Source organism: Pseudomonas sp. zbq_18 (assembly GCF_043102245.1).
GTDB lineage: Bacteria > Pseudomonadota > Gammaproteobacteria > Pseudomonadales > Pseudomonadaceae > Aquipseudomonas.
Genome location: NZ_JBICIT010000014.1, coordinates 57,672 through 114,279 on the forward strand (window position 1 = coordinate 57,672; position 56,608 = coordinate 114,279).

Consider the following 56,608-nt stretch of genomic DNA (forward strand, 5'->3'; position numbering starts at 1 on the left):
GTGAGTCACCACCACCATGGTGCGGCCTTCCTGGGCCAGGTCCTGCATCACCTTGAGCACTTCGCCGACCAGCTCGGGGTCGAGGGCCGAGGTGGGCTCGTCGAACAGCATCACTTCCGGCTCCATGGCCAGGGCACGAGCGATGGCCACGCGCTGCTGCTCACCACCGGACATATGCGCCGGATAAGCGTCTTTCCTGTGTGCCACACCGACCTTGGCCAGGTAGTGCTCGGCCTTTTCGATGGCTTCCTTCTTCGGCACGCCGAGCACATGCACCGGCGCCTCGATGACGTTTTCCAGGGCACTCATGTGCGACCACAGGTTGAAATGCTGGAACACCATGGACAGGCGCGAACGCATGCGCTGCAGCTGCTTGGCATCGGCCGCCTTGAGCGCGCCATCCTTGCTGGCAACCAGCTTGAGTTCTTCGCCATTGAGCAGGATCTTGCCGCCGTAGGGCTGCTCCAGCATGTTGATGCAACGCAGGAAGGTACTCTTGCCCGAGCCGCTCGAGCCGATGATGCTGATCACGTCGCCCGCCTTGGCCGCCAGGGAAACCCCCTTGAGCACTTCGTGGTCGCCGTAGCGTTTGTGCAGATCCTGAACTTCGAGTTTGTACATGGTTGGCTTCTCGTGTGGATCAGTCGCTCAGCAGGCGACCCTGACGAATGGATTGGGCACCGGCCACCTTGGCCAGCCAGAGTCCGGGTTGGGCGAAGCGCAGGCGCTCGCGCACGTACAGCACCCCGGAAGTGGAGGCCCGCACGATACTGTGACGGTCCTCCAGCGGATCTATGACTTCGAACAGCGGGTCACCGACGGCCACCTGGGCACCGACCGGCTGCAGGAAGCTGACGACGCCGGCATGCGGCGCGTAGGCATATTCGGCGCCGGCGAACGGCGTGGCGACGCAGCTTGGCGCCGGCGCTGCCGGCCAGTCACCGTCGATCAGCCCCTGCTCGGCCAGACTGGCGAGAATGGCTTCGGCACTGGCCTCGGCCCGCTCGCGCTCGGTATCGGCCATGCCGCCCAGCTCGACGGTGGCGGCCTGACAGGCCAGTGGCACATCCGCATCGGGAAAGCGCCGCGCCAGGCGCAGCCAGGCCATGGAGCAGGCTTCGTCGAACGAACTGCCGCCGGTGTCTTCAGCCACCAGGAACGCTTTCGCCCCCAAACGCGCGCCCAGCGCCGCGAAGGTCTGAGCCTGCTGCGGCACGCTGTACAGGTGCACCACCGCATCGAAGTCGCAATGCAAGTCGAGCACCAGATCGGCGTCGCAGGCATGGCGCAGCAGCAGGCGCTGCAGGCCAGCCAGTTCGGAGCCGGCCGGCGGCAGGCCGTCCAGCGCCGCCAGCATGGCCTGGCGAATGAGCCGGACATTGGCCGCGCCATCGGCGCCCAGCTGCCCATTCAGGGCGGGAGCAACCAGCTCGGCCAGGTCGGCGAAGTCACGATTGAAATTCTTGCCGCTGCCCAGCTCGAAACGGCCCTGGCTGGCGGCCTGGATCATCTGCCCGAGGCCGATGGGATTGGCCACCGGCACCAGTTCGATCATGCCGGTCAGCCGGCCCTGCCCTTCCAGCTCCGCTAGGCGGCGCTTGAGCTCGACCGCCACGCGCATGCCCGGCAATTCGTCGCCGTGCAGGCTGGCCTGGATATAGGCCTTGCGCTCCCCCGCACCGAAGTGGAACACGCTCAGCGTGCGCTCGGTACCGGGGCAGCCCCAGGGCAGGCAATGATCGATTCGTTGCATGTCGACAGCCTCAGTGCTTGCGCGGGGCCAGGTAGGCCAGCCAGCGGCGCTCGCCCAGCTTGAACAGGCGCACCAGTACGAAGGTCAGCACCAGGTAGAACAGACCGGCAGTGATATAGGCCTCGAACGGCATGTAGTACTGCGAGTTGACGGTCTTGGCCGCACCGGTGATGTCGATCAGGGTCACCACCGAGGCCAGACTGGTGGTGTGCAGCATCATGATCACCTCGTTGCTGTACTGCGGCAGCGCACGGCGCAGCGCGGACGGCAGGAGGATGCGGCGGTACAGCTTGGCGCGGGACATGCCCATGGCCTTGGCCGCCTCGATCTCGCCATGGGGGGTGGCCTTCAGGCTACCGGCAAGGATCTCGGCACTGTAGGCGCTGGTGTTGATGGCGAACGCCAGGCAGGCACAGAAGGTGGCATCGGACAGGTAGGGCCAGAGGAAGCTCTCGCGCACCGCCTGGAACTGCGCCAGGCCGTAGTACAGCAGGTACAGCTGTACCAGCATCGGCGTGCCACGGATGACGTAGGTGTACAGCCAGGCCGGGAAATTGATCACCGGCTGCTTGGACACGCGCATCATCGCCAGCGGCACCGCCAGCACCAACCCGAAGGCCAGCGAGATCACCAGCAGCTTGAGGGTGACCAGCACGCCACCGAAGTACAGCGGCAGGCTGTCGAGCACCACGTTGTAATCGAAAAGCATGGCAACTCCCCTCAGATCTCGGCCGCTTTGACGCCGACCGAATAGCGACGCTCAAGGTGACGCAGCACCAGCAGCGACACACTGGTCAGCGCCAGGTAGATGGCCGCAGCCAGCAGAATGTAGGTAAAGGGTTCGCGGGTCGCATCGCCGGCACTCTTGGCGCGGGCCATCATGTCCTGCAGACCGACCAGAGAAATCAGCGCCGTGGCCTTCACCAGCACCAGCCAGTTGTTGGTCACCCCCGGAATTGCCAGGCGCACCATCTGCGGCACCAGGATGCGGAAGAACACCCGCAGCGGACTCATGCCGTAGGCCATACCAGCCTCGCCCTGCCCCTTGGGGATAGCCATAAAGGCCCCGCGAAAGGTCTCCGACAGGTAGGCGCCGTAGATGAAGCCCAGGGTACCGACACCCGCCACGAACGGGTTGATGTCGATGTAATCGTCATAACCGACCAGCGGCGCAATGCGGTTCACCAGATCCTGGCCGCCGTAGAAGATCAGCAGGATCAGCACCAGATCGGGTATGCCGCGGATCACGGTGGCATAGGTTTCACCCATCAGCGCCAGCCATTTCAGGGGCGACAGACGGAAGGCCGCGCCAAGCAGGCCGAGCGCAATGGCGACCGCCATCGACAGCAGAGCCAGCTGCACGGTGAGCCAGGCGCCGTCGAGAATGGTCGAGCCGTAGCCGTTGAACATGGAATCTATCCTCTGACGTACACAGGAGGAGGCCCTCAGCAAGGGCTGGAGGCGCAGGCCCTAAGGCCTTGCGGCATCCGCCCTTCCCTCTCCGGAAAGGGCGGACGGGACGGCATTACTCGCCGTAGACGTTGAACTGGAAGTACTTGTCCTGCACTTCCTGGTACTTGCCGTTGGCACGGATGGCGGCGATGGCGGCATTGATCTTTTCGGCGGTTGCGGTGTCGCCCTTGCGCACGGCAATACCGGCGCCATTGCCAAAGTACTTCTCGTCAGAGTAGTCCGGGCCTACCAGGGCAAAGCCCTTGCCGGCATCGGTCTTGAGGAAGCCATCATCGATATTGACCACGTCGGCCAGGGTCGCGTCCAGGCGACCGGAGGCCAGGTCGAGGAAGATCTCGTTCTGCGAGCTGTAGCGCACCACTTCCACACCGGCCGGAGCGAAGACTTCGGTGGCGTAGCGGTCATAGATGGACGCGCGCTGCACGCCGACTTTCTTGCCTTTCAGATCGACCAGCGGGTCTTTCAGCTCGGTACCGGCCTTCATCGCCAGCTTGGCGGGGGTGTGGTAGTACTTGTTGGTGAAGTCCACCGATTTCATGCGCTCTTCAGTGATGGACATGGACGACAGCACGGCGTCGAACTTGCGCACCTTCAGCGCCGGGATCAGGCCGTCGAACTCTTGCTCGACCCACACACACTTGACCTTCATCTCTTCGCACAGGGCGTTGCCGATGTCGTAGTCGAAGCCGGTGATGTTGCCTTCCGGGGTCTTGTAGGCGAACGGCGGGTAGGCCGCTTCGATACCGATGCGCAGGGGCTTCTCTTCTGCCTGAACCAGCGCACTGAAAGCGGTCAGCGCCAGCGCGCCGAGAAGTACGATCTTCTTCATCTGGTGACTCCTTGGAATGGGTACAGCGATGGGCAGCGTGCGTTCGCCATGGCCACGATAAATTGTAGAAAGTGTCGCCGTCTTTGCCGCTGCGAAGCATAGGCAAGAGGCTCGGGCCAAGTGGGCGGCATTCTATCGGGCAGGGGTGGGTCGATATTTCCTGAAAGCGACAACAAATTACAGAAGCACAGGAAGGGCGCGCGATGCGCATTGACAGGCCATCCAGAATATGACCATGCAGACAAGAAAGTAAACCTTTAAATAAAGCAATGATCAGGCCATGTATTTGAAAAATACCTGCAGCCCGCCACTTTCAAGGCGGTCGAGCACAGCAGAGGCAGGCCAGTTGCAGCAAAAAAGGGCAAACTGTTTCTGTTCACCCCGAATTGCCGCGACTGTTACCGTTTCGTTACAGCTCCATGCGCTGACCTTGCAGCGGCACACAAACCGCCCAGCCCAATTCGCGCTGGATTCGCTCGCGCAGCGCCTCCGAAGCATCCGCCTCGCCATGCACGACGAACACTCGCCGTGGCGCCCGGGTCAGGCCGGACAGCCAGCGCATCAGCTCATCGCTGTCGGCATGCGCCGACATCATCGGCAATTCGGCGATTTCTGCATTGATCGGCAGCCACTGGCCGAAGATCTTGGTCTCACGCGCCCCCTCCAGCAGTTTGCGGCCGCGGGTACCCGATGCCTGGTAACCGGAGAACAGCAGCGTATTGCGATGATCCGGGCCGAAAGCAGCAATGTGATGCAACACCCGCCCCCCCGTGGCCATGCCGCTGGCCGAAATGATTACCTTCGGATAGCGGTTGGCCGACAGCGCCTTGGACTCCTCGACATCGCGTACATAGGTGACCGAACCGCAGGCAGCCTCGCAGTCCGCATCGCCCAATCGATGCTCGCGCGGGTAACGGTGCAATAACTCGCTGGCGCTGGTGGCCATCGGGCTGTCGAGGTAGACCGGCAGATTATGCAGCCGACCGCTGCGGCGCAGCTGCCAGAGGCTGTGGATCAATGCCTGTGCACGCCCCACCGCGAACGCAGGGATTACCACTGTGCCGCCACGCTGCACGGTGCGTTTGATTACCGCTTCCAGCGCATCGAGCGGATCGGTGGTGTCGTGCCGACGGTTGCCATAGGTCGACTCGATGATCACGTAATCGGCCTCCGCCACGCTCTCCGGATCGTGCATGACTGGATCGTCATAGCGCCCCAGATCCCCCGAGAACAGGAAGCGCCGCCCGCCAATATCGATCTGTGCAGTTGCCGCCCCCAGGATATGCCCCGCGCCGCGCATGAGCAGGCTGCCGTTGCCAGGCAGCGCCACACTCTCGTGCAGCCTTGCCGGCTTGAACAACGCCATGGTGCGGTCGATGTCCGCCACGCGATACAGCGGCAGTGCCGGCTTGTGCTTGGAAAAGCCCTTGCGGTTAGCCAGCTCGGCGTCCTTCTCCTGCAGGAAGGCACTGTCGCGCAGAATCAGTTCGGCGACATCGCGGGAAGCCTGGGTCGAGTGGATGCGCCCGGTAAAGCCATCGAGCACCAACCGCGGCAGGTAGCCGCAATGGTCCAGATGCGCATGGGTCAGCACTACCGCATCGATATCGCCCGGATTGATTGGCAGGCGCTGCCAGTTCAGCTCGCGCAGGTTCTTCAGGCCCTGGAACAGGCCGCAGTCGATCAACAGCCGCGTGTCGCCACACGTCAGCAGGTGCTTGGAGCCGGTGACGGTGCCGGCACCGCCCAGACTGGTCAGGGAAAGCGTGGTCAAGGCCTCATTCCTTGTCTGGAGACATCAATGCTACAGCCTAGCCCGCTGGCTGCAACCTTCCCGACCACTCTGCCAAGCGCCACACGCAACGTACTGAGCCAGATCAACGGATATGGCCATGCGCGGCTGAACCTGCTGGGCCTCAGTGCCCCCGGAGCCACAGCCGAGGCTAGGCACACAAGCCGCTCTACTTTGCAGCCTCCTGCGCCTTGCCGACTCGCACGCTAGCAGTCATCCCGGCGCTCAGCGGCAGGTCGGCCGGCATTTCGTCCAGTTCGATACGCACGGGAATGCGCTGAGCCAGACGTACCCAGTTGAAGGTCGGTTCGACATTGGCCAACAGCTGTGCGTCCGCCACGGCATTGCGGTCGGTAATACCACGGCTGATGCTCTGCACCTTTCCGCGCAGCGGTTGGTCGCTGCTCATGAGCGTGACCTCGGCCGGCATACCAACGCGAATCCCTGGCAGCTTGGTCTCCTCGAAATAGGCCTGCACGTAGAACGAGCCATCAGCCACCAGGGCCATCACGGCCTGCCCGGCCTGCACATAATTGCCCTGAGCCAGGTGCAGGTTGGTGACCTGGCCATCGCGCGGTGCATGCACTTCGCTGCGCTTGAGGTTGAGCTCGGCCAGCGCCACCTCGGCCTCGGCCTGCTGCAGCTCGGCACGGGCAATCGCCGCATTGATCTGCGCATTCTCACGCAACTCGGCACTGATGGCCTGCGGCCCCAGGTGCGCGCGACGGCTGGCCTCGTGCTCACGCAAACCGAGCTGCTGGCGCTGGGTTTCGGCCAGTGCCCGGGCCTTGTCCAGCGCCGCCTGATAGCGCTCGCGATCGATGGTCATCAGCACGTCTCCGGCCTTGACCTGCTGGTTGTCCGCCACCTTCAGCTCGACCACCCAGCCGGACACATCCGGAGCAATGGTCACCACATCGGCCCGCACCCGCGCATCGCGGGTCCAGGGCGAAAGCATGTAGAAATTCCATAACCACCAGCCGGCCAGCACCGCCAGCACGACCACCGCCAGGGTCAGACTTACCCGCACCAGACTACGCATCGCTCATTCCTCACCAACTCGCCAGCGTTGCCATCAGCGCCGCCAGCACACAGACATACAGGGCACAGTCGAACAAGGCCTCGTGCCAGATCCAACGTGCCAGGCCAACCTGCTGCAAGCCCAGGCGCAGTAGCCCGGTCAACAGTAGCGCCAGCAGCGCATACACCAGCATCGGGCTGAGCAACACGCCGCCCAGCACCCATTCACGTAGCGCCATGTGGCACCTCCTGTTGCCGGCACCACTGGCGCCAGCTGTGGGTCAGTTGCGTCAGCGCCGCCGCCGCCAGACGCAATTCAATACTCGGCGCAGCGTGGCGCAGCGCCTCGCCCAACGCCTGCGCAGGCGCATCCAGCTCATGCACACGCTCTGGTGCCGGCGATGCGGCGAACACCAGGCGGAGGCGCTCGAAGAAGGCCAGCTCGGCCTGGCGTGGCGTACTCGGCGCCGCCGCCAGGCAGGCACGCAGATGCAGCAGTTCGTCACCCAGGTCGAGACTGCTCAGCCCATCCTCCCAGCGCTGTCGCGCGTTACCGGCTTGATTGCTGTAGCGCGCCAGCACCAGCAGGCGGTCGGCCATGCGCCCACCGAACCAGTTTTCCGCCCCGCCCAGAGTGCGGCTGCACAGGCGTGCCAGATCATCGAGGCTGGCCTGCAGCAAGCGCCGGCTACGCCACAGCGGATTGCCAATGACCACCACGCGCAGCGCCATTACTGCGCAGCCAACACCAATCAGCATGGCCAGCGCCTCATTGAGGAAGAAGGCAACGTCATAACTCATCTGATTCTTTGGCCCGCAGAGCACGACAAAGTGCAGGCAGAACGACGTCGCGGTGCCCGCCAGTGCCGGCCGACTCATGCCCAGCAGACCGAAAAACAACGGTACGCCCATCGCCAGGCTGAGCATGGCGAAGCTGCTCAACTGTGGCAGCAGCAGCTGGCCGACCACGAACGCCGTCGGCACTGCGTAGAGAATGCCGCGCAGGAACGCGACGCCGATCAGGTCGGCGTTCTCGCGGCTGGCAAACAGGCTGCACACCACCGCCGCCAGCAGCAGCGCGCCACTGGCGGCAGGCCAACCCGTCGCCATCCAGAAGGCCGACAGGATCAGCAGCGTCAGGCTGCTGCGCATGCCGTAGGCCAGCGCCAGCCATACATCGCGATGCCAGGACAGCGCCGGCGGCGCATCTGCCAGCTCGCGCCCCTGCTCCACAGCCAGCAGCGCCGTGCGCGCCGCGCTGAGCTGGCGCACTACCAGCGCCATGCGCCCCAGGCAGTATTGCTGCGCCAGGGAATAGACCTCCGCCTGGGAGGCCTCGCGCAGCTGCTCGGCCAATGCCTCAGCATCGCCCTCCTCCGGCTGCGCCAACTGCTGGCGCAGTCGCTCCAGCCAGGGCGCCAGGGCAGATGCCTCGCCCTCCTCCAGTTGCTGCCACTGCCGCGCCACGCCCCGCGCCAGACGCAGCAGGCTCAGCAAGTCGCGGCTCATGGCCCGCAGGCCACGGGCACGCAGACGCCCCAGCGGCCCCTCGAACCAGGCATGTTCGCGCTGGGCATCGACGGCCACGATACGCCCAAGCGTATCGAGGAGGCTGCGTTGCTCACCGCTGCGCCCGCCCAGCGCCTCAGCCGCCGCTGCGCAACCGCTCAACCAGGTGGCGCGCGCTTGTTTTGCCAACTGACGCTCGACACGCTGCGGCCAGAGCACAGCACTGATCACCATGGAACAGAGAATGCCGAGGCAGATTTCAGTACAGCGGGCGATGGCTTCGTCGAAGGCCAGCAGCGGCGTATCGGTGATCGGCAGGCAAATGATCGCCACCGTGTAGCCGGCCAGCACAAAGGCATAAGCCCAGGCGCTGCGCAGCAGGGTCGACGCCGCCGTGCACAAGCCCAGCCACAACGCCATCACCGTCAAGAACAGCCAGGGCGCCTGGGCAAACAGCGCCACGAACAGTACCGCCACGCTGGTGCCGACGCAGGTGCCGAGCAAGCGCGCCAGGCCCTTCTGCACCACCATGCCGGACAACGGTTGAGCCACGATTAACGCTGTCATCAATGCCCAGGAAGGCTGCGCCAGGTCGAAGCGGAACGCGAGCCACAGCGCCAGGCCGCCGCTCAGCAGCGTCTTGATGGCGAATTGCAGGGCCAGTGAGTTCGGCGCAACGAAGGCCGACAGGGTGTCGCGCATGGCGCAGCCTCAGAAAGCTCATGGAACGTTAGTCCACCAGTGAAACTGGCAGAAGCACACAAACCCAATTATTAGTCTGCTAACGTTATTCGTCCAGTTTGGCGTTCATGCAACGCATGGAGTGCAAGGATGTTTAAGCGGATGTGTCGGCGTAACACCACCGCTATGTGCAGCCACTATGCTCGGGCCAGATCACTCTGCCGAGGCCAGCCATGCGCCTTAAAGCCCACACCCCCCTGCTCGCCCTACTGGCGACGTTGAGCCTACTCGCCGCCTGCAGCCGCTTCGACCTTGCCTATCGCAACCTCGACTGGCTCCTGAGCTGGCGCATCGACAGCTATCTGGACCTGAACGCCGAGCAGCAGGCCTGGCTGGAGCCACGCCTGGATCAGCACCTGGCCTGGCATTGCAGTACCCAGCTGCCGCAACTGGCCAGTTGGCTAGACGAGGACCGCGCCCGTCTCGCTGCGGGCACACTGGATGCCGAGCGACTGCAAACACGCTTCACCGACTTGCTCCTGGCCCTGGGGGAAATTTCCAGCGAGATCGGCCCCACCGCTGCCGGCCTGCTGCAACAGCTCAGCCCGCTGCAAGTGCAGCAACTGCGCGAGCAGATAAATAAAGAGAACGCCAAGTTGCGTGCGGAATTCGTCGAACCACCCCTTGCCGAGCAGATCGCTAAACGCGCCGAGGCCACCCAGGAGCGCCTGGAGCCCTGGTTTGGCCAACTCAATGCTCAACAGCAGGCACTGGTGCGCCGTTGGGCCGAACAGCGTGGCGAGCAGAGCCGCCTGTGGCTGGACAGCCGCGAGCGCTGGCAAACAGCACTCCTCAAAGAGCTGGAGGGGCGGCGCAGCGCCGACTTCCCGCAGCGCCTCGACCACCTGCTGCGTGAGCGGCAGCAATACTGGAGCGAAGAGTATCGCCAGGCCTTCGCCGACAACCAGCGCAGCCTGGCCGAACTGCTCGGCCAGTTGATTGCCAGCGCCGACAACCGGCAACGTCAGCGCCTGCAGGAGCGCCTGGGCGCCCTGCGCGAGGACATCGCCGGGCTTGAGTGCACTAAACCAGCGGCGGCAGTCGCCAGTCGATCGGAGTGAGGCCGCACTGCTCCAGGTACTTGTTGGCGCGACTGAAATGGCCATTGCCGAGGAAACCGCGATACGCCGACAGCGGCGACGGGTGCGCCGACTTCAATACCAGGTGGCGAGTGGTATCGATCTGTTTCTGCTTGCTTTGCGCATGCGCCCCCCAGAGCAGGAACACCAGGTTGCCCGGCCGCGCGTTGACGGCCTCGATCACCTTGTCGGTGAACGGCTGCCAGCCCTTGTCGGCATGCGACCCGGCGCTGGCCTGCTCGACGGTCAGCGAGGTGTTGAGCAGCAACACACCCTGCTCGGCCCAGCTCTGCAGGTAACCGTGCGCGGGGATGTCGATGTTCAGGTCGCGCTTGAGCTCCTTGAAGATGTTCACCAGCGACGGCGGCGCCGGCACCCCAGGCTGCACCGAGAAGCACAGGCCGTGGGCCTGGCCCGGCCCGTGGTAAGGGTCCTGGCCGATGATCACCACCTTGACCTGCTCCAACGGCGTGGAGTTGAGCGCATTGAAGATCAGCGGTGCCGGCGGAAAGATCACCTTGCCGGCAGCCTTCTCGGCCCGCAGGAAATCGCCCAGCGCGCGCATGTAAGGCTTGTCGAACTCCTCGCGCAGCGCCTCCTTCCAGCCTGGCTCGAGTTTGATGCGGTCGTCGGTGGTCATGGCAGATCCTGCGGCAAAAACGAAAGCGGCACGCTAGGCAAGGCACGGAGGCAAGTCAAGGTTGCACGGCCTCCTTCGCGTAGGTTGCGGTTGAGCCGCAACCTAGGGATGAGGCGCTACAAACACTCAAACGAATAGCTTCCTATAGGCCAAATACACAGCTATCAGCCCGCTGGATGCGCCTTGCCGGGTCAGGGATCGCGGCCAAGACTGCTGACTCATCCCGAGCAGGAGCACGACCATGGACACCTCCACCGGCATCAGCCGCGCCCGCCTAGAGCAGGCGCTGCAGCACTCCACCTTCGCCCAGCTGCTGGGTGCCGAACTGCTCGACTTCGCACCCGGCAGGGTCAGCCTGCAGGTGGCCAGCCGCCCCGACCTGTGCCAGCACCACGGCTACATCCACGGTGCCGTAGTGGGTTTCATGGTCGACAGCGGCTGCGCCTGGGCCGCCGCATCGCTGGTCGGCGACGTGGTGACCAGCGAATACAAGCTCAACCTGCTCGCTCCGGCCCTGGGCGAGCGCCTGATCTGCCGCAGTGAAGTGCTCAAGGCCGGCCAGCGCCAGGCCGTGTGCCGCGCCGATGTGTTCGCGGTGAAGGACGGCGCTGAGAAGCTGGTTGCCACGGGCCTGGCGACCATTGCGCGGGTCTGAACCCGCGCAACGTCTTCACCTCAGCGGTTGCGCCCCAGCGTTTCGTGGCTGCTGACCCAGTCCCCGGCCAGGATTGCCGAGGTCAGTGACACATCGCCAGCCAGCACCACCGCCGCGATGATCTCGGCCAGCTTGTCGGCCTTGCCCGCACCGACGCAGCCGAGCATGTTCAGGCATTCGCGCTGGGTAGGCAGGCCGGTGCCGCCGCCGTGGGTGGCGCAGATCACCGCCGGCAGGGTCACCGACCAGTAATAGTCGCCGTTGTCCAGCAACTGGCCGTAGGTGATGCCGCCGTGGGACTCGGCAACGTTGGCCGCGTCCTGCCCGGTGGCGATGAACATCGCCGCCAGCCCGTTGGCCGCATGCGCACCGCTGTAGGCCGTGCCGGCCTGGAAGGCGCCCACGGCAGCAATCTGCCGATAGCGGTAGAGGTTGGCGGGGTCGACCCGCAGCAGTTCGTGGGCCACCTCACGCTTGAGGGTGAACTCGGCGATCACACGTTTGCCGCGGGTCTGGATCATATTCATCGCCGAGTGTTTCTTGTCGGTATCGATGGCGCCGGAGAGGATGTAGCGCGGCTGCAGTGGGTGGTTGGCCTTGATCCACTCGCAGGCGGCGAAGGTGGCCTTGCTGGTCATGTTCTGCCCGGCCGCATCGCCGGTGGTGTAGCAGAAACGGGTGTAGAGCATGTTGGCCACCGGGTACTGCTCGATCTCGAACAGCTTGCCGCTGCGCGTGGTGGTCTCGGTAACCGCCTTGATCGTCTCGAACTCGCGCACCAGCCAGGCGCCGAATTCGCGGGCCTGCAAGGCATCCTCGAACATGAACACCGGCGCGCGCTGCATGGAGTGCTTGACCACCGTGGTCTTCACCCCGCCGGACGCGCTGATGGCACGCATGCCACGGCTGTAGCTGGCCAGCAGCGTGCCTTCGGTGGTCGCCATGGGAATGTAGAAATCACCCCGCGCATGTTCGCCCTCGATGCGCAGCGGCCCGGCCACGCCCAGCGGCATCTGCACCACGCCGATGAAGTTCTCGATATTGCCCTGGGTCACCGCCGGATCGATGGCGTACTGGCCGACCACATCCAGCGCAGCACCGGTCTGCTCCTTGATGAAGTCACGGCGCGTGCGGGCCTGCTCCTGGGTGTAATCGTTGGCGGGGTTACGCGGAATCGGGGCGCCTCGGGACATGCTGCTCTCCTGCTGAGTCGAATGGGTCGCGCAACGGATCAGACTAGTGGGAAATCCGTCATACCGAGTGTGCCCATAACCAGCAGAACCGGCTTGCCCGAGAGCGCCAACGAGGTGGCCAAACGTGTCAGCTAGAGGCAAGCTGCAGACGGCATGGCCTAAATCAAAGCAGTGCGCTCAGGCCTAGACCTCCCGTATCAACTCATAGGCACAGATGTTCACCGTCGACGCCAGGTTGAGCGACTCGATGGCGCCGCAACCGGCGATGGTGAAGGGCTGCGCACCCAAGGTCGCCAGTTGCTCACGTGGTACGCCGCGGGCCTCGTTGCCGAACAGGTAGCAGTCGAAGCTTTTGAAACTGGCGGATTGCAGGCTGTCGCCCCGCATGTCCAGGCAGGCGATGCGCGGGAAGCGGGCGGGAAGCGAGTCCAGCTCGACGTCCAGTTCCAGCGGTGTATGGAAGATGGCGCCCATGCTGGCGCGCACCACCTTGGGGTTGTACGGGTCGACGCTGCCGGGACTGAGCAGGCAGCGCAAACCGCCGAACCAGGCCAGGGTGCGCAGGATGGTGCCGAGATTGCCCGGGTCCTGGATCTCGTGCAGGTAGATGGCGCGCTCGCCGGCAACCACCGGTGCGGCGCCCTCTGGCATCGGCACCACGGCGACGATGCCCTGCGGCGTCTTGGTGTCGGAGATCTGCGCCATCTGCCGCTCACTGACCACATGGGTCCTGAACGAGCTCTGCCAGTGCTCGTGGGCGGCGGTCACGTACAGCTGGCTGCGCTGCAGCAGCGGGTTGTGCATGGCGGCCTTCTGCAGCTCCAGCACCAGGTGTTCGCCCTCCACCAGGAAGTGGCCGAACTCGGCGCGGTACTTCTTCTGCTGCAGTTTCTTGACGTCGTCGAGCTTCATCAGGCGCCCTGCCCGGCCAGCATTGATTTGGCCACCGCCTCGGCGACCTTGATGCCGTCAACGCCCGCCGAGAGAATGCCGCCGGCGTATCCGGCGCCTTCGCCGGCCGGGTACAGACCCTTGATATTGAGGCTCTGCAGGCTCTCGTTGTCGCGGGTGATGCGTACCGGCGAGCTGGTGCGGGTCTCGATGCCGGTGAGCACGGCGTCGTCACGGTCGAAGCCGCGAATCTGCTTGCCGAAGGCCGGCAGCGCCTCGCGGATGGCCTCGATGGCGTACTCCGGCAACGACGGCGCCAGGTCACCCAGGCGCACGCCAGGCTTGTAGGACGGCTCGACCTCGCCGAACTCGCTGGACGGCACGCCACGGATGAAATCGCCGACCAGCTGCGCCGGCGCGCAGTAGTCTCGTCCGCCCAGCTCGTAGGCCCGCGACTCCAGACGCTCCTGAAACTCCACGCCGGCCAGCGGGCCGCCGGGGAAGTCCTGTTCCGGGTTGATGCCGACCACGATGCCGGCATTGGCGTTGCGCTCGTTGCGCGAATACTGGCTCATGCCGTTGGTGACCACGCGCTCCGGCTCGGAGGTGGCGGCCACCACAGTGCCCCCCGGACACATGCAGAAGCTGTACACGGCGCGGCCATTCTTGGCGTGGTGCACCAGCTTGTAGTCGGCGGCGCCCAGCTCCGGGTGGCCGGCGTACTTGCCCAGGCGCGCCTGGTCGATCAGCGACTGCGGGTGCTCGATACGGAAGCCGATGGCGAAGGGTTTGGCCTCGATGTACACGCCCTGGCGATGCAGCATGCGGAAGGTGTCGCGCGAGCTGTGCCCCAGCGCCAGCACCACATGGCGGCTGCGCAGGGTCTCGCCACTGGCCAGCACCACGCCTTCGAGCTGGCCGTCGTTGATCACCAGGTCGCTGACCTTGCTCTCGAAACGCACCTCGCCATCCAGGGCGATGATTTCCTCGCGCATGGCGGCGACCACGCCGGTGAGGCGGAAGGTGCCGATGTGCGGCTTGCTGACGTACATGATCTCTTCCGGCGCGCCAGCGCGGACGAACTCGTGCATCACCTTGCGCCCGTAGAACTTCGGGTCCTTGATCTGGCTGTACAGCTTGCCGTCGGAGAACAGCCCCGCCCCGCCCTCACCGAACTGCACGTTGGACTCGGGCGTCAGGGTCTTCTTGCGCCACAGGGCCCAGGTGTCCTTGGTGCGGCGACGCACATCCTTGCCACGCTCCAGCACGATCGGCTTGAAGCCCATCTGCGCCAGCAGCAGCGCAGCGAACAGGCCGCAGGGGCCGAAGCCGATCACGATGGGGCGCTCGGTCAGGCCGTCAGGCGCCTGGCCGACCGGGTAGTAGTTCGTATCCGGCGCCGGGCGAATGTGCTGGTCGCCGGCGAAGCGCGCCAGCACCGCCGCTTCGTCACGCACCTCGAGATCGATGATGTAGATGAACAGGATGACGCTGTTCTTCTTGCGCGCATCGTAGCTGCGCTTGAACACGCTGAAGTTCAGCAGGTCGGCGTCGGCGATACCCAGACGCTTGACGATGGCGGCGCGCAGCTCGTCGGCGGCGTGATCGAGAGGCAGGGACAGTTCGGTGATGCGAATCATGGCGGTAATCCTGGCCGGTATCTCCGGCAAAGGAAGCAACAGAAGGGAGGGAGTAAGGCGCGAATTGTAGCCGCCGCCGCCCTGCCCTGTCAGGCCGAGTAGATGGGCGCCCTGCCCGCCAGATTTAACCTGTACGGCACTCTCGGCTTATACTTGCCGCCACTTTGCGGCCTCCAGGGCCGTATTTTTCTGATCCCCGTGCTTGGCTCCCTCCATGAAACGCTCCAAAAGCAGCAGCCGCTGGCTGAACGAACACGTCAACGATCCCTACGTCAAACGCGCGCAGAAGGATGGCTATCGCTCGCGCGCCAGCTACAAGCTGCTGGAGCTGAACGAGAAGGACAAGCTGATCCGCCCCGGCATGCTGGTCATGGACCTGGGCTCGGCGCCCGGCGGCTGGTCGCAGGTAGCCGGCAAGATCGTCGGTGACCATGGTCGGGTGATCGCCAGCGACATTCTGCCGATGGACCCGCTGGACAACGTCGACTTCATCCAGGGCGACTTCACCGAAGACAGCGTGTTCCAGCAGATCCTCGGCGCACTCGACGGCCGCCAGCCCGACCTGATCATCTCCGACATCGCCCCGAACATCAGCGGCGTGGCGGTGGCCGACCAGGCCTCGTCGATGTACCTGGTCGAACTGACCCTGGACATGGTGCGCCAGGTGCTCAAGCCCGGCGGCAACTATGCGGTCAAGGTGTTCCAGGGCGAAGGCTCCGAGGCCTTCCTCAAGGACGTGCGCAGCTCGTTCGAGAAAGTCATGATCCGCAAGCCGGAAGCCTCGCGCCCACGCTCGCGCGAGGTGTATCTGGTCGGCAAGGGTTTCAAAGGCTAAGCGCCCGGCGCCGCATCAGCGGGCGCTTGGCGCCCCACGGGCGTTCTTCTTCTCCAGGATCAGCGAGGCTTCGTTGTAGGCCTTCTGGAACGCCTCGCCACCCACCCAGTTCACTGCCGCATCTTCGTCTTCATCGTGGAACAGCCCGCGATAGACGATCAGCAGCCCCATCATGAAGTCGATCGCCGACTCCTGTGACTCCTCGGCCACCACCAGCTCCAGCACCGGGTACTGCAGGAAGATCAGGCACATCGCCAGCAGGCTGATGTCCTCCCCCGCCTTCATCGCCTGGAACAGATCGTCGAAGTCGGCCGGGTCGAAACCGTTCTCCTCGATGTCCTTGAAATCGAAGGTGCTCAGGTCGATCTCGACATCATCGAACGGCTCATTGACCAGCGGATTGGCCAGCAGCGGATGCACGACGTTGCTCTTGGCCTTGCCCATACGGTTCTGCTTGGCCTTGGCTTTGGCCCGCTGGGCGCGCTTGTGCTGTTTGTCTGGGGAGGCCATGGGCGAATTCCTTGTTCGGAGCAGCCATGTTCATGGCCTGGGTAATAAGGCGCAGATTGTATGCCGTCTTGGTCGGGAACGCTTGGACGACTCGCGTAACAATGATGGCTACAGAACCAAAACGGCCATCCGTCTGAAACTGTCCTCGCTCTCCGAAGTACATTGCTCGAGGATTCCCAGGCACATGTCGCTCTTTGGGAGCACACAATGCAGCTCGCCAAAATCCTGCTAAGCCTGCAGCGGGCTGATGTTTAGCCTCTAGCCAATATCCATACGTTGCGGCAATCGATCGACAAGGAAATCAAACAGCTGGCGTAAGCCGATGCGCTGGCGCTGATCTTCATGCATGGCCAACCATATCTCCAGTTCGAAGCTGAAGAGGTTGGGATCGAGAGCAACCAGATCGACCTCATGTACTGCCATGCGGGCGTGACACAGGCCGATACCCATTCCAGCGCGCAGCGCAGCCAGTCGAGCCATCGCGCAGTCGGAGCGAAATGCCAACGCGTCGATGGGCAGCGGGAAACCCTGAGCCTGCCAATGGGCATGTAGTCGCTCATGGCGGTCGTAGCCAATAACGCTGTGAGCGGCGAGTTCTTCGCGCGACTCCGGCATACCGCGCCGCTCAAAATAGCTGCGGTGCCCATGAAGACTCACCAGGCTCCGCCCCAGCCTGCGAACGAGCAAGGCATCCTGCTCGGGCCGCTGCATACGAACAGCCAAATCGGCTTCGCGGCGCAGCAGGTCTTCATTGTGCTCGGCAATGGACAATTCGAGACGCTGAGCTGGATAGGCAGCCTGAAACTCAGCCAGCAGAGGTGTGAGCACTTCAACGCCGATTACCTCGGGCACCGTTATACGCAGGGTGCCACCTTCGCCGTCGTCCTGGGCACTACGCTGAATGGCCGCCGCGGCATTGGCCATGGCCAAGGCCGGCTCGTAGAGACGCCGGGCGGCGTCGGTCGGAATCAGTCCATCTGGCGAGCGGGTAAACAGCTTGGCATCAAGTGCTATTTCCAAGCGAGCAATTTGCCTGCTGACCGTGGGTTGAGTGGTCACCAAGCGGCGTGCCGCAGCGCTCAGGCTGCCGCATTCGATCACTGCCAGAAAATACCGATAGAGATCCCAATCAGCCGCGCTACTTGTCGATTTATGCATAGCGACTCCACGTTACTGAGCGTTCCCGCATGGGAAGGGTGCGAGCTAGTGTGGGTGCAGATACCCATCCAAGGAGCCGGCACCATGCCCGCATTGCGTCCCTTTGTCTTCAATCAGTCGCGCCTGACCGCTCTGCGCGCTCGTGAAGAAGCCACGTTCAGGCAGCGCACGACCCGATCACAGGCGCTAAGGGAAGAGTCCCGGCGGTACATGCCACAGGGTGTACCGATGGCCTGGATGGTTTCACTCAATCGATTCAGCCCACCCTTTATCCGTTCGGCCAGTGGTGCTGTGTTTACCGATGTAGATGACAACCAATACCTCGACTTTAACGTCGCAGATCTCAGTATGACCATGGGCTATGGCCCCATGCCCGTGGTGGACGCCGTCAGCCGCCAGGTTCGCCTGGGGGCTCAGTTTCTCCTGCCCACAGAAGACGCGCTTGTGGTTGGTAGGCTGCTGGCCGAACAGATCGGTATTCCTTATTGGCAATTCACACTGTCTGCCTCGGGTGCGAATGTCGAAGTCATGCGTATCGCTCGCCACATTACCGGGCGCGAGAAGATCGTCATTTTTGATGGCCATTACCACGGGCACATCGACGACACCATGGTCCGACAAGGCGAGCAAGGCGTTGTGCATGAGCAGCTTGGACTGGCCAGGGGCAGTGCTGCGAATACGTTGATCGTGCCCTTCAATGATCTCGAGGCGCTGGAGCGGGTGCTAGCCAGCGAAGCGGTGGCTCTGGTGCTGACGGAGCCGGCGCTGACCAACTGCACGCTGGTGCAACCAGCGCCTGGTTATCTGGAAGGCGTGCGCCGCCTAACGCAGCAATACGGCAGTCTTTTGTGCCTGGACGAGGCGCATACCTTCCAGTTCGCGCATGGCGGCCTGACAGGCGCCTGGGGTCTGCAGACGGACTTTGTCGTGCTGGGAAAAGGGCTCGGCTCAGGTATCGCATTCGCCCTGTACGGCATGAGCGAAACGATTGCACGGCATCTGGAGCAATTCACCGACAGCGACATTGGTCCGGCCGGCTTGGCCACAGGTGGCACCCTCTATGCTTCCGCATTGGCGGTGAGCACGGCCAGGGCCAGTTTGGAGCAGGTGCTAACGATAACGAACTATCAGCGCATAGAACGCCTCGGGGCGCGACTGGCCTCTGGGCTGCGACAGACCTTTGCCCGCCATGACTTACCTTGGTGCGCCTTCGAGCTTGGTCCGCGTTCGGGTTATTGCTTGACGCCTCGGCTGCCGCGCAACGGCGCTGAAGCCAACCTGTCTATGGATCCGGCATTCATCGATTGCCGACGCCTGTTCATGGCCAATCGAGGGGTATGGGACGGCATTCTTTCTGCTGGGCCGCAAGTATCATTCGCCCATTCCGAGGCGGACATTGATCGCTACCTCGAAATCGCCAGCGCCTTTATTGCCGAACTTTTTGAGTAATTAACAGATGATGCACCTGAAAGACCTTCAGCTGGCCAAATCCGCCGACCGCCTCCTCAATCACGGCCCCACCACGCTGGTAACTTTCGAGCATGGTGGCGTGCGCAACGTGATGGCAGCCTCCTGGGCCATGCCGCTGGACTTCGATCCGCCGAAGGTATTGCTGGTTTTAGATGGCAGCACGTTCAGCCGCCCGCTACTGGAGGGCTCGGGCAGCTTCGTGCTCAATCTGCCCTCTCGCATGCAGGCGGAACTGACTTTAGCGGTGGGCTCGTGCAGCGGCAGGGAGGTCGACAAATTCGCCCGCTTCGGCATTGGCGAGGCGCGTGCCAAAGTGGTCCAGGCGCCTATCGTCCCTGATTGTCTGGCGTATCTGGAGTGCCGTGTCATTCAGGAGCCGCACATACAGCAGCGCTATGACCTGTTCATTGCCGAAGTCGTGGCTGCGTACGCAGACGAACGAGCGTTCAGTGGTGGACGCTGGCATTTCCCGAATGAGGAGCTGCGCACGATTCACTACTCCGGGGGAGGCACGTTCTACCCAACAGGTGCTCCGTTTTGCCTCAGCTGAAGTGATTGTCGAGGCTTGCGGTTGTCAGCCTTTGAAGAATGACCACTTCTATAAGATGGCCGCCCCACCTCACCCCCGGTGCAGCGCCCGATAGTGACTAGGCGCCATGCCCACCACCTTTCTGAACAGTCGCGAGAAGTAGTAAGGGTCGTCATAGCCCAGCTGCTCGGCGATCTGCCGTACTTCCAGGCTGCCCTGGTCAAGCAGGCGGCAGGCCTGGGCCATCTTCAGCTGGATGAAATCCTGGATCGGCGCGTGGCCGGTCAGGGCGCGGTAGGTCTTGGCAAAGTGGAACCGCGACAGCTTGAACTGCGCCGCCAACTCGTCAAGGTTGAGGCTGCCATGCAGGTGACTGCGCATCACCGCCTGCACCGCGTCCACGTCTAGCACCCGCCCGGACTTCAGGGTAGCGCGCGCTGGTAGCACGGCCAGGGAGCTGAGCAGCGCCTGCAATTGGTGGGCGGCGTGGATGAAGTGCGCCGGGTTGAGGCCCTGGCGGTGCAGGCCGAGCAGCGCCTCGAAATCCGCCAGCAGGCGCGGCTGCACGCCAATGCGGCGCGCGCCGGGTTTGCCCAAGAGGCGGATGAAGTCGTCCCCCAGCGCGCCGTCGAAGTGTACCCAGTACAAGGTCCAGGGCCGCTCGGCACTGGTGCCGTAGGTATGGGCGTAGCCCTTGGGCAGCAGCAGCAAGTCACCACCGCCCACCTCGATTCGTCCATCCCGACTGTCCAGCCAGCCACGCCCGGCGCGGCAATAGATCAGCAGGTGATCGTCCGGGGCGACCCGTTGCATGCGGTGCCCTACGGCCTCCGGGTAGAAGCCCAGGGCCAGGGGATAGCAGCCCGCAGAGAGCGGATGGCGGGCCAGCACACGCCGCAGCCGGGGTGGCACGATAAAGCGCAGGCCGTTGGCAGGCAGCGGCCAGTTGGAGGTTTCCACCGCGGCGTTCATGGCGCCCTCGTTCTTGTTCGAATGCCAAGATCGTCCATCCACAGGGCAAGATCGTCAATCCACAGCGCGCTTTTCGCCGGCTATAACAGGGGCAGACAAGAACAACAGGAGGCCGACGATGCCCCAGGTGATCCCGCAGCTGATCGACGGACAGTGGCAAGCCAGCCACGCCCGCGAACTGATCGAAGTGACCGACCCCGCCACCCAGGAAGTCCTGGCCCTGGCACCCAAGGCCACCCATGAGGAAATCGAGGCGGCCATCGCCAGCGCCAAGGCAGCCTTCCTCAGCTGGCGCGAAGTGCCGGTACCGGAACGCGCGCGTCTGATGCTGCGCTACCAGCACCTGCTCAAGGAGCATCACGACGAGCTGGCCGAGATTCTCGCCGCGGAAACCGGCAAGACCTTCGCCGATGCCAAGGGCGATGTCTGGCGCGGCATCGAGGTGGCGGAGCACGCCGCCAACATCTGCAGCCTGATGATGGGTGAGACGGTGGAGAACGTCGCCCGCGAGATCGACACCGCCAGCTATATCCAGCCACTCGGCGTGTGCGTCGGCATCACCCCGTTCAACTTCCCGGCGATGATTCCGCTGTGGATGTTTCCGCTGGCCATCGCCTGCGGTAACACCTTCATTCTCAAACCCTCCGAGCAGGACCCGCTGACGCCGAACAGGCTCGCAGAACTGTTCCTCGAAGCCGGCGCACCCAAGGGCGTGCTGCAGGTGCTGCACGGCGGGCGCGAAGTGGTCGATGCCCTGCTGGTACACGAGGACATCCGCGCCATTTCCTTCGTCGGCTCGGTGCCGGTGGGCCAGCATATCTACCGGACGGGAACGCAACATCTGAAGCGCGTGCAGGCCTTCGCCGGCGCCAAGAACCATATGGTGATCATGCCTGACGCACCGAAGGATCAGGTCATCAGCAACCTGCTCGGCGCCAGTTGTGGCGCCGCCGGCCAGCGCTGCATGGCAATCAGCGTGGCGGTATTCGTGGGTGAGTCGAAAGCCTGGATCGACGAACTGGCCGCGCAAATGGCCGAGCTCAGGCCCGGTCATTGGAAAGACGCCGGTTCGGCCTACGGCCCGCTGATCAGCCAGCAGGCCAAGCAGCGCGTGCAGAAGCTGATCGCCGAGGGCAAGGCCGAAGGTGCCGAGTGCCTGCTCGACGGCTCGCAGTGCGAGGTGGCCGGCTACCCCAACGGCAACTGGCTGGGCCCAACCCTGTTCCGTGGCGTGACCACCAAGATGAGCCTGTACCGCGAGGAAATCTTCGGCCCGGTGCTGGTGTGCATGGAGGTCGACACGCTGGAACAGGCCATCGAGCTGGTCAACGCCAGCCCCTATGGCAACGGCACCAGCATCTTCACCCGCTCCGGCGGCGCCGCGCGCCACTACCAGCACGCGGTGGAAGTCGGCCAGGTGGGCATCAACGTGCCGATTCCGGTGCCGCTGCCGTTCTTCTCCTTCACCGGCTGGAAGGGCTCGTTCTATGGCGACCTGCACGCCTACGGCAAGCAGGCAGTTCGTTTCTATACCGAGACCAAGACGGTCACCAGCCGCTGGTTCGATGACACGCCCGTGACGGGGCCCAATATGACCATTCAGCTGAAGTGAGACCTGACGCACCTCAATAAGAGACGACTAAGACGAAAAGACAATGCCTCCGCGCTTGCCAGGACTGCACAGTCGGTGCTGGCAAAACAACAACAAGGAGCCATTGAGATGAAACGACTGACTGCCACCCTGGCCCTGTGGGCCGGGATCACCGCCTGTGCGCAGGCCGCCGAGCCGATCACCCTCGGCCTCAACTACCCGCGCACCGGCCCGTACAAGGAAGAGGGACTGGCACAGATGCGCGGAGCTCTGCTGGCCATCGACGAAATCAACGCCAAGGGCGGCGTGCTGGGGCGCCCGCTGCGCCTGTCCAGCCAGGACACCGCCTCGCGTCCGGCCAAGGCGGTGAAGAACGTCGACAAGCTGGCTGCCGAAGGCGCTGCGATGCTGTTCGGCGGCGCCTCCAGCGCGGTGGCCATCGCCGCCGGCAAGCGCGCCCGCGAGCACGGCCTGCTGTATTTCGGCACCCTCACCTATTCCAACGACACCACCGGCAAGGACGGCCAGCGCTATATGTTTCGCGAATGCAACAGTGCCTGGATGAGCGCCAAGGTGCTCGGCCAGTACCTGAGCGAAAAGCTGCCCAACAAGAACTACTTCTACGTCACCGCCGACTACACCTGGGGCACCACCAGCGAAAGCTCGTTGCGCCAGACCACCGGCACCGCGGATGTCGCCCGCCACCCGGGGCTGAAGGTGCCCTTCCCCGGCGCGCGCCTGGCCGACTACCAGAACGCCCTGAGCCAGGCCGCGCAGAGCAAGGCCGAGGTCCTGGTCCTGGTGCTGTTCGGCGAGGACCTGGTGCGCGCCATGCGGGTCGCCGAGGACCTGGGCCTGACCCAGCGCATGCAAATCGTCGCACCTAACCTGACCCAGGCCATCGTCGAGCAGGCCGGCCCCAGCCTGATGGCCGGTGTGCTCGGCACCGAGCCCTGGACCTGGCACGTGCCGGAGCGCGAAGGCGCCGAAGCCGGCAAGGCCTTCGTGCGCGACTTCACCGCCCGCTACGAGGTCTACCCCTCCAGCTCGGCGGCGTCGGCCTACAGCATCGTGCGCCAGTGGGCCGACGCGGTCGGTCGTGCCAAGAGCCTGGACAGCGAGGCGCTGATCAAGGCTCTCGAAGGGCACCGCTACAGCCTGCTCAAGGGCGAACAGCAATGGCGCGCCTTTGACCACCAGAACGTGCAGAGCGTCTACGCAGTGAAGGTCAAACCCCGCGCCGAGGTGATGAAGGACGCCTTGCGCCAGGATTATTTCGAGATCGTCCACCACCTGGATGGTGCCCAGGCCGCCCCGACCCTTGCCGAATGGCAGGCGGAGCGCCGCGCCGCCAACCAGCCCAGCACATTGCAGTGAGGAACCATGGACTTTGAGCTGAACGAAGAACAACGCCTGCTGGTCGACAGCGCCCGCGCCTTTGCCGCCCACGAACTGGCGCCCCACGCCGCCGACTGGGACCGCGACCACCACTTCCCGGTGGACGTGATCAAGCGCGCCGCCGAGCAGGGCTACCTGGCCCTGTACATCAAGGAAGAAGACGGTGGCCTGGGCCTGTCGCGCCTGGCCAGCTCACTGATCTTCGAGCAGCTCTCGGCCGGCTGCATCGCTACCACGGCCTTTCTCACCATCCACAACATGGCCTTGTGGATGCTCGCCTCGTTCGCCGACCAGGCGTTGAAAGACACCTGGCTGCCGCGCCTGACCTCCGGCGAGCTGCTGGCCTCCTACTGCCTGACCGAACCGGACGCCGGCTCCGACGCCGCCCGCCTGCGCACCCGCGCGCGGCGCGACGGCGACGACTACGTGCTCGACGGCAGCAAGTGCTTTATCTCCGGTGCCGGCAGCACCGACGTGCTGATCGTCATGGCGCGCACCGGCGAGGACGGCGCCAAGGGCGTGTCCTGCTTCCTGGTACCGGGCGACGCGCCGGGCGTGAAGTACGGTCGCAACGAGCTGAAGATGGGCTGGCGCGCGCAACCGACCCGTACAATTACCTTCGAAGGCGTGCGCATCCCGGCGGGCAATCGCATCGGCCCGGAAGGCCAGGGCTTCGTCTATGCCATGAAGGGGCTGGATGGCGGCCGCATCAACATCGCCAGCTGCTCGCTGGGCGCGGCGCAGGCGGCGCTGGAGCAGAGCCTGCGCTACGTGGAAGAGCGCAAGCAGTTCGGCAAGCACCTCAGCGAGTTCCAGGCCCTGCAGTTCAAGCTGGCCGACATGCTCACCGATTTAACAGCGAGCAGGCAGATGGTGCGCCTGGCCGCGCACAAGCTCGACCATGGCCACAGCGAGGCCAGCCTGTATTGCGCGATGGCCAAGCGCTTCGCCACCGACCATTGCTTCGCCCTGTGCAACGAGGCGCTGCAACTTCACGGCGGCTACGGTTATCTCAATGACTATCCCCTGGAGCGCTGGGTACGCGACAGCCGCGTGCACCAGATTCTGGAGGGCACCAACGAAATCATGCGGGTGATCATCGCCCGCCGCCTGCTGGACCAGGGCGGCATGCTCGATCGCCTGCTGTAGCTTTGCTTTTAGTCCCCTCTTCCTCCGGGAGAGGGTTAGGGTGAGGGGCGAGCGGGTGACGCGGAGTCGCCTTATGCACCCTCACCCCCCCGCCCCTCTCCCAGAGAGAGAGGGGAACACCATACGAGGACCGTTATGAGCACTGCCATCGAAGCCTACAAACCCGGCGTCTTCGACCTGACCCACAAGCTGACCGTGGAAAAGCACGGCCATACCGCGCTGATCACCATCAACCACCCGCCGGCCAACACCTGGGACCGCGACTCGCTGATCGGCCTCAAGCAGGTCATCGAGCACCTCAACCGAGACGACGACATCTACGCCCTGGTGGTGACCGGCCAGGGCGGCAAGTTCTTCAGCGCCGGCGCCGATCTCAACCTGTTCGCCGATGGCGACAAGGCCCGCGCACGCGAGATGGCACGGCGCTTCGGCGAAGCCTTCGAAACCCTGCGTGACTTCCGCGGCGTGTCCATCGCCGCGATCAACGGCTACGCCATGGGCGGCGGCCTGGAATGCGCCCTGGCCTGCGACATCCGTATCGCCGAGCGCCAGGCGCAGATGGCCCTGCCGGAAGCCACCGTCGGCCTGCTGCCCTGCGCCGGCGGCACGCAGAACCTGCCCTGGCTGGTCGGCGAAGGCTGGGCCAAGCGCATGATCCTCTGCGGCGAACGCGTCGACGCCGAAACCGCCCTGCGCATCGGCCTGGTCGAGCAGGTGGTGGATACCGGCGAGGCCCGTGGCACCGCCCTGCTGCTGGCAGCCAAGGTGGCGCGGCAGAGCCCGGTGGCGGTGCGCACCATCAAACCGCTGATCCAGGGCGCCCGCGAACGTGGCCCGAACAGCTGGCTGAGCGAAGAGCGCGAGCGCTTCGTCGACTTGTTCGACGCCGACGACACCCGCGAGGGCGTCAACGCCTTCCTGGAGAAACGCGACGCCCAGTGGCGCAACAAATAAACAGTAGCTGCAAGCATATAGCTGGTAGCCCGGACTTCAGTCCGGGGCATGCCTGCCTTCCCGGACTGAAGTCCGGGCTACATCACTGCATCAGCAATCGCACGGTGGAGCCCGCGCCTCCACCCCATGATGGAAACGAACATGAACGTGCAATTCGAAGAACGTCCCGCCCAGCACGGCTACCGCATCGGCATCGCCAGCCTGGACGCGGAGAAGAGCCTCAACGCCCTGACCCTGCCGATGATCGAGGCGCTGGATGCCAAGCTGCGCGAATGGCAGGACAACCCCGCCATCGCCTGCGTGCTGCTGCGCGCCAACGGCGCCAAGGCCTTCTGCGCCGGCGGCGACGTGGTGCAGCTCGTGCAACAGTGCCGCGAACACCCCGGCGAGGTGCCGCCGCTGGCGCGGCGCTTCTTCGCCGATGAGTACCGCCTCGACCACCGCATTCACACCTACCCGAAACCGCTGATCTGCTGGGCCCACGGCCATGTGCTGGGCGGCGGCATGGGGCTGATGCAGGGCGCGTCCATCCGTATCGTCACCCCGAGCAGCCGCCTCGGCATGCCGGAGATCAATATCGGCCTTTACCCGGACGTCGGCGGCAGCTGGTTCCTCGCCCGCCTGCCGGGCAAGCTCGGCCTGTTCCTCGGCCTCACTGCCGCCGGCATCAACGCCCAGGACGCTCTGGACCTGAACCTGGCCGACCGTTTCCTGCGCGACGACCAGCAGGACGCCCTGCTCGACGGCCTGACCCAGCTCAACTGGCAATACCAGCCAGCCGAACAGCTGGGCAGCCTGCTCCGCGCCCTGGAACATGAGGCTCGCCCGGAGCGCCCGCAGGCCCAATGGTTGCCGCGCCGCGCCCGTATCGACGCGTTGCTCGACGTCGCCGACTTACCCGCCGCCTGGCAGGCACTCATCCCGCTGCAGACAGACGAAGACATGCTGCTGGCCCGTGCCGCCAAGACCCTGGCCGCCGGCTGCCCGCTCACCGCGCACCTGGTCTGGCAGCAGATCCAGCGCGCCCGTCACCTGTCGCTGGCCGAGGTGTTCCGCATGGAATACGCCATGAGCCTGAACTGCTGCCGCCACCCGGAATTCCCCGAAGGCGTGCGCGCCCGCCTGATCGACAAGGATCAGGCGCCGCAGTGGCACTGGCCCGATCCAGCCGCAATCCCTGCCGCAGTGATCGAGGCGCACTTCGCCCCGGTCTGGAAGGGCGAACACCCACTGGCGGATCTGTAGCCCGAAGTAGCCCGGATGCAATCCGGGACAGTTGTGCACACGCCTCCCGGATTGCATCCGGGCTAGACACTCCCCTCGCCCATGTATGGGAGAGGGGCGGGGGGAGAGGGAAATCCTGTAGCGCCCCCTCTGAATAACAACCAGGCCGTGCGTTGCGCGACCGCCCCTAAAACCGGGACTGCACAAGGAGAACAACAATGACCCAGATCGCCTTCATCGGCCTCGGCCACATGGGCCTGCCCATGGCCCGCAACCTGCTCAAGGCCGGCTTTGCCGTCACCGCCTTCGACCTGGTCAGTGAGGCGCTGAACGCCTTCGCCCAGGACGGCGGCAAGACCGCCGGCAGCGCCGCCGAAGCGGTGCGCGACGCTCAGGTAGTGGTCAGCATGCTGCCAGCCAGTCGCCATGTGGAAGGCCTGTACCTCGGCGACAACGGCCTGCTGACCCAAATCGCCCCCGGCAGCCTGGTACTGGAATGTTCGACCATCGCCCCGGACTCGGCGCGCAAGGTGCACCAGGCTGCTGCCGCACGCGGTATTGCGCTGCTCGATGCGCCGGTATCTGGAGGCACGGCCGGTGCGGCCGCCGGCACCCTCACCTTCATGATCGGAGGTGAAGCCGCAACCCTGGAAAAAGCCCGACCGATCTTCGAGGCCATGGGCCGCAACATCTTCCATGCCGGCCCGGACGGCGCTGGCCAGGTGGCCAAGGTGTGCAACAACCAGTTGCTTGCCGTACACATGATCGGCACCGCCGAGGCCATGGCCCTGGGTGTGGCCAGCGGCCTCGACCCTGCGGTGCTGGCGGAGATCATGCGACAGAGCTCGGGCGGCAACTGGAGCCTGGAGAAGTACAACCCCTGGCCAGGGGTGATGGACAATGTGCCGGCCGCGAAAGGTTACTCGGGCGGTTTCATGGCCGAGCTGATGGCCAAGGACCTGGGCCTGGCCCAGGAGGCCGCCCAAACCACCGGCAGCAGCACGCCGATGGGCGCCCTGGCCCTGCAGCTGTACCGCCTGCTGCTCAAGCAGGGTAACGGCAAGCTCGACTTCTCGGCGGTGCAGAAGCTGTTTGTGGAATAAGCGCAGCCCGCTGATCACGCTACGACTGACGTCGATTTCCACGGCCCATGCCCCAGAAAAGCAAAAGCCCCGAAAACTCTACTGTTTTCAGGGCTTTTGCATTGGGTCTGGCGGTGAAGGAGGGATTCGAACCCTCGATACGGTTTCCCGTATACACACTTTCCAGGCGTGCTCCTTCAACCGCTCGGACACTTCACCGGATCTCGGCAAACCGGTCTGGTCTGTCGAGGCGCGCTAATGTAGCCGCAGACACTTTCGAATGCAAACTTTTTTTCAGTCTATTCATGCGCTTATGGGGTGCCCGGCGGTTTCGCCTCGAAACGCTGAGCGCCGAACAGCAGGAACCCCAGCGAGACGAACAGACTGAACAGGAATAGCTGGACCACCCCCGAAGCGCTGTGACTGTAGGTGCTTTCGGCCAGACCGATCAGAACTATCAGTAAGCCAAACAGTGTGACACGGGAAAATGCTCGCATAGGGTCTCCTCGAATGGCGCTTACCCTAGCCACTGAGCGGTTACGCCACCAATTGAGACAGCCCATGGGGGCCATAGCCAAGCAGTCGAGGGTGACCCTGCAGTCAGTCAAAGCGCTTTACCCCTGCGTTCCGGCTGGGTAACGTCAGCGCCACTTCCATACCCGGACTAGGACTTGCGCCATGAGCGAACTGATCAGCTACCAACTCGACGACGGCATCGCCACCCTGACCCTCAATAACGGCAAGGTGAACGCCATTTCCCCGGATGTGATCAGCGCGTTCAACGCCGCGCTGGATCAAGCCGTGCAAGATCGTGCCGTAGTGATCATCACCGGCCAGCCGGGCATCCTCTCCGGCGGCTACGACCTGAAGGTGATGACCTCCGGCCCGCAGAACGCCGTGGCACTGGTCACCGCCGGCTCCACCCTGGCCCGCCGCATGCTCGCCCACCCGTTCCCGATCATCGTCGCCTGCCCGGGCCATGCCATCGCCAAGGGCGCGTTCATCCTGCTCTCGGCCGACTACCGTATCGGCGTCGAAGGCCCGTTCAACATCGGCCTGAACGAAGTACAGATCGGCATGACCATGCACCACGCCGGCATCGAACTGGCCCGTGACCGCCTGCGCAAGTCCGCCTTCCACCGTTCGGTGATCAATGGCGAAATCTTCAATCCGCAAGATGCCATGGACGCCGGCTTCCTCGACAAGGTGGTACCGGCCGAGCAGTTGATGGCCACCGCCGTCGCCGCTGCCCAGCAGCTGAAGAAGATCAACATGACCGCGCACAAGAACACCAAGCTGAAGGTACGCAAGGCGTTTCTGGAAACGCTGGATAAGGCCATCGAGCTGGATCAGCAACACCTGGGCTGATACCCCCGCGCCACCGACAAGCCCGGCCCAGTGCCGGGCTTTTCATTTGCTCCGAACGCCGCGGAAACGCCCGGCAACAACCTCTGATCGGCGTCAATTGCCGAAAATAGTGCACGCCCGTACACTGCGCGCCTTTTTGTCTGCCTGAAGGCTTACCGATGCTTTTCCTTGCGCGCATGTTTTTGATGGGGCTGCACTTCGTTCTTGCCGGTGTGCTCGGCCTGGTGCTCGGCCTGTGCCGTCCGTTCAATCCGGACAACAGCCGCCTGTGCGCGCGCCTGTATTCGCTACCGGCCCTGTGCATGCTGCGCATCAAGCTCAAGGCCGAGGTTAGTAGCCTGTTCGGCCAGGATCGTCCCTGTGTGATCGTGGCCAACCACCAGTCCAACTACGACCTCTATGTGCTGGGCCGCGTGGTGCCACCGCGCACCGTCAGCATTGGCAAGAAGAGCCTGAAATGGGTGCCCTTCTTCGGCCAGCTGTACTGGCTGGCGGGCAATGTACTGATCGACCGGGGCAACGGCCAAAAGGCCAAGCAGGCCATGCTGCAGACCACCGAAGCCCTGCAGCAGCGCGATACCTCGATCTGGGTATTCCCCGAGGGTACGCGCAACCAGGGCAAGGGCCTGCTGCCCTTCAAGAAGGGCGCCTTCCAGATGGCCATCGCCGCTGGCGTGCCGATCATTCCAGTCTGTGTCAGCACCTACGCCGGGCGTTTCAAGCTCAACCGCTGGAGCAGCGGAAAGGTGATGATCCGCTCGCTGCCGGCTATCCCGACGCTGGGGCTGACCCTCGATGATCTGCCGCAACTGATGGAACGATGCCAGCTCATGATGCGCGAATGCATCGAGCAGCTCGACAGTGCGGTAGGCACCAAGGCTGCAGTCTGACGCGAGAGGCCCGGCATGTTCCGGGCCTTTTCTTTGCGGGTTAAGCTTCGGTATCAAAGAACGAGGAGGCTCCATGGGTCAGGTCGTTGCCGCCGCCGCTTACCACAAAGGCAAGAAAGTCGCCGATATCGCCCTCAACCAGGGCCATGAGTGGGCTTCGCAGCCCGAGCACTTCGTCTGGATTGGTCTACGCGACCCCGACAGCAGCCAACTGCACACCCTGCAGCAGCAGTTCGGCCTGCATGAGCTGGCCATGGAAGACGCTATCGCCCAGCACACCCGCCCCAAGCTGGAAACCTTCGGCGACGCCCTGTTCATGGTGCTTTACTCGCCGATCCGCCGGGCCGAGGGGCGTCTGGAGTTCGTCGAGACCCAGCTATTCGCCGGCAAAGGCTATGTGATCAGTGCGCGCTACGGCGATTCGGCGCCCTACTCCAGCGTGCGCCAGCGCTGCGAGGCACGACCGCTGCTGCTGGAGCATGGCGAGGACTTCGTGCTCTATGCCCTGCTCGCCTTCGTGATCGAGAACTACCGGCCGCTGCTGGACCGCATTCACAGCGAATTGGAGGACATCGAGCAGACCGTGTTAAAGCGCCCGCTGGCCCAGGCCGATGTCGAGCGCATCCACAGCCTGCGTCGCGACCTGCTCCGCCTGCGCCGCCAGGTCGCGCCGCTCTCGGAAATCTGCCAGGAACTGCAGCAGCTCGACTTTCCCTTCATCGACAAGCACATGCGCCCGTACTTCCGCGACATTGCCATCCACGTCAGTCGTTTACTGGAAGACCTCACCGGCCTGCGGGAAATGGCCGATCACGCCATCGAAATCGGCCTGCTGCTGGAGGCTTCCAGGCAAAGCCTGACCCAGCGCAAATTCGCCGCCTGGGCGGCCATCCTCGCCTTCCCCACTGCAGTGGCTGGGATCTATGGGATGAACTTCCAGAACATGCCGGAGCTGACCTGGCATTACGGCTATTTCGGCGTGCTTGGCCTGATTGGCATGGGCTGCGTCGGACTGTTTGCCAACTTCAAGCGCCTGGGCTGGCTGTAGCAACCTGGGCAGATTCGGGTAGAAACCCAAAGCATGAAGCCCAGCTCAAGACCTGGCTGGGCTGCAAAACGGTCTACCCGGCGACGCCTGCGGCTCAGGCGCTTTGCACGCCTTTGCCCTGGGCCACGAAACGCATCATCCACTCGGCCACCGTGGTGCCTTGGTGATCGTGTTCCAGGCTCTCTACCGCCTTGCTGTAGACCGGCTCACCGATGCACTTCTGGCGAATATCGAGCAGGGTGCGCGAGTAGTCGTGGATAAACTCGGGGTGGCCCTGGAAGCACAGCACCTGTTCACCGATGCAATAGGCCGCAACCGGACAGAACTCGCTCGAGGCCAACAGGGTGGCGTTCTCCGGCAGTGAGGTGACCTGATCCTGGTGACTGATCAGTAGCGTCAGGCGCTCCAGCGCCGGGGTCATCCACTGCGCCTGCTGCTTGATCTCGTAGTGATGGATGCCCACGCCCCAGCCCTGCGCGGCCCGCTCACTGCGGCCGCCGAGGAGCAGCGCGAGCAACTGATGACCGAAGCAGATACCGAGCAGCTTGTCGCCATTCTCATAGCGCTGCAGCAGATAGGTCTTGAGGGTCTGAATCCACGGATCACTGCCAAAGGAGTCGGCTTTGCTGCCGGTTACCAGGTAGGCGTCATAGCGCTCGTCGTCAGCCGGATACTCGCCCTGCACCACGTTGAACACCTCGAAGCTGGCCGCCAGCGGCTGCTTGGAGAACAGGCGTTCAAACATGCGGCCGTAGCCCTGGTATTGGTCGATAAGTTCGGGGCGGAGTACATCGGTTTCCAGAATGCAGATGCGCAGTGACATTGAGTGGATTACCTGAGGCGACCTGGGTGGTTGAGAAGGCGCCTAGCGTGCATCGAAGGTGTCTGGAACGCAATATCCACGGGGCTTTCCGATGAAATCTGGCGATCTCCGGCAACTATCACTGTCTTCGATAGGCATCATGCCGAGCATTCACTTCTGTTGATGGCGGTGCTCGGCAAAGATGCTGCCACAGCCCCCATCACAGAGGAAAAACAGCATGAGCAGTTTCGCCGCCATCGCCAGCCTGATTGCCGCCTCCGCCTTCCACAGCGTACCGACGCCCACCCAACAGCAGGCCCGCGCCCGCCAATGAGTCACTGCGGCATTCGCCACGGAGGTCTTGTCATGTCCATCACCGAAGCCTTTTCCAACACCAGCACCTACGGCATCACCTACGTCAGCCTGAGCGAGTCGGGCCTGCACTTCGAGTCCGAGGCGGCCGTGCACACCGAGGATGGCGACCTGCTGACCCTGCGCATGCCCACCCGGCAGAGCGAGAAATTGGCGATCCACTCCGTGATCTGCCTGCAGAACGGCTGGTGCCAGGCAGCATAAGGCGCAACGCGCCTATCCGCTCGACGCTGCAGAACGCGGAAACGAAAAAGCCGGCTTAGGCCGGCTTCCTCGTCAACCGCGCAAACCTCAGAAGGCCTCGCCCTTGGCCGCCTTCTCCAGCAGCAGCGCCGGCGGCAGGAAGCGTTCTCCGTACTGCTCGGCCAGGTACTGGGCACGGGCAACGAAGTCCTTCACCCCATACTGGTTGATGAACTGCAACGCCCCGCCGGTCCAGGCGGCGAAGCCGATGCCGAAGATCGAGCCGATATTGGCGTCGGCCACCGACTTCAGCACGCCCTCCTCCACGCAGCGCACCGTCTCGATGGCCTGGATAAACAGAATGCGGTCGCGCACGTCCTCCTGGGAGATCTGCGCATCGGCCTTCTCGAAGCGCGCCTTGAGCTGTGGCCACAGGTGCTTCTTGCCGCCCTCGGGGTAATCGTAGAAGCCACCACCGGCGGCCTTGCCCGGACGCTTGTACTCCTTGAGCATCAGGTCGATCACGGCAAACGCCGGATGTTGCGGAATCTGTTTGCCCTCGGCGGCCAAGTCAGCCACGGTCTGCTGGCGGATATGGTCCATCAGGCTCATCGACACTTCGTCACTGATCGCCAGCGGGCCCACCGGCATGCCGGCCTTGCGTGCCTCGGCCTCGATCATCGCCGCGCTGACACCCTCGCCGAGCATGGCGATGCCCTCGTTGGTGAAGGTGCCGAACACCCGCGAGGTGAAGAAGCCGCGGCTGTCCTCGACCACGATCGGGGTCTTCTTGATCTGCAGCACATAGTCGAAGCCGCGCGCCAGCGTCTCATCGCTGGTTTTGGCGCCACGGATGATCTCCACCAGCGGCATCTTGTCGACCGGGCTGAAGAAGTGCAGGCCGATGAACTTGTCCTGCTTCTGCACCGCCGTGGCAAGGCCGGTGATCGGCAGGGTCGAGGTGTTGGAGGCGATCACCGCATCCGGCAGCGCGGCGGCCTCGGCGGCGGCGTTGACCTTGGCCTTGAGGGCGCGATCCTCGAACACTGCCTCGATGATCAGGTCGCAGCCTTCGAGGTCGGCGTCACTGGCGGTCGGCTTGATCCGCGCCAGGAAGGCGTCGCGCTTGTCGGCGGTCATGTGGCCTTTGCTGACCTTCTTGTCGAGCAGCTTGGCCGAGTAGGCCTTGCCCTTCTCGGCGGCCTCGATGGATACGTCTTTCAGCACCACCTCGATGCCAGCGGCCGCCGACACATAGGCGATGCCGGCGCCCATCATGCCGGCACCGAGCACGCCGACCTTCTTGGTCACGTACGGCGGGATGCCCTGCGGGCGCGAGCTGCCGGCGTTGATCTCGTTCAACTGGAACCAGAAGGTGCCGATCATATTCTTCGCCACCTGGCCGGTGGTCAGCTCGGTGAAGTAGCGCGCCTCGATGATCTGCGCGGTGTCGAAATCGACCTGGGCGCCCTCGACGGCGGCGCACATGATCTTCTCCGGCGCCGGGAAGCAGCCCTTGGTCTTGTCACGCAGCACGCTCGGGGCGATGGCCAGCATCTGCGCCACGGCCGGGGTGCTCGGCGTGCCGCCGGGGATCTTGTAGCCCTTGGTGTCCCACGGCTGCACGGCACTCGGGTTGGCGGCAATCCAGGCGCGCGCCTTGCTCAGCATCTCGTCCGGGGTCGCGGCGATGTCGTGGATCAGGCCGGCCTTGAGCGCGGCGTCCGGGCGCACCTTCTTGCCTTCGGCCAGGTACGGCAGCGCCTTCTCCAGGCCGAGCAGGCGCACCATGCGCACCACACCGCCACCACCCGGCAGCAGGCCGAGGGTCACTTCCGGCAGGCCCAGCTGCACGCTGGAATTGTCCAGGGCGATACGGTGGTGGCAGGCCAGGCAGATTTCCCAGCCGCCGCCCAGGGCGGCGCCGTTGATCGCGGCCACCACCGGCTTGCCCAGGGTCTCCAGGCGGCGCAGCTGCCCCTTGATGTTGAGGATCATGTCGTAGAACGACTTGGCGTCGGCCTTGGTGACCTTGATCAGTTCGTTGAGGTCGCCGCCGGCGAAGAAAGTCTTCTTCGCCGAGGTGACGATAACGCCGGCGATGGAGTCCTTCTCGGCCTCCAGGCGATCCACGGTGGCACCCATGGCCTCGCGGTACACCGCGTTCATGGTGTTGGCGCTCTGGCCGGGCATGTCGATGGTCAGGACGACGATATTGTCCTGGCCCTTTTCGTAACGGATGGCGTCAGTCATTGCATTCACTTCCCAAATGTTCGGGGAGCGCTTCAGGGGCGTCACGAGCGAAGGTCAGGCTAGGCGGAAATCATTCGGAAAGCGGAGTTTGCTGTAGCAAATGAGCATTTCCGGAGGATTTCCAACAACGCATGACCGAGCGCAGTAGCCCGTGATAGCTCCTTAAAGACGTTCGATGATGGTCGCGATACCCATGCCGCCGCCGACACACAGCGTGGCCAGGCCGTAGCGCAGCTCGCGCTTCTCCAGCTCGTCGAGCAGGGTGCCGAGGATGGCGCAGCCGGTAGCGCCCAGCGGGTGGCCCATGGCGATGGAGCCGCCGTTGACGTTGACCTTGCTCTCCGGCACGCCCATGTCCTTCATGAACTTCATCACCACCGAGGCGAAGGCCTCGTTGACCTCGAACAGGTCGATGTCCTCCACCGACAGGCCGGCCTTGGCCAGCGCCTTGCGGGTGGCCGGCGCCGGGCCGGTGAGCATGATGGTCGGGTCGGTGCTGGTCACGGCGGTGGCGACGATGCGCGCACGCGGCTTGAGGCCCAGCTCCTTACCTTTGGCTGGAGAGCCGATCAGCATCAGCGCCGCGCCATCGACGATGCCGGAGCTGTTGCCCGGGGTATGCACGTGCTCGATGCGCTCGACGTGCGAATACTTGCGCAGGGCGGTGGCGTCGAAGCCCATCTGCCCCATCATCTCGAAGCTCGGCTTGAGCTTGCCCAGGCCCTCCAGCGTGGAATCGCCGCGGATGAATTCGTCGTGGTCGAGCAGGACGATGCCGTTCTGATCGGTCACCGGGATCAGCGACTTGGCGAACGAGCCATCGGCGCTGGCACGTGCGGCCTTCTGCTGCGAGCGCAGGGCGAAGGCGTCGACGTCGCTGCGACTAAAGCCTTCGAGGGTGGCGATCAGGTCCGCGCCCACGCCCTGCGGCACGAAGTGGGTGTGCATATTGGTCGCCGGGTCCATCGCCCAGGCGCCGCCGTCCGACCCCATGGGGATGCGCGACATGGACTCCACGCCGCCGACCACCACCAGGTCCTCGAAGCCCGAGCGCACCTTCATCGCGCCCATGTTCACCGCCTCCAGCCCCGAGGCGCAGAAGCGATTGAGCTGCACACCGGCCACGCACTCGGCCCAGTCGGCGGCCAGCACGGCGGTCTTGGCGATGTCGGCGCCCTGGTCGCCCACCGGGGTCACACAGCCCAGCACCACATCGTCGACCTGGGCGGTATCCAGGCGGTTACGCTGCTCCAGGGCCTTGAGCAGGCCGACCACCAGGTCCACCGGCTTGACGCTGTACAGCGCGCCGTCCTTCTTGCCCTTGCCGCGCGGGGTGCGCACGGCGTCGAAAATATATGCTTCGGTCATGACGTCCTCGGTGCATGGCAGCGGCAAATGCCGGGTCGCCCTACCTTAAATCCACGCCCCATGGACTCAATGACCGATGCGCTCAGGTCCATTGACCGTTCGGCTCAGACGAGCGGTCGTCATCGACCACCCATCCGCCTGCAGAGCGCGAAGGCTCTGGCTCAAGGCCTGCTGCACGGGCGCCAGCCCACCGCAATAACCAACTTGTACAACCAAGCGCTTTGTAGAAGCCAAGTGGTCTAAGCCAAGTGTGACCGCGCCCCTAGCATTACTCATGCAAGGTGCCGTCGCCGGGTTCTGCCGGGACGGCTTTTTTATCTGCGCCACGGTGTGGTGCCCCGCTCGCAGCCTGGCGCTGTCAGCAACGGCCGAAGCACCAACAAGAACAAAGGCAGTAGCGTCATGATCAAACAAGCCAAGTACCGGCAGGCGAGCCTGATCGTCCTTGCCACCACCGTCATCCTGATCCTGCCCAACGTGAGTCGCCTGGTCAGCTGATCATTCTTCCCCCGCCGTAGCCCGAAGCCGTAGTGCTCGGGCTGCGGAACAACCCACTCGGAGACTGTGCTAGCGTGAGCGTTCGACGCCTCATGAGGTCTCCTGTCATGCGCCATTTCCTGCTTTGCCTCAGCCTCGCGCTGAGCCCGCTGGCCACCCAGGCCGGCGACATCGATTCCGCCGCCGCCCTGCACGCCCTGGCCCAGCCCGGTGCCGTGCTGATCGACGTACGCTCCCCGGACGAATTCGCCAGCGGCGCCTTGCCCGGCGCGAAGCTCATTCCCCACGGTGACATCGCTGCACGCATCAGCGAAGTCGCGCCAGACAAGCACGCTCCGATCGTCCTCTACTGCCGCAGCGGCCGCCGTTCCAGCGTCGCCCAGGACGAACTGCAGGCGCTGGGCTACACCCAGGTGATCAACGCGGGCGGTTACGAGACATTCAAACTGGCCCGCGACAACCACACCGAGAGCCCTACATGCACCCACTGCTGAGCCGCCTGCTGCTAGGCGCCACCCTGCTCGCCCCACTGGCCCAGGCCGGTGAACTCAAGCTGGAGCTGCCCCAGGGCAGCCGCAGCTGGAGCACGGCAGAACTGCTAAGCCACCCGCAGGCGCAGCAGATCGAAATCGCCGCCGACGTGGCCTACAAGCGCGCCATGACCTACCGCGCCGTGCCACTGGCGGCCCTGCTCGACGGCGTGCAGCCCGGCGATCACCTGCAAGCCTTGGCCCTGGATGGCTTCGCCGCCGAACTGCCCGCCGCGCCCCTGCTGAGCAGCCAGGGCGCGCGCGCCTGGCTGGCAGTGGAAGATCCGGCGCAGCCCTGGCCGGCACTCTCCAGGAACAAGCCCAGTGCCGGGCCGTTCTACCTGGTGTGGCAGAACCCCGAGGCCGCGCAGATCGGCCCGGAGCAGTGGCCGTTCCAGGTGTCCACCCTGCGCCTGCTGGCGCCAGTGGCGCAGCGCTTCCCCGCCCTGCTGCCGGCCGCCGATGCCAGTGCCGAGGTGCAGTCGGGGTTTGCGGTGTTCCAGAAGAACTGCCTGGCCTGTCATCGGCTGAATGGCGCGGGGGATTCGCAGTTCGGGCCGGATCTGAATATTCCGCATAACCCGACGGAGTATTTCGCGGGGGATTTCTTGCGGCAGTACATTCGGGACCCGCAGAGTATGCGGAGGTGGCCGCAGGGGCGGATGCCAGGTTTCAGCAGGGCGGTTTTGAGTGATCAGGAACTGGCAGCATTGATGGGATATCTGGGGCACATGGCCAAGCACAAGACCATTCAGTGACTGATTTACAGCAGCGCAAGCAGTTTCATGCAGGAAGCCCGGAGCAGCCCTAAACCAAGCACGCCACCAACACGGAGCCAAGCGCAGGCCTGATTCCTTGACGGAGGCCGGCCATCCGGGAGCCAGCCCGGCAGGGCGAAACCCATGCCGGGCCAACACGGAAACCACTGCGATACGCAACAGCCTGGTTACCCACTCAGTCGTTCCCCAAGGCAATAAGCCCCACTGCAAAAGCGACGTTCTTGTTACTCTCCAGCACTCCCCAGGCTGCCCCGGAACCCCACATGCCCCGTCGCTCGACCACCTTCCGCCTGCTCCGCGCCCTGCTGCTGTTTCTCGCCCTCATCCTCATCGCCCTGCTCGCCGCCAGCCTCTGGCAGCAACGCGAGCGCATCGACACGGCCGAGCTGTTCGAACGGGCCAAGGCCTATGACGCGCGCATCGTGCGCGACAGCTGGGGCGTGCCGCATATCTTCGGCGCGCGCGACAGCGACGTGGCCTTCGGCTTCGGCTATGCCCATGCCGAGGACGACTACGCCACCATCCAGGACGTGACCATGGCCGTGCGCGGCCGCCTGGCCATGAGCAAGGGCAGCGAGGCGGCGCCGGGCGATTACGTGGTCAGCCTGCTGAACATCTGGCCCACCGTGCGCGCCCGCTACGAGCGCGATCTGCCCGCCGATGTGCGCGCCGTCATGCAGGCCTATGCCGACGGCGTGAACCTGTATGCCGCGCAGCACCCGGACAAGGTCGTGGCTTCGGCGCTGCCGATGACCGGCGAAGACGTGGCGGCCGGCTTTCTGTTCAAGATGCCGTTCTTCTATGGCCTGGATAAGACCCTCAAGCAGGTCTTCGAGGGCAAGACCGAGCTGGTCAAGACGCCTACCGGCTCGAACGGCGTGGCGGTGGCACCGAGCCGCTCCAGCGATGGCGTCACCCGCCTGCTGGTCAACTCGCACCAGCCCTACACCGGCCCGGTGGCCTGGTATGAGGCCGTACTGCAGAGCGACGAAGGCTGGCATGTGGCCGGCGGTTTCTTCCCCGGCTCGCCCTTCCTGCTGCACGGCCACAACCAACACCTGGGCTGGGCCAACACGGTCAACGCCCCGGACCTGGCCGACGTCTATCAGCTGACCATCAACCCCGACAACCCCGACCAATACCGCCTGGACGGCCAGTGGCGCGACCTGCAGCAATCCACCGCCTGGCTGTGGGTGAAGCTGTGGGGTCCGCTGCTGGTGCCTGTGCCGAAAACCGTCTGGCGCTCTGAACACGGGCCGGTGCTGCGCACCGAGCACGGCGATTTCGCCCTGCGCTACGCCGGCATGGATGAAATCCGTGGCGGCCTGCAGGTCTATCGTCTGAACAAGGCGCGCAACCTGGCCGAGTGGCAGGCCGCGATGGCGCTGCAGGCGGTACCCGCGCTCAATTACCTGTACGCCGATGAGCGCGGCAATGTCGGCTACGTCTACAACGGCATGTTCCCCAACCGCACAGTCGATATCGACTGGAGCGGCACCCTGCCCGGCGACCGCAGCGACCTGATCTGGCAGGGCTACCTGCCGGCCGAGCGCACGCCGCAGCTGTGGAACCCCACCTCCGGGCTGCTGTTCAACGCCAATGCCACGCCCTTCCATGCCAGCGAGGCTGGTGACGACCTGCGCCCGCAGGACTTCCCCGCGAGCATGGGCATCCAGACCAACATGACCAACCGGGCCCTGCGCCTGCAGGAAACCTTCGGCGCCGACCGCTCGATCAGCCGCGAGGAGTTCCGCCAGTACAAGTACGACCTGCGCTACAGCGAGCGCTCGGCGCTGGTCGCCAGCGTGCAGCAAATGCTGGCGCTGGACGCAGCGGACGATGAGGAACTGCGCGCAGCGCAGGCCCAGCTCAGGCAGTGGGATTACAACAGCGAGCGGGCCAATCGCGGCGCCGCCCTGGCCCTGCTCGCCACCACTCCGGTGATCCGCGCCCAGGAGGCCAAGCTGCCGGAACCCGACCTGCGCGAGTCCCTGCTCACCGCCGCCAGGACGCTCAAGCAGCACTTCGGCCGCCTCGACCCCGAGTGGGCCGAGGTCAACCGCATCGTGCGCGGGGAAACCAACCTGGCGCTGGACGGCTCATGGGACAGCCTGCGCTCGGTGTGGGGCGAAGCGCAGGAGGATGGCACGCTCAAGGCCGTGGCCGGCGACACCTACATCCTGTTCGTCGAATGGGACCAAAACGGCAAGCTCAGCAGCGACAGCATCCACCAGTTCGGCAGCGCCACCCTCGACAGCCAGTCGCCGCACTATGCCGACCAGGTGCCGGAGTTCGTCGAGATGAAGACCAAGCCGGTGTGGTTCACCGAGGAGCAGCTGGCCGGGCATATCCAGCGCGAGTATCGGCCGGCAGCCTCGGTGCAGGCAAAGTAAGCAGGCTGTTTATTCGGGGTGGAAACTCACTGCGTGCGTTTCCACCCCATACAGTTGCAGACCGCTCCTAGCTGGAAAGCCCTGCGGCTCTAGCCCGCGCCGCATGCAGCTTCTTGTAGCTCTCGACCAGGCGCAGGTGCCTATCTAGGCCCTCCAGCTGCAGGCTGGTCGGGGTCAGTCCGTAGAAACGCACACTGCCGTTCACCGAGCCGATGGCCGCGTCCATCCGTTCGTTGCCGAACATGCGGCGGAAGTTGGCCTCGTAGTCGGCCAGCTCCAGATCGTCGTCCAGCTGCACTTCCAGCACCACGTTGAGCGCCTGGTAGAACAGGCCGCGCTCGACGGTGTTGTCGTTGTACTGCAGGAAGGCCTCGGTCAGCGCCTTGGCCTCGTCGAACTTCTTCAGCGCGAGGTAGATCAGCAGCTTGAGCTCGAGAATGGTCAGCTGGCCCCACACGGTGTTGTCGTCGAACTCGATACCGATCAGCGTGGTGATGTCGGTGTAGTCGTCGACCTCGCACTGCTCCAGGCTCTTGAGCAGGCTCTTCAGGCGCAGGTCGCTCAAGCTGTGCAGGTTGAGGATGTCGGAGCGGAAGATCAGCGCCTTATTGGTGTTGTCCCAGATCAGGTCCTCGACCGGGTAGATCTCCGAGTAGCCCGGCACCAGGATGCGGCAGGCGTTGGCGCCGAGGTCGTCGTACACCGCCATGTACACCTCCTTGCCCATGTCCTCGAGGATGCCGAACAGGGTCGCCGCTTCCTGAGCGTTGGACTCTTCGCCGTGGCCAGAGAAGTCCCACTCGACGAACTCGTAGTCGGCCTTGGCGCTGAAGAAGCGCCAGGACACCACGCCGCTGGAGTCGATGAAGTGCTCGACGAAGTTGTTCGGCTCGGTCAGCGCCTGGCTCTCGAAGGTCGGCTGCGGCAGGTCATTGAGGCCCTCGAAGCTGCGGCCCTGGAGCAGTTCGGTGAGGCTGCGCTCCAGCGCCACCTCGAAGCTCGGGTGCGCGCCGAAGGAGGCGAACACGCCGCCGGTGCGCGGGTTCATCAGGGTCACGCACATCACCGGGAATTCGCCGCCGAGCGAGGCATCCTTGACCAGCACCGGGAAGCCCTGCTCCTCCAGGCCTTTGATCCCGGCGACGATGCCCGGGTACTTGGCCAGCACCTCCTGCGGCACGTCCGGCAGGGCCAGTTCGTTCTCCAGGATCTCGCGCTTGACCGCGCGCTCGAAGATTTCCGACAGGCACTGCACCTGCGCCTCGGCCAGGGTGTTGCCGGCACTCATGCCGTTGGACAGGTACAGGTTCTCGATAAGGTTGGACGGGAAGTACACCGTCTCGCCGTCCGACTGGCGCACGAAGGGCAGCGAGCAGATGCCGCGCGCCTTGTTGCCCGAGTTGGTGTCGTACAGGTGCGAGCCGCGCAGCTCGCCGTCCGGGTTGTAGATGGCCAGGCAGTAGTCGTCGAGGATTTCCTCAGGCAGCGCATCCTTCGGCCCCGGTTTGAACCAGCGCTCGTTCGGGTAATGGACGAAGTCGGCATTGGCGATCTCCTCGCCCCAGAACTGGTCGTTGTAGAAGAAGTTGCAGTTCAGCCGCTCGATGAACTCGCCCAGCGCCGAGGCCAGCGCGCTTTCCTTGGTTGCACCCTTGCCGTTGGTGAAACACAGCGGCGACTGCGCGTCGCGGATATGCAGCGACCAGACGTTGGGCACGATGTTGCGCCAGGAGGCGATCTCGATCTTCATCCCCAGCTCGGCGAGGATGCCGGACATGTTGGCGATGGTCTGTTCCAGCGGCAGATCCTTGCCGAGGATGCGCGTGCCCTCGCCCTCGGTCAGCGCCGGGATCAGCAGGGCCTGGGCGTCGGCGTCCAGGTTGGCCACTTCTTCGATGACGAAGTCGGGGCCGGTCTGCACCACCTTCTTCACCGTGCAGCGGTCGATGGAGCGCAGGATGCCCTGGCGATCCTTGTCGGAAATGTCCGCCGGCAGTTCGACCTGGATCTTGAAGATCTGCTTGTAGCGGTCTTCCGGGTCGACGATGTTGTTCTGCGACAGGCGGATATTGTCGGTGGGGATGCCCCGCGTCTGGCAGTACAGTTTGACGAAGTAGGCCGCGCACAGCGCCGAGGACGCCAGGAAGTAGTCAAACGGCCCCGGCGCCGAACCATCGCCCTTGTAGCGGATGGGCTGATCGGCGATCACCGTGAAGTCATCGAATTTGGCTTCGAGACGCAGGTTGTCGAGAAAGTTGACCTTGATTTCCATGGGGGTACCGGGCACGGGTAAGACGAAAGGTCGCCATTATCCGGCTTTTCGCCGGGAAGTCTTGCCCGACCGACGCGCAGGCTTCTGCACAACGCGCAATAACACATGAAAAGAGGCCAGCTGGCCTCTTTTCGCATCACGCTGCCGCTGGCGTTCTGCCCGAGCGGCGCTTGCGGTACTAGTCTCGCAGCAGTTCATGCCGCACTCGTGGTGCCAGCAACTCGCCGGCAACCGCCAAGGCACCAATCGCACCAGCGATCCAATACCAGCGGGCAATCGGATCGAAGCCCAGCCAGCCCAGCGCGTGCAGGAACACGATGCCGATCAGCACCGGGCTGACGTAGCGCACCATGAACAGCCACAGCGCGTAACCCAGCGGCGGCAGGTTCAGTTCGTCGCGCATCACCTCGCTGCGCAGGCAGTAGCCGGCGAGGATCACCATGCCGATGCCACCCAGCGGCATCATCCAGCGCGAGGTCAGGTAGTCCAGCCAGTCGAACAGGTTCTTGCCGCCTGGCGTCCAGCCGGCCATGACGTTGAACGACAGCATGGCCAGCAGGCTGATCAGCAGCAGCACCACGCCGGCGCCGGTGGCGGCCTTGATCCGGCTGATGCCGTGCTTCTCGTTGAGGTAGGCGACAGTGGCCTCGATCAGGGAAATCGCCGAGGTCAGCGCGGCGATGGAGACCATGGCGAAGAACAGCACGCCGAAGAAGGTGCCGAACGGCATCTGCTGGAAGGCCAGCGGCAGGCTCATGAAGATCAGCCCCGGCCCGGCGCTGGGGCTCAGGCCGTTGGCGAAGATGATCGGGAAGATCGCCAGGCCGGCGAGCAGCGCCACGCAGGTGTCGGCGGCGGCGACGACGAAGGTGGTGCGCGCCACCGACTGACCATCCGGCAGGTAGGAGCCGTAGATGAGGATGGCGCCGGAAGCCAGGCTGAGGGTGAAGAAGGCGTGGCCGAGGGCTGCCAGCAGCGCCTCGCCGGTGATCTTCGAGGCATCGAAGGTAAACAGGAAGTCCACTCCGGCACTGAAGCTGCCGCTGCTGTAGGCATAGCCGACCAGGATCAGCAGCATCACCGCCAGGCCCGGCATCATCCAGCTCACCGAGCGCTCGATGCCCTTCTGCACGCCCTTGGCCACGATGAACAGGGTCAGCAGCGCCACCAGCAGGCTCCAGCCGCCGAGCTGCCAGGGATTGGCGTTGTGCGCCTCGAACACCCCGCCCAGCGTCTCGACGCTGGTGGCAGCGAGGGAGCCATCGAGCATCTTCCAGGTGTAAGCAAAGGCCCAGCTGGCGGCGACCACGTAGAAACACAGGATCATGAAGCCGGCGACCATGGCCATCAGCCCCACGCCGCGCCACAGCGGATGCGCCCCACCCTCGCGGGCGACCCGTGCCACCGCGTCCAGCGGGCTGCCGCGGCCACGGCGACCGAGGGCGATCTCGGTCATCATCACCGGAATGCCGATGGCCAGGATGCACGCCAGGTACATCAGCACGAAGGCGCCGCCGCCGTATTCGCCGGTGATGTAGGGAAACTTCCAGATGTTGCCCAGGCCCACGGCGGAGCCGGTGGCAGCGAGGATGAAGCCCCAGCGCGAGAGCCAGAGGTTCTTCGGTTTTTCACGGGTCATGCGTCACCTGCTTGTTGTTGTGTGTGACTGAGGGAATGCGCCGCCGCACGCCGACGGCGCGGTGCTTGGGTCAGGCGCGGCCGAGCATCTCGCGGGCCATGCGATCGGCGATCGCGGTGGTGGTGGCGCCCTCATGGCGGGCGCGCTGGAAGATCTCCGCCAGGGTCGCCTCGATGCCTTCGATATGCGCCTTGAGCTGCTCGGGGCTGCCGCCGGTGCGCTCGTAGCACACGTCGATAATGCCGCCGGCGTTGATCGCGTAGTCCGGCGCGTACAGGCAGTCGCAGCGACGCAGCTGTTCGGCCAGCTCCGGGCTGGCCAGCTGGTTGTTGGCGGCGCCGGCGATGATCGGCGCGCGCAGCGCTTCCAGGGTCTGCGGGTTGACGATGGCGCCCAGGGCGCAGGGGGCGAAGACGTCGACGTCGAGGCCGAAGATGTCGTGCTGGCTCACCGCCTGGGCGCCCAGCTCCTCGACCGCGCGGCGCTGGTTGGCCTCGAAGATGTCGGTCACCCAGAGTTCGGCGCCGGCGTCCTTGAGGTGTTTGGCCAGGCCGAAGCCGACCTGGCCGACGCCCTGGATCGCCACCTTCAGGCCTTTGAGGTCGTCACGACCGAGGCGATGACGCACCGCCGCGCGAATGCCGACGAACACACCATAGGCGGTGGATGGCGACGGGTCGCCGTCACGGGTACCGCCGCCGAAGGCCTCGCGCTGGCCGGCGCCGGCCACATGGCGGGTGCGCTGGGCCATGATCTGCATCTCGGCCACGCCGGTGCCCGAGTCGGCGGCGGTGATGTAACGGCCGCCGAGCTTGTCGACGAAATCGCCCATGGCCTGGAACAGCGCCTCGCTCTTGCCATTGCGCGGGTCGCCGATGATCACCGCCTTGCCGCCGCCCAGGGGCAGGCGCGCCAGGGCCGATTTGTAGGTCATCCCGCGGGACAAGCGCAGCACGTCGCGCAGGGCTTCCTCGTCGCTGGCGTAGTTCCACATGCGGCAGCCGCCGAGGGCCGGGCCCAGGGTGGTGTCGTGCACGGCGATAATGGCCTTGAGGCCGCTGGCCTGGTCGTGACCGAAGACCACCTGCTCGTGATGGTCGAAGTCGATATGGGTGAAGACGGACATGAGGCTTCCTCGGTGTTCTTGTTGGTTGCGGAATAGATCCTTCTCCCCATGGAAGAAGGTGGCCGGATGAGGGGCAGCACCCTCTCCCCTGCCCTCTCCCGCAAGCGGGAGAGGGAGTACCGATTCCCCTCTCCCATTCATGGGAGAGGGGCTAGGGGAGAGGGCGACTTTTCAGGCGGCCGGCTCGAACAGCTGCACCGCGGCGATTTCGCTGACCAGCAAACGCGCCTTGAGCTGCCTGGCCTGCTCACGCACCTTGGCCACGGCGTGTTCCTTGACGTGGCCGTAGCCGCGGATCTGCTCTGGCAGCTCGGCCAGGGCCACGGCAGTGCGGTAGTTGTCCGGGCGCAGCTCCTTGAGCAGCAGCTCGACCAGCTCTTCGTACTCGCCGATCAGCTCGCGCTCGACCTTGCGCTCCGCGCTGTGGCCGAACGGATCGAGCAGGCTGCCACGCAGGAACTTGAAGCGCGCCAGCACGCCGAAAGCCTTGAGCACCCACGGGCCGAACTCGCGCTTGATCGGCGCGCCGGTGCGCGCGTCGGGCTTGGCCAGCCAGCTCGGCGCCAGGTGGAAGTGCAGGCGGTAGTCGCCCTCAAACTGCGCCTCCAGCTGCTGGCGGAAGCTCGGCTCGCTGTACAGCCGCGCCACTTCGTACTCGTCCTTGTAGGCCAGCAGCTTGAAGTAGTAACGAGCCACCGCGCGGCTCAAGGCCTGGTCGGCGCCGTTGTCGGCCTGGCGCACGCGGGTCACCAGCTCCAGGTAGCGCTGCGCGTAGGCAGCGTCCTGGTAGGCGGTGAGGCGCGCCATGCGGTCGGCGACGATCTCGTCGAAGGTTTCGCAACGCGGCGCATCGGGCGTCTTCGGCTTGGCCAGCTGCTCCACGGCGACCAGGTCATGGGCGGCACGGCGGCCCCAGAGGAATGCCTGCTGGTTGAGCTGGATCGATACGCCGTTGAGTTCGATGGCCTTGTCGATGGCCTCGGCCGACACCGGCACCAGACCTTTCTGGTAGGCATAGCCGAGCATGAACAGGTTGCTGGCGATGGTATCGCCGAGCAGCGCGGTGGCCAGGCGGGTGGCGTCGACGAAGTGGGTCTTGCCCTCGCCCACCGCCTCGACCAGCGCCTCGCGCATCGCCGCGCCGGGCACCTGGGCGTCCGGGTTGCGGGTGAACTCGGCGGTGGCCGCCTCGTGGCTGTTGACCACCGCGTGGGCGATCTTGTCATTCAACTTGGCCAGGGGCTCCTCGCCGGCCGCCACCACCAGGTCGCAGGCCAGCAGCAGGTCGGTTTCGCCGGCGGCGATGCGCACCGCGTAGATATCGTCCTGCTTGGCGGCGATGCGGATATGGCTGATCACCGGGCCGAATTTCTGCGCGAGGCCGGCCTGGTCGAGCACGGTGCAGCCCTTGCCCTCCAGATGCGCGGCCATTCCCAGCAGCGCGCCGACGGTGGTGACGCCACTGCCGCCGACACCCGGCAGCAGAATGTTCCACGGCCGCTCCAGGGTCGGCCGGCGCGGTTCCGGCAACGCCACGAACAACGCCTTGGCGCCGAGCGCCTCGGGCTTGCGCAGGCCACCGCCGTGCACGGTGACGAAGCTCGGGCAGAAACCTTCGACGCAGGAGAAGTCCTTGTTGCAGGCGTTCTGGTCGATCTGCCGCTTGCGCCCCAGCTCGGTCTCCAGCGGCAGCACGGACAGGCAGTTGGACTTCACGCTGCAGTCGCCACAACCCTCGCACACCGCCGGGTTGATGAAGGCGCGCTTCTGCGGGTCGGCCAGCTTGCCACGCTTGCGCCGACGGCGCTTCTCGGTGGCGCAGGTCTGGTCATACAGGATCACCGTGGTGCCCTTGATCTCGCGCAGTTCGCGCTGCACGGCGTCCAACTCGCGGCGGTGATGGAAGGTGACGATGGGCGCGAAGGTGGCGCGGGTCGGGTACTTGTCCGGCTCGTCGCTGACCAGGGCGATGCGCTTCACGCCCTCGGCGTAGACCTGCTGGCTGAGCTGGTCGATGCGCAGCTCGCCGTCGATCGGTTGGCCGCCGGTCATGGCCACCGCGTCGTTGTAGAGGATCTTGTAGGTGATGTTGACCCCGGAGGCCACGGCGGCGCGCAGGGCCAGGTGGCCGGAGTGGAAGTAGGTGCCGTCACCCAGGTTCTGGAAGACGTGCGGGGTGTCGGTGAACGGCGCCTGGCCGATCCAGGTGACGCCCTCGCCGCCCATCTGGGTGAAGGTGTCGGTGTTGCGGTCCATCCACTGGGTCATGTAGTGGCAGCCAATGCCACCGAGGGCGCGGCTGCCTTCCGGCAGCTGGGTGGAGCTGTTGTGCGGGCAGCCCGAGCAGAAGTGCGGGGTGCGCTTGGTGTCATGCTTGGGCGCGGCCAGTGCGGCTTCCTTGGCAGCGAGGAAGGCCAGGCGCTCCTCGATCTGCGGGCTGGTGTAGATCGGCGCGAGGCGCTTGGCAATGACACGGGCGATCATCGCCGGGGTCAGCTCGGCCAGGTTGGGCAGCAGCGAGTTGCCCGCCTCGTCGAACTCGCCCACCACCCGCGGGCGCTTGCCGACCGGCCAGTTGTACAGCTGGCCGGTGAGCTGGTCCTCGATGATGCTGCGCTTCTCCTCGACCACCAGGATCTCGTCCAGGCCCTCGGCGAAGTTGTGCACCGCCACCGGCTCCAGTGGCCAGCTCATGCCGATCTTCAGCACTCGCAGGCCGACCTGGGCGCACAGCTCTTCGTCCAGGCCGAGGTCATCCAGGGCCTGGCGCACGTCCAGATAGGACTTGCCGGTGGTGATGATGCCCAGGCGCGGGTTGGGCGAATCCAACTTGATCTGGTCGAGGTTGTTGGCCAGGGCGAAGGCGCGGGCGGCGTAGATCTTGTACTGGTTGAGGCGCTTTTCCTGGGCCAGGGGCGGATCCGGCCAGCGGATGTGCACGCCGTCTTCCGGCAGCTGGAAGTCGGTCGGCAGCTTGACCTGCACGCGCAGCGGGTCGACGTCCACCACGGCCGAGGAATCGACGTTCTCGGCGATGGTCTTCAGCGCCACCCAGCAGCCGCTGTAGCGCGACAGCTCCCAGCCGAGGATGCCGTAGTCGAGGATTTCCTGAACGTTGGCCGGGTTGAGCACCGGCATCGACGCGGCGATAAAGGCATGTTCGCTCTGGTGGGCGATGGTCGAGGACTTGCAGCCGTGGTCGTCGCCGGCCAGCACCAACACGCCCCCGTGTTTGGAAACCCCCGCCGAGTTGCCGTGCTTGAACACGTCGCCACTGCGATCCACGCCCGGGCCCTTGCCGTACCACATGGCGAACACGCCGTCGTAGCGCGCACCGGGGAACAGGTTGGCCTGCTGGCTGCCCCACACGGCGGTGGCGCCCAGCTCTTCGTTGACGCCCGGCTGGAAGTGGATGTGATTGTCCTGGAGGAACTGCTTGGCTTCCCACAGGCTCTTGTCTAGGCCGCCGAGCGGCGAGCCGCGGTAGCCGGAGATGAAGCAGGCGGTGTTCAGCCCATAGGCCGTATCACGCTGCTTCTGCAGCATGGGCAGGCGGGTCAGCGCCTGGGTGCCGGTCAGGTAAAGCCGGCCAGTGGCTACACGGTACTTGTCGTCCAGACGGATTTCGGCCAGAGACATGGGGCGCTCCTTTTATTCTTGTGTGAGCGAGACGACCTTTCTTGGAGGTCGCCGTGAAACCTGTCGCGGGGTCACCGCAACAGGTCGGATGAGCAAAACTATGACCGAGGAGTTCTGGATTTTTCTTTCTTTTTTCGCAAGCCAAGCGGGATACTGCGCATGAGTTATTCCGCAATGACGAACAAAGAGAAAAAATCATGCAGGAAAAGCTGAGCCCCCTCGACCGCCGCATTCTCCGCCTGCTGCAGCACAACGCCGACCTCTCCGCCGCCGAGATCGCCGAGAAGGTGGAGCTGTCGCAATCACCCTGCTGGCGGCGCATCCACCGCATGCAGGAAGAAGGTCTGATCGAACGCAAGGTCGCCCTGCTCAACCCGCAGAAGCTCGGCCTGGGCATGACGGTGTTCGTCGATATCAAGCTATCGGCCCATGGCCGCAACAACCTGGAAGAGTTCGAGGAAGCGGTGGTCGGCTACCCGCAGGTGCTGGAGTGCCACACCATGGCCGGCGGTTCGGACTACCTGCTCAAGGTGGTGGCCAGGGACATTGCCGACTATGAGCGCTTCCTGCGCGACCATCTGTTGCAGCGGCCGCATGTGCAGGAGGCGCATTCGCATATTGCGATGAGTGTGGTGAAGCGGACTACGGAGTTGCCGTTGGATTGAGATAGCGCCCGCATGAATGCGCTTAGTAGGTAGTCATCCAACAGCCGCAGCTCATTGACGATTGCAAATTACCGTTTACTAGAGTTGAGCAACAGCTAATTTAGACTTGATTCAATGAGCGATTTACGCACTTCAGCGCACAAGCAAAGAAATATAAATGAAATGGAAGAGCAGGAATCTCAGGGAACTCGCCCACATTGTTTGTGGTGATACTGAGCACTTTCGGTATCGATCAAGCAGCTACATAACCGAGTTCTTTCAAGATTGCGACCTGGATTATGCTCACGACGGATCGACCCGATGGGCATGGGTGGCAAGTCGACTAGAGGAAGTGTTGGCCCTACCGCACTCCAGCCCCTCAGTTCCGCCTGATGCTTTCGTCCGAATCATTCGCGCAACTCTCGACAAGGGCGACGCGCAAGACAGTGATCCGGATAGAAGCAAAGCACTTGCTTCACTGAATATTGTGCTAGCACGCGAAGGCTGGGAAGCGTTCTATGACGAGCACGGTATAGGCCAGCTTCGCCACATTGCCACGAACACTGTCGCGCAGATGGCAAATCCACATCGTCCGCTAACTCCAGCGGAGATGGAACGTCGAGAGCAGCTCACCACCTACCTCGGAAAATGCTCCGAAGATGAATTGATTGAGGAAGTGCTGCTGCCGTTGTTCCGTCAGCTTGGATTTCATCGCATCACCGCAGCTGGTCACAAAGACAAGGCATTGGAATACGGCAAGGACGTGTGGATGAAATATACCCTTCCAACCCGCCACGTACTCTACTTCGGTATCCAAGCAAAGAAAGGAAAACTGGACTCAGCGGGCGTCGGCACGGCTGGCTCAGCCAATGTCGCCGAAATACACAATCAAGTGAACATGATGCTTGGGCATGAGATTTTCGATCCAGAACTGAATCGGCGAGTGTTGGTCGACCACGCATTTATCGTCGCAGGCGGTGAGATAACGAAGCAAGCAAGGAACTGGATAGGCAACAAGCTGGACGCTACGAAACGCTCTCAAATTATGTTTATGGACAGGGACGATATTCTCAACTTGTTCATCGTTACGAACCTACCGTTACCCAAAAGTGCTCTGCCTCTTAAGACGGTAATAGCCCCTTTCGACGATGACATACCGTTCTAGAGAATCACTGGGCTAGAAAGGGATATTTTTCAAACCACTGTGTTGTTCGACCTTCCCTTTTCGCCCTTACGGCGAGTCACTTTCTCTTGCGTGGCCAAGAGAAAGTAACCAAAGAGAAGGCCACCCCGGCATCCGGGTCTGGCCTGCGGCCAGACTTCCCTCCCTCCGGTGCCGCTCCGGGGGCCGGCTTACAAGGGCCATCCTTGGCCCTTTAAGCCTCTCGCCGCAGCCATGCGGCTCGTCCCCCTGCGCAACACCTCCACTCGGCCTCCTGACGGGGACTCGGGCTCCGAGGTGCTTGATGGTTTTTGTCGATGCGCAGAACCGCTATCTGTAGGAGGGGCCTTGGCCGCGATGCAGGCAAATTCATGGTGGTCGCGGCCAAGGCCCCTCCTACAGCGTTAGTGCGCATGGTGATGGTCCTGTGTGGGAGCGGCTTTAGCCGCGATATTTGGCAACCGCTGAGTCGCCTGAATCGCGGCTGAAGCCGCTCCCACAAATAGCATGCGATGGTGCTCAGACTTTCAGGCGGCGCCAACCGCCCCTTCAGGAGGGTGAGTGGAATCGTCGTGGAAGGGGTTGAGCGGCATGGATGCCGCGAGAGACGCGATGGGCCAGGGATGGCCCTTCGCGGCGTGCCCCTGGAGCGGCGATGGAGCGAACGAACCCGGAGCGAAGCGGAGGGCCGGATGGCGGGGCAAGCGCTTTTGGTTACTTTTGTCGCGACTGACAAAAGTGACCCGCCCAGCAGGGCGGAACCAATGCTACAGCCAACCCGAAAACCAGCAGCGGCACGAGCCTCAAACTACACCAACTGCAACGGGCAGACGCTGGAACGTCAGAGGCTGCATTCCCACGCAGAGCGTGGGAACGATCAGAACACGAAAACCAGCAGCGGTACGAAATCGCCAAACAACAGAGCAAGAGCAGACGCGCCCTCTCCCTACCCCTCTCCCGTAAACGGGAGAGGGAACTAGAGCACCGCGTCGGGCTGCGCCTCGGGTGCAGCTGCCTTGAAGGCATCCAGCGCCAGGCAACGATCCTCCATCTCCAACAGGCACGGGAAAGCCTCCAGAGAACAGTTAAAGCGCCGCGCGTTATACAGCTGCGGAATCACGCAGGCTTCGAGATACCCCGGCCGATTCCCCAGCGACAGCCCGCCACCGAACACCGCCAACCCCTGCTCCACCGCCGCCAATCCCTTCTCCACCCAATGCCGGTACCAGGCGTTCTTCGCCTCGTCCGAGGCGCCCAGCTCGGCGCTGAGGTACTGCAGCACCCGCAGGTTGTTCAGCGGATGGATATCGCAGGCGATATGCAGCGCCAGGGCACGCACCTGGGCACGCTGGGCGGGATCGGCCGGCAGCAGCGCCGGCACCGGGAACACCTCGTCGAGGTATTCGAGGATGGCCAGCGACTGGGCGATGCGCACCCCGCCGTTGGCCTCGTCCACCAGCAGCGGCACCAGCTCCTGCGGATTCAGCGCCTGGTACTCGGCACCATGCTGCTGGCCGCCGTCCTTGACCAGGTGCACCGCCACCTGGCGGTAGGCCAGGCCCTTGAGGCCCAGGGCGATGCGCACCCGGTAGGCGGCGCTGGAGCGCCAGTAGCCGTAGAGCGTCAGCTCAGTGCTCATAGCGCTCCACCGCCTGGTCGATGGCGCCGAAGATGCTCTGGCCGCTCGCATCGAACATCTCGATGCGCACCCGGTCACCGAACTTGAGGAACGGCGTGGTCGCCTCGCCCTGCTCGACGATTTCCAGCATGCGCTTCTCGGCCAGGCAGCTTGAGCCCGCGCTGCGGTCGTAGTTGGACACGGTGCCCGAGCCGATGATGGTGCCGGCGCCCAGTGGGCGGGTCTTGGCGGCATGGGCCACTAGGGTCGGGAAGTTGAAGGTCATGTCCACGCCGGCATTGGGCTGGCCGAACAACCTGTCGTTGATATGCGAGACCAGCGGCCGATGCACCTTGCCGTCCTTCCAGCTTTCGCCCAGCTCGTCCGGGGTCACCGCCACCGGCGAGAAGCTCGAGGACGGCTTGCTCTGGTAGAAGCCGAAGCCCTTGGCCAGCTCGCCGGGAATCAGGTTGCGCAGCGACACGTCGTTGACCAGCAGCAGCAGGCGGATATGTTCGCCGGCCTCGGCGGCCGTGGCGCCCATCGGCACGTCGTCGGTGATCACCGCCAGCTCGGCCTCCAGGTCGATGCCCCAGGCCTCGTCGGCCAGGCGGATTGGGCTGTGCGGCGGGATAAAGCTGTCCGCCCCACCCTGGTACATCAGCGGGTCGTGCCAGAAGGATTCCGGCATCTCGGCGCCACGGGCCTTGCGCACCAGTTCGACGTGGTTGACGTAGGCGCTGCCGTCGGCCCAGTGATAGGCGCGCGGCAGCGGGCTGTGGCAGTCGGCCTGGTCGAAGACGAAGGCGTCCTCGATCAGACCGTCGTTGAGGCGCTGGTACACCGACTCCAGCAGCGGGCGCTTGATGCCCCAGTCGTCCAGCGCGGCCTGCAGGGTGGCGGCAATCTGCGGCACCTTCACGGCACGGCTCAGGTCGCGGGAGACGACGATCAGTTCGCCGTCGCGGCCTTGGTTGAGTGATGCGAGTTTCATGGGTTGTACCTGTTCATTGAGCTGTTCTCTCCTCTCCCATTTATGGGAGAGGAGCCGGGGCGGGCTGCGTAGGCAGAGGGTGGAGTTGCCTGCCCCCTCTCCCTGGCCCTCTCCCCGAAGGGAGAGGGAATAGTCCGTGCAGTTCTCAGCCTGGTTTCCCCGGCGCACGCCAGGAGTTCACGTATTCGGGCACGTCCACGGCGGCGGCGGTCTCGGCCACCTCCAGCGCGCGGCGGGTGTCGATCATCACCGCCACTTCCTCGGCGAAGGTGGCCGGGTCTTCCTGGGCCTTCTTCAGCGCCTTGGGGTGCGGGCCGTGGGGAAAGCCGCAGGGGTGCAGCGTGACCATGCCAGCCTCGATGTTGTCGCGGCTGAAGAAGTTGCCACGGTGGTAGAACAGCACCTCGTCGTAGTCGTCGTTGTTGTGGAAGAACGGCACCTTGAGCGCGCCGGGGTCGGACTCGACCGGGCGCGGGGTGAAGGTGCAGACCACGAAGCCGTTGGCGACGAAGGTGGTGTGTGCCGATGGCGGCAGGTGGTAGCGGTGGCTCATCAACGGGCGAATGTCGCGCCAGTTGAGGCGCACCACGGTGTTGTCGCCATGCCAGCCCACCGCGTCCAGCGGGTTGAACGGGTAGGTCACGGTGCTGATCTGGTTGCGCCGCTTGATGCGGATCTGCCAGGTGCGCTCGTCCTGCTGGGCCTTGAAGGCGGCGTCGATGCGCGGGTGGTCGAGCACCGCCGGGTCGAAGATCGCCTGCGGGCCGAGCAGGCCCTTGTCCGGCAACTGGTAGGCGCCGTCGGTGTTTTCAATCAGCAGAAAGTGGCTGGGCGCCGTCGGCTCGATGCGCCAGGCAGTGCCGCGCGGGATCACCAGGTAGTCGCCGTCGCGGTACTCCAGGTGGCCGAAGTCGCAGTAAAAGTGCCCAGCGCCGTCGTGGACGAACAGCAGCTCGTCACCGTCGCTGTTGCGCACCAGGTGGTGCATGGCCCCAACGGTCTTCCACACACGCAGCTTCACGTCGGCATTGTGCAGGCACAGTGGCGCTTCCAGCGGGCAATCGCGCTCGCTGGCAATCTTGTTGAAGTTGAAGGCATGCGGGCGCAGCGGACCTTCCCAGTCGACCCAGCCGGTCGGTGGGTGCTTGTGGTGCAGGTGCGCGGTGGGGCCGAAGAAGCCCTCGCGGCCCATTTCCCGCTCGTAGGTGCCTTCGGGAAAGTCACAGTGCGCCTGGCGCGAGTGCTCGCCCTCGCGCAGGGGGAAGCTGATCCATTGGCGGCTCATCGCGGAGCTCCTGTCATGTGTCGAGTTTCGTAGCGAGCGCAGGCCTGGCTAGGCGCCGCTTCGTGAAGGTGCGCAGTTGACATGCCGGTCAATGAGCAACCTGAGCGGAGCGGCAACACCGCCAGGGCAAGCGCAGTAGAAAATCGGCACATGACTACTCCTCGGAGATCACGCCACGCCGCAGTTGGTCTTCCTCGATGGATTCGAACAGCGCCTTGAAGTTGCCTTCGCCGAAGCCCTGGTTGCCCTTGCGCTGGATGATCTCGAAGAAGATCGGGCCGATCACGGTATTGGTGAAGATCTGTAGCAGGATGCCGTCATCACCGGGCGCGCCATCGATCAGGATATTCAGCTCGCGCAGCACGTGGGTCGGTTCGCCGTGGCCGGCCACGCGGCTGTCGACCTTCTCGTAGTAGGTGTCCGGGGTGGTCATGAAGTCCACGCCGTTGGCGCGCAGCTGGCGCACGGTGGCGTAGATATCGTCGGTGGAGAGGGCGATGTGCTGGATGCCTTCGCCGTGGTACTCGCGGATGAATTCCTCGATCTGCGACTTGTCGTCGGCCGACTCGTTGATCGGGATGCGGATCTTGCCGCAGGGCGCGGTCATGGCGCGGGAGAACAGGCCGGTGAGCTTGCCCTCGATGTCGAAGTAGCGGATCTCGCGGAAGTTGGCGATGCGCTCGTAGAAGCCGGACCAGACGTCCATCTGCCCGCGCTTGACGTTATGGGTCAGGTGGTCGATGCACTGCAGGCCGACGGCGTTGTCGTTGGCCGAGCGACCCTCGATGTATTCGAAGTCGACGTCATAGATGGTCTTGTCGCCGTAGCGGTCCACCAGATACAGCAGCGAACCGCCAATACCTTCCACACAAGGGATATTCAACTCGCCGAAATTGGCGTGACTGCCGACCAGCTTGGCGCCCTGCTGCTCGACGTAGGCGGCGGCCTGGGCCGCGTTCTTCACCCGAAAGGCCATGGCGCAGGCGCTCGGCCCGTGCTTCTCGCCGAAGGCGCGCACGTGGCCGGTGGGGCTGCCGTTGAGGACGATGTTGATGTCGTTCTGCTGGAACAGCCACACCTCTTTCGAGCGGTGCTTGGCCGTTTCGGTGAAGCCCATGGCGCCGAATAGCTGGCGCAGCTGCTCGATGCCCTCGGGCGTCGGCGCGGTGAATTCGACGAACTCGAAACCGTCGGTTCCGATGGGATTGTGTTGCTCGATCTTGGCCACGGCGTTCATCCGGCCTCCCTGATTGTTGTTGTGGGCAGTCGCCCGCCGGCTGGCGGTGCGTTTGGACTGCCCTCATCACACCCCCTGGCCGGCGGGCGGACAAGCCAGCGGAACGGGCCAGGCGCGTGGCTTGCTCGTAGCACCCGGCAAGTTTTCCTTACAGATGCTGCCAAGGCACGCCATGACCTGGTCAGGCGTAAGGTTTTCTTGCCAAGGTGGTTCAGTTGGCTGCCAGTCCCGTCGCAAACAGCAGCTCCGCAATCGCCAGCAAGCCGGCCAGTGGCTGCGGCTTGCCGAGGTGATAGCCCTGGGCGAAGTCCACGCCGATCTCGCCAAGGGCTGCCAATACGTCGGCCGTTTCGACGAACTCGGCAATGGTGCGCTTGCCCATGACGTGGCCGATCTGGTTGATCATCTCGACCATGGCGCG

49 protein-coding genes and 1 tRNA gene (2 of these 50 only partly in view) are annotated in these 56,608 nt (G+C 64.4%); 20 read left to right on the top strand and 30 right to left on the bottom strand.

What is annotated here, in order from left to right; all coding sequences use genetic code 11:
- The 9 genes from aotP to ACF8C6_RS11885 all read right to left on the bottom strand — a co-directional run.
- Window positions 1-621 carry the 5' portion of an arginine/ornithine transport ATP-binding protein AotP gene (gene aotP / locus ACF8C6_RS11845; RefSeq protein WP_392499469.1) on the bottom strand. 144 nt of this gene lie to the left of the window's left edge, so 621 of the gene's 765 nt are visible here — the first part of the coding sequence; its start codon is at window positions 619-621; its stop codon lies off the left edge, out of view.
- Window positions 622-640: 19 nt separating this feature from the next.
- Complete coding sequence (locus ACF8C6_RS11850; protein ID WP_392499470.1) at window positions 641-1,753, bottom strand: succinylglutamate desuccinylase/aspartoacylase family protein; 1,113 nt, start codon at window positions 1,751-1,753, stop codon at window positions 641-643.
- A 10-nt stretch (window positions 1,754-1,763) separates the two neighbouring features.
- Entirely contained in the window at window positions 1,764-2,462 is a 699-nt protein-coding gene (locus ACF8C6_RS11855) for an ABC transporter permease (protein WP_392499471.1), read from the bottom strand.
- An 11-nt stretch (window positions 2,463-2,473) separates the two neighbouring features.
- On the bottom strand, window positions 2,474-3,163 hold the full coding sequence (locus ACF8C6_RS11860; protein ID WP_277691386.1) for an ABC transporter permease: 690 nt from the start codon (window positions 3,161-3,163) through the stop codon (window positions 2,474-2,476).
- 115 nt (window positions 3,164-3,278) lie between these two features.
- Window positions 3,279-4,055, bottom strand: a complete 777-nt coding sequence (locus ACF8C6_RS11865; protein ID WP_392499472.1) for an ABC transporter substrate-binding protein — start codon at window positions 4,053-4,055, stop codon at window positions 3,279-3,281.
- Window positions 4,056-4,464: 409 nt separating this feature from the next.
- Entirely contained in the window at window positions 4,465-5,829 is a 1,365-nt protein-coding gene (locus ACF8C6_RS11870) for an MBL fold metallo-hydrolase RNA specificity domain-containing protein (RefSeq protein WP_392499473.1), read from the bottom strand.
- 187 nt (window positions 5,830-6,016) lie between these two features.
- A complete protein-coding gene (locus ACF8C6_RS11875) occupies window positions 6,017-6,889 on the bottom strand; it encodes an efflux RND transporter periplasmic adaptor subunit (protein WP_392499475.1) in 873 nt (290 codons plus the stop codon).
- 10 nt (window positions 6,890-6,899) lie between these two features.
- Entirely contained in the window at window positions 6,900-7,106 is a 207-nt protein-coding gene (locus ACF8C6_RS11880) for a DUF1656 domain-containing protein (RefSeq protein WP_392499476.1), read from the bottom strand.
- Window positions 7,093-9,078 (bottom strand): FUSC family protein, encoded by a 1,986-nt coding sequence (locus ACF8C6_RS11885; protein WP_392499477.1) that lies wholly within the window; start codon window positions 9,076-9,078, stop codon window positions 7,093-7,095. Before ACF8C6_RS11885 ends, ACF8C6_RS11880 begins: the two co-directional genes overlap by 14 nt.
- Window positions 9,079-9,290: 212 nt before the next feature.
- Between ACF8C6_RS11885 and ACF8C6_RS11890 the strand changes: the two genes are divergently transcribed.
- Window positions 9,291-10,178: a DUF6279 family lipoprotein gene (locus ACF8C6_RS11890; RefSeq protein WP_392499478.1), complete on the top strand. Its 888-nt coding sequence runs from the start codon at window positions 9,291-9,293 to the stop codon at window positions 10,176-10,178.
- Here ACF8C6_RS11890 and ung read toward each other — a convergent pair.
- On the bottom strand, window positions 10,141-10,836 hold the full coding sequence (ung, locus tag ACF8C6_RS11895) for a uracil-DNA glycosylase (RefSeq protein WP_392499479.1): 696 nt from the start codon (window positions 10,834-10,836) through the stop codon (window positions 10,141-10,143). The two genes, ACF8C6_RS11890 and ung, sit on opposite strands and share 38 nt — an antisense overlap.
- A gap of 241 nt (window positions 10,837-11,077) precedes the next feature.
- Here ung and ACF8C6_RS11900 point away from each other — a divergent pair, with 241 nt between their 5' ends.
- On the top strand, window positions 11,078-11,491 hold the full coding sequence (locus ACF8C6_RS11900; protein ID WP_392499480.1) for a PaaI family thioesterase: 414 nt from the start codon (window positions 11,078-11,080) through the stop codon (window positions 11,489-11,491).
- A 20-nt stretch (window positions 11,492-11,511) separates the two neighbouring features.
- On the opposite strand, the gene ACF8C6_RS11905 is transcribed toward ACF8C6_RS11900, so the two are convergent.
- The 3 genes from ACF8C6_RS11905 to ACF8C6_RS11915 form a co-directional block, all read right to left on the bottom strand.
- Window positions 11,512-12,684: a hydroxymethylglutaryl-CoA reductase gene (locus tag ACF8C6_RS11905; protein ID WP_392499481.1), complete on the bottom strand. Its 1,173-nt coding sequence runs from the start codon at window positions 12,682-12,684 to the stop codon at window positions 11,512-11,514.
- 183 nt (window positions 12,685-12,867) lie between these two features.
- A complete protein-coding gene (locus ACF8C6_RS11910) occupies window positions 12,868-13,596 on the bottom strand; it encodes a TrmH family RNA methyltransferase (protein WP_392499482.1) in 729 nt (242 codons plus the stop codon).
- On the bottom strand, window positions 13,596-15,215 hold the full coding sequence (locus ACF8C6_RS11915; protein WP_392499483.1) for an FAD-dependent protein: 1,620 nt from the start codon (window positions 15,213-15,215) through the stop codon (window positions 13,596-13,598). The genes ACF8C6_RS11910 and ACF8C6_RS11915 overlap by 1 nt, the downstream gene beginning before the upstream one ends.
- A 214-nt stretch (window positions 15,216-15,429) precedes the next feature.
- On the opposite strand from ACF8C6_RS11915, the gene rlmE reads away from it, so the two are divergent.
- Complete coding sequence (rlmE, locus tag ACF8C6_RS11920; protein WP_392499484.1) at window positions 15,430-16,050, top strand: 23S rRNA (uridine(2552)-2'-O)-methyltransferase RlmE; 621 nt, start codon at window positions 15,430-15,432, stop codon at window positions 16,048-16,050.
- A gap of 15 nt (window positions 16,051-16,065) precedes the next feature.
- Here rlmE and ACF8C6_RS11925 read toward each other — a convergent pair whose 3' ends face one another.
- Together ACF8C6_RS11925 and ACF8C6_RS11930 are read right to left on the bottom strand one after the other, a co-directional pair.
- The gene (locus ACF8C6_RS11925; protein WP_392499485.1) at window positions 16,066-16,560 is read right to left on the bottom strand and encodes a hypothetical protein; all 495 of its coding nucleotides are present in this window, start codon (window positions 16,558-16,560) and stop codon (window positions 16,066-16,068) included.
- 258 nt (window positions 16,561-16,818) lie between these two features.
- A complete protein-coding gene (locus ACF8C6_RS11930; protein ID WP_392499486.1) occupies window positions 16,819-17,718 on the bottom strand; it encodes a LysR family transcriptional regulator in 900 nt (299 codons plus the stop codon).
- A gap of 84 nt (window positions 17,719-17,802) precedes the next feature.
- On the opposite strand from ACF8C6_RS11930, the gene ACF8C6_RS11935 reads away from it, so the two are divergent.
- Both ACF8C6_RS11935 and ACF8C6_RS11940 read left to right on the top strand, forming a co-directional pair.
- Window positions 17,803-19,167, top strand: coding sequence for an aminotransferase class III-fold pyridoxal phosphate-dependent enzyme (locus tag ACF8C6_RS11935; RefSeq protein ID WP_392499487.1), 1,365 nt, complete (start codon window positions 17,803-17,805; stop codon window positions 19,165-19,167).
- Between the two features lie 7 nt (window positions 19,168-19,174).
- A complete protein-coding gene (locus ACF8C6_RS11940) occupies window positions 19,175-19,738 on the top strand; it encodes a flavin reductase family protein (RefSeq protein WP_392499488.1) in 564 nt (187 codons plus the stop codon).
- A 69-nt stretch (window positions 19,739-19,807) separates the two neighbouring features.
- Here the strand turns inward: ACF8C6_RS11940 and ACF8C6_RS11945 are convergent, their stop codons facing one another.
- On the bottom strand, window positions 19,808-20,689 hold the full coding sequence (locus ACF8C6_RS11945; RefSeq protein WP_392499489.1) for an AraC family transcriptional regulator: 882 nt from the start codon (window positions 20,687-20,689) through the stop codon (window positions 19,808-19,810).
- A 118-nt stretch (window positions 20,690-20,807) separates the two neighbouring features.
- Here ACF8C6_RS11945 and ACF8C6_RS11950 point away from each other — a divergent pair, with 118 nt between their 5' ends.
- The 6 genes from ACF8C6_RS11950 (at window position 20,808) to mmsB (ending at window position 28,108) form a co-directional block, all read left to right on the top strand.
- Window positions 20,808-22,301, top strand: coding sequence for a CoA-acylating methylmalonate-semialdehyde dehydrogenase (locus ACF8C6_RS11950; protein WP_392499490.1), 1,494 nt, complete (start codon window positions 20,808-20,810; stop codon window positions 22,299-22,301).
- A 108-nt stretch (window positions 22,302-22,409) separates the two neighbouring features.
- The gene (locus ACF8C6_RS11955) at window positions 22,410-23,657 is read left to right on the top strand and encodes an ABC transporter substrate-binding protein (protein ID WP_392499491.1); all 1,248 of its coding nucleotides are present in this window, start codon (window positions 22,410-22,412) and stop codon (window positions 23,655-23,657) included.
- Window positions 23,658-23,663: 6 nt separating this feature from the next.
- The gene (locus ACF8C6_RS11960) at window positions 23,664-24,827 is read left to right on the top strand and encodes an acyl-CoA dehydrogenase family protein (protein WP_392499492.1); all 1,164 of its coding nucleotides are present in this window, start codon (window positions 23,664-23,666) and stop codon (window positions 24,825-24,827) included.
- Window positions 24,828-24,962: 135 nt separating this feature from the next.
- A complete protein-coding gene (locus ACF8C6_RS11965; protein WP_392499493.1) occupies window positions 24,963-25,781 on the top strand; it encodes an enoyl-CoA hydratase in 819 nt (272 codons plus the stop codon).
- A gap of 141 nt (window positions 25,782-25,922) precedes the next feature.
- A complete protein-coding gene (locus ACF8C6_RS11970; RefSeq protein WP_392499494.1) occupies window positions 25,923-27,026 on the top strand; it encodes an enoyl-CoA hydratase/isomerase family protein in 1,104 nt (367 codons plus the stop codon).
- A 197-nt stretch (window positions 27,027-27,223) separates the two neighbouring features.
- Complete coding sequence (gene mmsB / locus ACF8C6_RS11975; protein WP_392499495.1) at window positions 27,224-28,108, top strand: 3-hydroxyisobutyrate dehydrogenase; 885 nt, start codon at window positions 27,224-27,226, stop codon at window positions 28,106-28,108.
- A gap of 108 nt (window positions 28,109-28,216) precedes the next feature.
- On the opposite strand, the gene ACF8C6_RS11980 is transcribed toward mmsB, so the two are convergent.
- Window positions 28,217-28,306: transfer RNA gene (locus ACF8C6_RS11980), tRNA-Ser, on the bottom strand.
- Between the two features lie 92 nt (window positions 28,307-28,398).
- Entirely contained in the window at window positions 28,399-28,584 is a 186-nt protein-coding gene (locus tag ACF8C6_RS11985; protein WP_392499496.1) for a hypothetical protein, read from the bottom strand.
- Between the two features lie 181 nt (window positions 28,585-28,765).
- On the opposite strand from ACF8C6_RS11985, the gene ACF8C6_RS11990 reads away from it, so the two are divergent.
- From ACF8C6_RS11990 to ACF8C6_RS12000, 3 genes are all read left to right on the top strand, one after another.
- Entirely contained in the window at window positions 28,766-29,455 is a 690-nt protein-coding gene (locus ACF8C6_RS11990; RefSeq protein WP_392499497.1) for a crotonase/enoyl-CoA hydratase family protein, read from the top strand.
- A 158-nt stretch (window positions 29,456-29,613) separates the two neighbouring features.
- Window positions 29,614-30,345 (top strand): 1-acylglycerol-3-phosphate O-acyltransferase, encoded by a 732-nt coding sequence (locus ACF8C6_RS11995; protein WP_392499498.1) that lies wholly within the window; start codon window positions 29,614-29,616, stop codon window positions 30,343-30,345.
- 73 nt (window positions 30,346-30,418) lie between these two features.
- The gene (locus ACF8C6_RS12000) at window positions 30,419-31,393 is read left to right on the top strand and encodes a magnesium and cobalt transport protein CorA (protein ID WP_392499499.1); all 975 of its coding nucleotides are present in this window, start codon (window positions 30,419-30,421) and stop codon (window positions 31,391-31,393) included.
- A 94-nt stretch (window positions 31,394-31,487) separates the two neighbouring features.
- Here ACF8C6_RS12000 and ACF8C6_RS12005 read toward each other — a convergent pair whose 3' ends face one another.
- Complete coding sequence (locus tag ACF8C6_RS12005; protein ID WP_392499500.1) at window positions 31,488-32,216, bottom strand: amidotransferase; 729 nt, start codon at window positions 32,214-32,216, stop codon at window positions 31,488-31,490.
- A gap of 345 nt (window positions 32,217-32,561) precedes the next feature.
- Here ACF8C6_RS12005 and ptrC point away from each other — a divergent pair, with 345 nt between their 5' ends.
- A complete protein-coding gene (gene ptrC, locus ACF8C6_RS12010; protein ID WP_392499501.1) occupies window positions 32,562-32,771 on the top strand; it encodes a type III secretion system co-regulatory protein PtrC in 210 nt (69 codons plus the stop codon).
- Window positions 32,772-32,858: 87 nt separating this feature from the next.
- On the opposite strand, the gene ACF8C6_RS12015 is transcribed toward ptrC, so the two are convergent.
- Both ACF8C6_RS12015 and ACF8C6_RS12020 read right to left on the bottom strand, forming a co-directional pair.
- The gene (locus tag ACF8C6_RS12015; protein ID WP_392499502.1) at window positions 32,859-35,003 is read right to left on the bottom strand and encodes a 3-hydroxyacyl-CoA dehydrogenase NAD-binding domain-containing protein; all 2,145 of its coding nucleotides are present in this window, start codon (window positions 35,001-35,003) and stop codon (window positions 32,859-32,861) included.
- A 162-nt stretch (window positions 35,004-35,165) separates the two neighbouring features.
- Window positions 35,166-36,371: an acetyl-CoA C-acetyltransferase gene (locus ACF8C6_RS12020; RefSeq protein WP_392499503.1), complete on the bottom strand. Its 1,206-nt coding sequence runs from the start codon at window positions 36,369-36,371 to the stop codon at window positions 35,166-35,168.
- A 605-nt stretch (window positions 36,372-36,976) separates the two neighbouring features.
- Between ACF8C6_RS12020 and ACF8C6_RS12025 the strand changes: the two genes are divergently transcribed.
- The 3 genes from ACF8C6_RS12025 to ACF8C6_RS12035 all read left to right on the top strand — a co-directional run bounded on the left by ACF8C6_RS12025 (window position 36,977) and on the right by ACF8C6_RS12035 (window position 40,571).
- A complete protein-coding gene (locus tag ACF8C6_RS12025) occupies window positions 36,977-37,363 on the top strand; it encodes a rhodanese-like domain-containing protein (protein ID WP_392499504.1) in 387 nt (128 codons plus the stop codon).
- Window positions 37,348-38,157: a c-type cytochrome gene (locus ACF8C6_RS12030; protein ID WP_392499505.1), complete on the top strand. Its 810-nt coding sequence runs from the start codon at window positions 37,348-37,350 to the stop codon at window positions 38,155-38,157. The genes ACF8C6_RS12025 and ACF8C6_RS12030 overlap by 16 nt, the downstream gene beginning before the upstream one ends.
- A 284-nt stretch (window positions 38,158-38,441) precedes the next feature.
- Window positions 38,442-40,571, top strand: a complete 2,130-nt coding sequence (locus tag ACF8C6_RS12035) for an acylase (RefSeq protein WP_392499506.1) — start codon at window positions 38,442-38,444, stop codon at window positions 40,569-40,571.
- Window positions 40,572-40,638: 67 nt separating this feature from the next.
- Here ACF8C6_RS12035 and ACF8C6_RS12040 read toward each other — a convergent pair whose 3' ends face one another.
- The 4 genes from ACF8C6_RS12040 to ACF8C6_RS12055 all read right to left on the bottom strand — a co-directional run bounded on the left by ACF8C6_RS12040 (window position 40,639) and on the right by ACF8C6_RS12055 (window position 49,247).
- A complete protein-coding gene (locus tag ACF8C6_RS12040; RefSeq protein ID WP_392499507.1) occupies window positions 40,639-42,843 on the bottom strand; it encodes an OsmC domain/YcaO domain-containing protein in 2,205 nt (734 codons plus the stop codon).
- Between the two features lie 178 nt (window positions 42,844-43,021).
- Window positions 43,022-44,482, bottom strand: a complete 1,461-nt coding sequence (locus ACF8C6_RS12045) for a sodium-dependent transporter (RefSeq protein ID WP_392499508.1) — start codon at window positions 44,480-44,482, stop codon at window positions 43,022-43,024.
- 70 nt (window positions 44,483-44,552) lie between these two features.
- On the bottom strand, window positions 44,553-45,608 hold the full coding sequence (locus ACF8C6_RS12050; RefSeq protein WP_392499509.1) for a Glu/Leu/Phe/Val dehydrogenase: 1,056 nt from the start codon (window positions 45,606-45,608) through the stop codon (window positions 44,553-44,555).
- A gap of 171 nt (window positions 45,609-45,779) precedes the next feature.
- Window positions 45,780-49,247 (bottom strand): indolepyruvate ferredoxin oxidoreductase family protein, encoded by a 3,468-nt coding sequence (locus tag ACF8C6_RS12055; RefSeq protein WP_392499510.1) that lies wholly within the window; start codon window positions 49,245-49,247, stop codon window positions 45,780-45,782.
- Between the two features lie 197 nt (window positions 49,248-49,444).
- Here ACF8C6_RS12055 and ACF8C6_RS12060 point away from each other — a divergent pair, with 197 nt between their 5' ends.
- Together ACF8C6_RS12060 and ACF8C6_RS12065 are read left to right on the top strand one after the other, a co-directional pair.
- A complete protein-coding gene (locus tag ACF8C6_RS12060) occupies window positions 49,445-49,912 on the top strand; it encodes an Lrp/AsnC family transcriptional regulator (protein WP_392499512.1) in 468 nt (155 codons plus the stop codon).
- Between the two features lie 157 nt (window positions 49,913-50,069).
- Window positions 50,070-51,056: a hypothetical protein gene (locus ACF8C6_RS12065; RefSeq protein WP_392499513.1), complete on the top strand. Its 987-nt coding sequence runs from the start codon at window positions 50,070-50,072 to the stop codon at window positions 51,054-51,056.
- A gap of 973 nt (window positions 51,057-52,029) precedes the next feature.
- Here the strand turns inward: ACF8C6_RS12065 and maiA are convergent.
- From maiA to ACF8C6_RS12090, 5 genes are all read right to left on the bottom strand, one after another.
- Window positions 52,030-52,692, bottom strand: a complete 663-nt coding sequence (gene maiA / locus ACF8C6_RS12070) for a maleylacetoacetate isomerase (RefSeq protein WP_392499514.1) — start codon at window positions 52,690-52,692, stop codon at window positions 52,030-52,032.
- Window positions 52,682-53,665, bottom strand: a complete 984-nt coding sequence (locus ACF8C6_RS12075; protein WP_392499515.1) for a fumarylacetoacetate hydrolase family protein — start codon at window positions 53,663-53,665, stop codon at window positions 52,682-52,684. Before ACF8C6_RS12075 ends, maiA begins: the two co-directional genes overlap by 11 nt.
- A 145-nt stretch (window positions 53,666-53,810) precedes the next feature.
- Window positions 53,811-54,950, bottom strand: a complete 1,140-nt coding sequence (locus tag ACF8C6_RS12080) for a homogentisate 1,2-dioxygenase (RefSeq protein ID WP_392499516.1) — start codon at window positions 54,948-54,950, stop codon at window positions 53,811-53,813.
- Between the two features lie 154 nt (window positions 54,951-55,104).
- Window positions 55,105-56,187 carry a 4-hydroxyphenylpyruvate dioxygenase gene (hppD, locus tag ACF8C6_RS12085; protein WP_392499517.1) on the bottom strand — a complete coding sequence of 361 codons (1,083 nt, stop codon included), beginning with the start codon at window positions 56,185-56,187 and terminating at the stop codon, window positions 55,105-55,107.
- A gap of 211 nt (window positions 56,188-56,398) precedes the next feature.
- Window positions 56,399-56,608, bottom strand: the 3' end of a protein-coding gene (locus tag ACF8C6_RS12090; protein ID WP_392499519.1) for an EAL domain-containing protein. 2,235 nt of this gene lie beyond the right edge of the window; only the last 210 of its 2,445 coding nucleotides appear in the window; its start codon lies off the right edge, out of view — the gene reads right to left on this strand; the stop codon is at window positions 56,399-56,401.

Coding starts and splice junctions, on each gene's coding strand:
- mmsB (WP_392499495.1), top strand. CDS start 27,224: ATGACCCAGATCGCCTTCATCGGCCTCGGCCACATGGGCCTGCCCATG.
- ACF8C6_RS12080 (WP_392499516.1), bottom strand. CDS start 54,950: ATGAGCCGCCAATGGATCAGCTTCCCCCTGCGCGAGGGCGAGCACTCG.
- ACF8C6_RS11925 (WP_392499485.1), bottom strand. CDS start 16,560: ATGGCCTCCCCAGACAAACAGCACAAGCGCGCCCAGCGGGCCAAAGCC.
- ACF8C6_RS12000 (WP_392499499.1), top strand. CDS start 30,419: ATGGGTCAGGTCGTTGCCGCCGCCGCTTACCACAAAGGCAAGAAAGTC.
- ACF8C6_RS12055 (WP_392499510.1), bottom strand. CDS start 49,247: ATGTCTCTGGCCGAAATCCGTCTGGACGACAAGTACCGTGTAGCCACT.
- rlmE (WP_392499484.1), top strand. CDS start 15,430: ATGAAACGCTCCAAAAGCAGCAGCCGCTGGCTGAACGAACACGTCAAC.
- ACF8C6_RS11970 (WP_392499494.1), top strand. CDS start 25,923: ATGAACGTGCAATTCGAAGAACGTCCCGCCCAGCACGGCTACCGCATC.
- ACF8C6_RS11875 (WP_392499475.1), bottom strand. CDS start 6,889: ATGCGTAGTCTGGTGCGGGTAAGTCTGACCCTGGCGGTGGTCGTGCTG.
- ACF8C6_RS11945 (WP_392499489.1), bottom strand. CDS start 20,689: ATGAACGCCGCGGTGGAAACCTCCAACTGGCCGCTGCCTGCCAACGGC.
- ACF8C6_RS11930 (WP_392499486.1), bottom strand. CDS start 17,718: ATGCATAAATCGACAAGTAGCGCGGCTGATTGGGATCTCTATCGGTAT.
- ACF8C6_RS11855 (WP_392499471.1), bottom strand. CDS start 2,462: ATGCTTTTCGATTACAACGTGGTGCTCGACAGCCTGCCGCTGTACTTC.
- ACF8C6_RS12045 (WP_392499508.1), bottom strand. CDS start 44,482: ATGACCCGTGAAAAACCGAAGAACCTCTGGCTCTCGCGCTGGGGCTTC.
- ACF8C6_RS12015 (WP_392499502.1), bottom strand. CDS start 35,003: ATGACTGACGCCATCCGTTACGAAAAGGGCCAGGACAATATCGTCGTC.
- ACF8C6_RS11860 (WP_277691386.1), bottom strand. CDS start 3,163: ATGTTCAACGGCTACGGCTCGACCATTCTCGACGGCGCCTGGCTCACC.
- ACF8C6_RS11850 (WP_392499470.1), bottom strand. CDS start 1,753: ATGCAACGAATCGATCATTGCCTGCCCTGGGGCTGCCCCGGTACCGAG.
- ACF8C6_RS11965 (WP_392499493.1), top strand. CDS start 24,963: ATGAGCACTGCCATCGAAGCCTACAAACCCGGCGTCTTCGACCTGACC.
- ACF8C6_RS11865 (WP_392499472.1), bottom strand. CDS start 4,055: ATGAAGAAGATCGTACTTCTCGGCGCGCTGGCGCTGACCGCTTTCAGT.
- ACF8C6_RS11985 (WP_392499496.1), bottom strand. CDS start 28,584: ATGCGAGCATTTTCCCGTGTCACACTGTTTGGCTTACTGATAGTTCTG.
- ACF8C6_RS11880 (WP_392499476.1), bottom strand. CDS start 7,106: ATGGCGCTACGTGAATGGGTGCTGGGCGGCGTGTTGCTCAGCCCGATG.
- ACF8C6_RS11950 (WP_392499490.1), top strand. CDS start 20,808: ATGCCCCAGGTGATCCCGCAGCTGATCGACGGACAGTGGCAAGCCAGC.
- ACF8C6_RS11995 (WP_392499498.1), top strand. CDS start 29,614: ATGCTTTTCCTTGCGCGCATGTTTTTGATGGGGCTGCACTTCGTTCTT.
- ACF8C6_RS12025 (WP_392499504.1), top strand. CDS start 36,977: ATGCGCCATTTCCTGCTTTGCCTCAGCCTCGCGCTGAGCCCGCTGGCC.
- ACF8C6_RS11935 (WP_392499487.1), top strand. CDS start 17,803: ATGCCCGCATTGCGTCCCTTTGTCTTCAATCAGTCGCGCCTGACCGCT.
- ACF8C6_RS11885 (WP_392499477.1), bottom strand. CDS start 9,078: ATGCGCGACACCCTGTCGGCCTTCGTTGCGCCGAACTCACTGGCCCTG.
- ACF8C6_RS12040 (WP_392499507.1), bottom strand. CDS start 42,843: ATGGAAATCAAGGTCAACTTTCTCGACAACCTGCGTCTCGAAGCCAAA.
- maiA (WP_392499514.1), bottom strand. CDS start 52,692: ATGAGCACTGAGCTGACGCTCTACGGCTACTGGCGCTCCAGCGCCGCC.
- ACF8C6_RS11910 (WP_392499482.1), bottom strand. CDS start 13,596: ATGAAGCTCGACGACGTCAAGAAACTGCAGCAGAAGAAGTACCGCGCC.
- ACF8C6_RS11960 (WP_392499492.1), top strand. CDS start 23,664: ATGGACTTTGAGCTGAACGAAGAACAACGCCTGCTGGTCGACAGCGCC.
- ACF8C6_RS11940 (WP_392499488.1), top strand. CDS start 19,175: ATGATGCACCTGAAAGACCTTCAGCTGGCCAAATCCGCCGACCGCCTC.
- ACF8C6_RS12035 (WP_392499506.1), top strand. CDS start 38,442: ATGCCCCGTCGCTCGACCACCTTCCGCCTGCTCCGCGCCCTGCTGCTG.
- ACF8C6_RS12060 (WP_392499512.1), top strand. CDS start 49,445: ATGCAGGAAAAGCTGAGCCCCCTCGACCGCCGCATTCTCCGCCTGCTG.
- ACF8C6_RS12030 (WP_392499505.1), top strand. CDS start 37,348: ATGCACCCACTGCTGAGCCGCCTGCTGCTAGGCGCCACCCTGCTCGCC.
- ACF8C6_RS12065 (WP_392499513.1), top strand. CDS start 50,070: ATGAAATGGAAGAGCAGGAATCTCAGGGAACTCGCCCACATTGTTTGT.
- ACF8C6_RS12005 (WP_392499500.1), bottom strand. CDS start 32,216: ATGTCACTGCGCATCTGCATTCTGGAAACCGATGTACTCCGCCCCGAA.
- ACF8C6_RS11900 (WP_392499480.1), top strand. CDS start 11,078: ATGGACACCTCCACCGGCATCAGCCGCGCCCGCCTAGAGCAGGCGCTG.
- ACF8C6_RS11915 (WP_392499483.1), bottom strand. CDS start 15,215: ATGATTCGCATCACCGAACTGTCCCTGCCTCTCGATCACGCCGCCGAC.
- hppD (WP_392499517.1), bottom strand. CDS start 56,187: ATGAACGCCGTGGCCAAGATCGAGCAACACAATCCCATCGGAACCGAC.
- ACF8C6_RS11990 (WP_392499497.1), top strand. CDS start 28,766: ATGAGCGAACTGATCAGCTACCAACTCGACGACGGCATCGCCACCCTG.
- ACF8C6_RS11955 (WP_392499491.1), top strand. CDS start 22,410: ATGAAACGACTGACTGCCACCCTGGCCCTGTGGGCCGGGATCACCGCC.
- ung (WP_392499479.1), bottom strand. CDS start 10,836: ATGACCACCGACGACCGCATCAAACTCGAGCCAGGCTGGAAGGAGGCG.
- ptrC (WP_392499501.1), top strand. CDS start 32,562: ATGTCCATCACCGAAGCCTTTTCCAACACCAGCACCTACGGCATCACC.
- ACF8C6_RS12020 (WP_392499503.1), bottom strand. CDS start 36,371: ATGACCGAAGCATATATTTTCGACGCCGTGCGCACCCCGCGCGGCAAG.
- ACF8C6_RS12075 (WP_392499515.1), bottom strand. CDS start 53,665: ATGAAACTCGCATCACTCAACCAAGGCCGCGACGGCGAACTGATCGTC.
- ACF8C6_RS11905 (WP_392499481.1), bottom strand. CDS start 12,684: ATGTCCCGAGGCGCCCCGATTCCGCGTAACCCCGCCAACGATTACACC.
- ACF8C6_RS12050 (WP_392499509.1), bottom strand. CDS start 45,608: ATGTCCGTCTTCACCCATATCGACTTCGACCATCACGAGCAGGTGGTC.
- ACF8C6_RS11890 (WP_392499478.1), top strand. CDS start 9,291: ATGCGCCTTAAAGCCCACACCCCCCTGCTCGCCCTACTGGCGACGTTG.